Source organism: Collinsella aerofaciens, assembly GCF_005845035.1.
GTDB classification, from domain to species: domain Bacteria; phylum Actinomycetota; class Coriobacteriia; order Coriobacteriales; family Coriobacteriaceae; genus Collinsella; species Collinsella aerofaciens_I.
Genome location: NZ_SPFO01000010.1, coordinates 1 through 57,671, shown reverse-complemented (window position 1 = coordinate 57,671; position 57,671 = coordinate 1). Strand labels below are relative to the sequence as shown.

43 protein-coding genes and 3 tRNA genes (1 of these 46 running past the window's edge) are annotated in these 57,671 nt (G+C 60.8%); 14 read left to right on the top strand and 32 right to left on the bottom strand.

The window, feature by feature from the left end; genetic code table 11:
- Positions 1 to 26 (bottom strand) — tRNA-Lys (locus FGQ67_RS06175) (it extends 50 nt beyond the left edge of the window).
- Positions 27 to 48: 22 nt separating this feature from the next.
- A tRNA-His gene (locus tag FGQ67_RS06170) sits at positions 49 to 125 on the bottom strand.
- Between the two features lie 166 nt (positions 126 to 291).
- Here FGQ67_RS06170 and FGQ67_RS06165 point away from each other — a divergent pair.
- Complete coding sequence (locus tag FGQ67_RS06165) at positions 292 to 1,473, top strand: pyridoxal phosphate-dependent aminotransferase (protein WP_138340643.1); 1,182 nt, start codon at positions 292 to 294, stop codon at positions 1,471 to 1,473.
- A 141-nt stretch (positions 1,474 to 1,614) separates the two neighbouring features.
- Positions 1,615 to 2,505, top strand: a complete 891-nt coding sequence (locus FGQ67_RS06160; RefSeq protein WP_138340641.1) for an ROK family protein — start codon at positions 1,615 to 1,617, stop codon at positions 2,503 to 2,505.
- 114 nt (positions 2,506 to 2,619) lie between these two features.
- Here the strand turns inward: FGQ67_RS06160 and FGQ67_RS06155 are convergent, their stop codons facing one another.
- The 4 genes from FGQ67_RS06155 to argS form a co-directional block, all read right to left on the bottom strand.
- Positions 2,620 to 3,069 (bottom strand): VanZ family protein, encoded by a 450-nt coding sequence (locus FGQ67_RS06155; protein WP_138340639.1) that lies wholly within the window; start codon positions 3,067 to 3,069, stop codon positions 2,620 to 2,622.
- A gap of 7 nt (positions 3,070 to 3,076) precedes the next feature.
- On the bottom strand, positions 3,077 to 4,477 hold the full coding sequence (locus FGQ67_RS06150) for a hypothetical protein (RefSeq protein WP_138340637.1): 1,401 nt from the start codon (positions 4,475 to 4,477) through the stop codon (positions 3,077 to 3,079).
- A gap of 313 nt (positions 4,478 to 4,790) precedes the next feature.
- On the bottom strand, positions 4,791 to 7,364 hold the full coding sequence (gene rho, locus FGQ67_RS06145; protein ID WP_371740574.1) for a transcription termination factor Rho: 2,574 nt from the start codon (positions 7,362 to 7,364) through the stop codon (positions 4,791 to 4,793).
- A 529-nt stretch (positions 7,365 to 7,893) separates the two neighbouring features.
- Entirely contained in the window at positions 7,894 to 9,747 is a 1,854-nt protein-coding gene (argS, locus tag FGQ67_RS06140; RefSeq protein WP_138340635.1) for an arginine--tRNA ligase, read from the bottom strand.
- Between the two features lie 342 nt (positions 9,748 to 10,089).
- Here argS and FGQ67_RS06135 point away from each other — a divergent pair, with 342 nt between their 5' ends.
- Positions 10,090 to 10,575, top strand: coding sequence for a CarD family transcriptional regulator (locus FGQ67_RS06135; RefSeq protein WP_006235480.1), 486 nt, complete (start codon positions 10,090 to 10,092; stop codon positions 10,573 to 10,575).
- Between the two features lie 107 nt (positions 10,576 to 10,682).
- Positions 10,683 to 11,282, top strand: a complete 600-nt coding sequence (locus tag FGQ67_RS06130; RefSeq protein WP_138340633.1) for an HD domain-containing protein — start codon at positions 10,683 to 10,685, stop codon at positions 11,280 to 11,282.
- A 70-nt stretch (positions 11,283 to 11,352) separates the two neighbouring features.
- Here the strand turns inward: FGQ67_RS06130 and FGQ67_RS06125 are convergent, their stop codons facing one another.
- Positions 11,353 to 12,639 (bottom strand): glutamate-5-semialdehyde dehydrogenase, encoded by a 1,287-nt coding sequence (locus tag FGQ67_RS06125; protein WP_138340631.1) that lies wholly within the window; start codon positions 12,637 to 12,639, stop codon positions 11,353 to 11,355.
- Between the two features lie 112 nt (positions 12,640 to 12,751).
- Here FGQ67_RS06125 and FGQ67_RS06120 point away from each other — a divergent pair, with 112 nt between their 5' ends.
- The gene (locus FGQ67_RS06120) at positions 12,752 to 14,170 is read left to right on the top strand and encodes an alpha/beta fold hydrolase (RefSeq protein ID WP_138340629.1); all 1,419 of its coding nucleotides are present in this window, start codon (positions 12,752 to 12,754) and stop codon (positions 14,168 to 14,170) included.
- 198 nt (positions 14,171 to 14,368) lie between these two features.
- On the opposite strand, the gene proB is transcribed toward FGQ67_RS06120, so the two are convergent.
- From proB to FGQ67_RS06095, 5 genes are all read right to left on the bottom strand, one after another.
- Positions 14,369 to 15,496, bottom strand: a complete 1,128-nt coding sequence (proB, locus tag FGQ67_RS06115; RefSeq protein WP_138340627.1) for a glutamate 5-kinase — start codon at positions 15,494 to 15,496, stop codon at positions 14,369 to 14,371.
- A gap of 79 nt (positions 15,497 to 15,575) precedes the next feature.
- Positions 15,576 to 17,081 carry a nicotinate phosphoribosyltransferase gene (locus tag FGQ67_RS06110; protein WP_138340626.1) on the bottom strand — a complete coding sequence of 502 codons (1,506 nt, stop codon included), beginning with the start codon at positions 17,079 to 17,081 and terminating at the stop codon, positions 15,576 to 15,578.
- Between the two features lie 84 nt (positions 17,082 to 17,165).
- Positions 17,166 to 17,624 carry a hypothetical protein gene (locus FGQ67_RS06105; protein ID WP_138340624.1) on the bottom strand — a complete coding sequence of 153 codons (459 nt, stop codon included), beginning with the start codon at positions 17,622 to 17,624 and terminating at the stop codon, positions 17,166 to 17,168.
- 63 nt (positions 17,625 to 17,687) lie between these two features.
- Positions 17,688 to 17,760, bottom strand: a tRNA-Ala gene (locus FGQ67_RS06100).
- A 138-nt stretch (positions 17,761 to 17,898) separates the two neighbouring features.
- A complete protein-coding gene (locus tag FGQ67_RS06095) occupies positions 17,899 to 18,837 on the bottom strand; it encodes a radical SAM protein (RefSeq protein WP_138340622.1) in 939 nt (312 codons plus the stop codon).
- Between the two features lie 528 nt (positions 18,838 to 19,365).
- On the opposite strand from FGQ67_RS06095, the gene FGQ67_RS06090 reads away from it, so the two are divergent.
- Complete coding sequence (locus FGQ67_RS06090; RefSeq protein ID WP_138340620.1) at positions 19,366 to 20,565, top strand: MraY family glycosyltransferase; 1,200 nt, start codon at positions 19,366 to 19,368, stop codon at positions 20,563 to 20,565.
- Positions 20,566 to 20,735: 170 nt separating this feature from the next.
- Positions 20,736 to 21,785, top strand: a complete 1,050-nt coding sequence (trpS, locus tag FGQ67_RS06085) for a tryptophan--tRNA ligase (RefSeq protein ID WP_117757745.1) — start codon at positions 20,736 to 20,738, stop codon at positions 21,783 to 21,785.
- Positions 21,786 to 22,169: 384 nt separating this feature from the next.
- Here the strand turns inward: trpS and FGQ67_RS06080 are convergent, their stop codons facing one another.
- The 6 genes from FGQ67_RS06080 to FGQ67_RS06055 all read right to left on the bottom strand — a co-directional run bounded on the left by FGQ67_RS06080 (position 22,170) and on the right by FGQ67_RS06055 (position 28,594).
- Positions 22,170 to 22,490: an MGMT family protein gene (locus FGQ67_RS06080; protein WP_138340618.1), complete on the bottom strand. Its 321-nt coding sequence runs from the start codon at positions 22,488 to 22,490 to the stop codon at positions 22,170 to 22,172.
- Positions 22,491 to 22,569: 79 nt separating this feature from the next.
- Entirely contained in the window at positions 22,570 to 23,424 is an 855-nt protein-coding gene (locus tag FGQ67_RS06075) for a DegV family protein (RefSeq protein ID WP_138340616.1), read from the bottom strand.
- A 127-nt stretch (positions 23,425 to 23,551) separates the two neighbouring features.
- A complete protein-coding gene (locus tag FGQ67_RS06070) occupies positions 23,552 to 24,001 on the bottom strand; it encodes a MarR family winged helix-turn-helix transcriptional regulator (RefSeq protein ID WP_117820503.1) in 450 nt (149 codons plus the stop codon).
- A 152-nt stretch (positions 24,002 to 24,153) separates the two neighbouring features.
- Entirely contained in the window at positions 24,154 to 24,873 is a 720-nt protein-coding gene (locus FGQ67_RS06065; protein WP_138340615.1) for a B3/B4 domain-containing protein, read from the bottom strand.
- 227 nt (positions 24,874 to 25,100) lie between these two features.
- Complete coding sequence (pckA, locus tag FGQ67_RS06060; protein ID WP_138340613.1) at positions 25,101 to 26,771, bottom strand: phosphoenolpyruvate carboxykinase (ATP); 1,671 nt, start codon at positions 26,769 to 26,771, stop codon at positions 25,101 to 25,103.
- Positions 26,772 to 27,022: 251 nt separating this feature from the next.
- Positions 27,023 to 28,594, bottom strand: a complete 1,572-nt coding sequence (locus tag FGQ67_RS06055) for an L-lactate permease (RefSeq protein ID WP_138340611.1) — start codon at positions 28,592 to 28,594, stop codon at positions 27,023 to 27,025.
- Between the two features lie 180 nt (positions 28,595 to 28,774).
- Here FGQ67_RS06055 and FGQ67_RS06050 point away from each other — a divergent pair, with 180 nt between their 5' ends.
- A complete protein-coding gene (locus FGQ67_RS06050) occupies positions 28,775 to 30,355 on the top strand; it encodes a lipopolysaccharide biosynthesis protein (RefSeq protein ID WP_249934401.1) in 1,581 nt (526 codons plus the stop codon).
- Between the two features lie 318 nt (positions 30,356 to 30,673).
- Here FGQ67_RS06050 and FGQ67_RS06045 read toward each other — a convergent pair whose 3' ends face one another.
- Positions 30,674 to 31,513 (bottom strand): metallophosphoesterase family protein, encoded by an 840-nt coding sequence (locus FGQ67_RS06045; RefSeq protein WP_138340609.1) that lies wholly within the window; start codon positions 31,511 to 31,513, stop codon positions 30,674 to 30,676.
- A 253-nt stretch (positions 31,514 to 31,766) separates the two neighbouring features.
- Here FGQ67_RS06045 and FGQ67_RS06040 point away from each other — a divergent pair, with 253 nt between their 5' ends.
- Positions 31,767 to 33,368, top strand: a complete 1,602-nt coding sequence (locus tag FGQ67_RS06040; protein ID WP_138340607.1) for a potassium/proton antiporter — start codon at positions 31,767 to 31,769, stop codon at positions 33,366 to 33,368.
- Between the two features lie 328 nt (positions 33,369 to 33,696).
- Here the strand turns inward: FGQ67_RS06040 and FGQ67_RS06035 are convergent, their stop codons facing one another.
- From FGQ67_RS06035 to FGQ67_RS05990, 10 genes are all read right to left on the bottom strand, one after another.
- Positions 33,697 to 33,888, bottom strand: coding sequence for a hypothetical protein (locus FGQ67_RS06035; RefSeq protein ID WP_138340605.1), 192 nt, complete (start codon positions 33,886 to 33,888; stop codon positions 33,697 to 33,699).
- 27 nt (positions 33,889 to 33,915) lie between these two features.
- The gene (locus FGQ67_RS06030) at positions 33,916 to 35,280 is read right to left on the bottom strand and encodes a hypothetical protein (RefSeq protein ID WP_138340604.1); all 1,365 of its coding nucleotides are present in this window, start codon (positions 35,278 to 35,280) and stop codon (positions 33,916 to 33,918) included.
- A gap of 74 nt (positions 35,281 to 35,354) precedes the next feature.
- Positions 35,355 to 37,670 (bottom strand): protease Lon-related BREX system protein BrxL, encoded by a 2,316-nt coding sequence (gene brxL / locus FGQ67_RS06025; protein ID WP_171025225.1) that lies wholly within the window; start codon positions 37,668 to 37,670, stop codon positions 35,355 to 35,357.
- An 11-nt stretch (positions 37,671 to 37,681) separates the two neighbouring features.
- Positions 37,682 to 40,390, bottom strand: coding sequence for a BREX-1 system phosphatase PglZ type A (pglZ, locus tag FGQ67_RS06020; protein ID WP_138340602.1), 2,709 nt, complete (start codon positions 40,388 to 40,390; stop codon positions 37,682 to 37,684).
- A 23-nt stretch (positions 40,391 to 40,413) separates the two neighbouring features.
- The gene (locus FGQ67_RS06015; RefSeq protein WP_138340600.1) at positions 40,414 to 41,382 is read right to left on the bottom strand and encodes a BREX-1 system adenine-specific DNA-methyltransferase PglX; all 969 of its coding nucleotides are present in this window, start codon (positions 41,380 to 41,382) and stop codon (positions 40,414 to 40,416) included.
- Between the two features lie 653 nt (positions 41,383 to 42,035).
- A complete protein-coding gene (locus FGQ67_RS10180; protein ID WP_212746013.1) occupies positions 42,036 to 42,533 on the bottom strand; it encodes a hypothetical protein in 498 nt (165 codons plus the stop codon).
- A gap of 9 nt (positions 42,534 to 42,542) precedes the next feature.
- Positions 42,543 to 45,059 (bottom strand): BREX-1 system adenine-specific DNA-methyltransferase PglX, encoded by a 2,517-nt coding sequence (pglX, locus tag FGQ67_RS06005; protein ID WP_138340598.1) that lies wholly within the window; start codon positions 45,057 to 45,059, stop codon positions 42,543 to 42,545.
- A 66-nt stretch (positions 45,060 to 45,125) separates the two neighbouring features.
- A complete protein-coding gene (gene brxC, locus FGQ67_RS06000; protein ID WP_138340596.1) occupies positions 45,126 to 48,788 on the bottom strand; it encodes a BREX system P-loop protein BrxC in 3,663 nt (1,220 codons plus the stop codon).
- A 78-nt stretch (positions 48,789 to 48,866) separates the two neighbouring features.
- Entirely contained in the window at positions 48,867 to 49,559 is a 693-nt protein-coding gene (locus FGQ67_RS05995) for a DUF1788 domain-containing protein (RefSeq protein WP_138340594.1), read from the bottom strand.
- Position 49,560: 1 nt separating this feature from the next.
- Complete coding sequence (locus FGQ67_RS05990; protein WP_171025224.1) at positions 49,561 to 50,211, bottom strand: BrxA family protein; 651 nt, start codon at positions 50,209 to 50,211, stop codon at positions 49,561 to 49,563.
- A 341-nt stretch (positions 50,212 to 50,552) separates the two neighbouring features.
- Between FGQ67_RS05990 and FGQ67_RS10100 the strand changes: the two genes are divergently transcribed.
- The 5 genes from FGQ67_RS10100 to FGQ67_RS05970 all read left to right on the top strand — a co-directional run bounded on the left by FGQ67_RS10100 (position 50,553) and on the right by FGQ67_RS05970 (position 55,337).
- Positions 50,553 to 50,726, top strand: coding sequence for a hypothetical protein (locus FGQ67_RS10100; protein ID WP_171025223.1), 174 nt, complete (start codon positions 50,553 to 50,555; stop codon positions 50,724 to 50,726).
- Between the two features lie 133 nt (positions 50,727 to 50,859).
- Entirely contained in the window at positions 50,860 to 51,984 is a 1,125-nt protein-coding gene (gene serC / locus FGQ67_RS05985) for a 3-phosphoserine/phosphohydroxythreonine transaminase (protein WP_138340590.1), read from the top strand.
- A gap of 68 nt (positions 51,985 to 52,052) precedes the next feature.
- Complete coding sequence (locus tag FGQ67_RS05980) at positions 52,053 to 53,216, top strand: phosphoglycerate dehydrogenase (RefSeq protein WP_138340589.1); 1,164 nt, start codon at positions 52,053 to 52,055, stop codon at positions 53,214 to 53,216.
- 177 nt (positions 53,217 to 53,393) lie between these two features.
- Positions 53,394 to 54,614 carry a M20 family metallopeptidase gene (locus FGQ67_RS05975; protein WP_138340587.1) on the top strand — a complete coding sequence of 407 codons (1,221 nt, stop codon included), beginning with the start codon at positions 53,394 to 53,396 and terminating at the stop codon, positions 54,612 to 54,614.
- A 39-nt stretch (positions 54,615 to 54,653) separates the two neighbouring features.
- Positions 54,654 to 55,337 (top strand): DUF1015 family protein, encoded by a 684-nt coding sequence (locus tag FGQ67_RS05970; RefSeq protein WP_138340585.1) that lies wholly within the window; start codon positions 54,654 to 54,656, stop codon positions 55,335 to 55,337.
- A gap of 130 nt (positions 55,338 to 55,467) precedes the next feature.
- Here FGQ67_RS05970 and FGQ67_RS05965 read toward each other — a convergent pair whose 3' ends face one another.
- The 3 genes from FGQ67_RS05965 to FGQ67_RS05955 all read right to left on the bottom strand — a co-directional run bounded on the left by FGQ67_RS05965 (position 55,468) and on the right by FGQ67_RS05955 (position 57,417).
- Positions 55,468 to 56,103: a histidine phosphatase family protein gene (locus FGQ67_RS05965; protein ID WP_138340583.1), complete on the bottom strand. Its 636-nt coding sequence runs from the start codon at positions 56,101 to 56,103 to the stop codon at positions 55,468 to 55,470.
- Positions 56,104 to 56,120: 17 nt separating this feature from the next.
- The gene (locus tag FGQ67_RS05960) at positions 56,121 to 56,663 is read right to left on the bottom strand and encodes a histidine phosphatase family protein (RefSeq protein WP_138340582.1); all 543 of its coding nucleotides are present in this window, start codon (positions 56,661 to 56,663) and stop codon (positions 56,121 to 56,123) included.
- A gap of 82 nt (positions 56,664 to 56,745) precedes the next feature.
- A complete protein-coding gene (locus FGQ67_RS05955) occupies positions 56,746 to 57,417 on the bottom strand; it encodes a nitroreductase family protein (protein ID WP_138340581.1) in 672 nt (223 codons plus the stop codon).
- Between the last annotated feature and the right edge of the window lie 254 nt (positions 57,418 to 57,671).

Below are 57,671 nucleotides of genomic sequence, written 5' to 3'. Positions count from 1 at the left end.
TGCTCTACCAACTGAGCTAACGACCCGATATCAACACGAAGCAAGAACTGGGGTGGGTAAAGGGACTCGAACCCTCGACCTACGGGACCACAACCCGTCGCTCTAGCCAACTGAGCTACACCCACCGTGTCCTGTGCGCTTCGCGCTCGACTATTATTGCAAGGAACGCCACGCGATGCAAGCCCCAATTTTCAAGAATTTTGAAAAGAGTTTTTCGGATCCATTTCGAGCAAATCCCACCGGTTTCATAGGAGTAAACTTGCCCCACTGCAAATGCTCGAAAGGACCGGCATGAAAGAACTCTCCAACCGCACGGCAACGTTTACCGATTCGGTCATCCGCCGTATGACGCGCATCTCCAACAAGTATGGCGCCGTCAACCTGTCGCAGGGCTTCCCCGACTTCGATCCCCCGGCGCAGCTGCTCAATAGTCTGGGCACCATCGCCACCGACCCCAAGCCGCTTTACCACCAGTACTCCATCACCTGGGGCTCCCAGGCCATGCGCGAGGCGCTCGCCGCCAAACAGGAGCACTTTATGGGCATGCCGGTGAACCCCAACGAGAATATCGTAGTCACTTGCGGCTCCACCGAGGCCATGATGGCCGCCATGATGACGGTCACCAACCCCGGCGACAAGGTCGTCATCTTCTCGCCGTTCTACGAGAACTACGGCGCCGACACGATCCTTTCGGGTGCCGAGCCCATCTACGTGCCGCTCAACCCACCCTCATTCGACTTTGACCGCGAGACACTCGAGGCGGCCTTCCGCGACAACGACCCCAAGGCCATCGTCCTGTGCAACCCTTCCAACCCCTGCGGCAAGGTCTTTACGCGCGAGGAGCTCACCTTTATCGCCGACCTCTGCAAAAAGTACGACACCTACTGCATTACAGACGAGGTATACGAGCACATCGTCTACGCGCCCCACGAGCACGTCTATATGGCCACGCTGCCCGGCATGTTTGAGCGCACCATCAGCTGCAGCTCGCTGTCCAAGACCTACTCCATCACCGGCTGGCGCCTGGGCTACACCATCGCCCCTGCCGAGATCACCGAGCGCATCAAGAAGGTCCACGACTTCCTCACCGTGGGTGCCGCCGCTCCCCTGCAGGAAGCTGTCGTCACCGCCCTCAACTTCGACGACAGCTATTACGATGAGGTCCTCGACCTCTACACCGCCAAGCGCGACCTGTTCTGCCAGGGACTCGACAGCATCGGTCTTGAGCATAACGTGCCGCAGGGCGCCTACTACGTCATGATGGACATCTCTGAGTTTGGCTATGACAGCGACCTCGAATTCTGTGAGGACCTCGCGTCTAAAGTGGGTGTGGGCGCCGTGCCCGGCTCGAGCTTCTTCCGCGAGCCCGTCAACCATCTGATTCGTTTCCACTTTGCCAAGCGAGACGAGACGCTTAACGCGGCGCTGGAGAACCTCAAGTCGCTACGTGATAAAATCAAGCCGCGCGGGTAAGGACGGCCCGGCAACTAAAGCAACCAAAGAAGCCTCGCACCGCCCGCCGCGTTGCGAGGCTTCTTTCTATAGCGCTTTCTTAAATGGTTTAGAGCTCTATACTTTAGTCACGGAGCAACTCGTCCCAGAGAGAGGAATACTATGGCAGAGCAGCAGCTTATCGGAGCGCTCGAGGCCGGTGGCACCAAGATGGTCTGCGCCACGGGCTATGCAGACGGTACGGTCCTAGAGCGCGAGCAGATCGCGACCACGACCCCGCAGGAGACCGTTGAGGCCGTCAACGCATGGTTTGCCGACAAGGGCATCGCTGCGCTGGGCATTGGCGCCTTTGGCCCCACCGCGGTCAACCCCGCTTCGCCGCAGTACGGCAAGATCCTAGAGACCCCTAAGACGGCATGGCGCTACTTTGACCTGCTGGGCACTATCCAAAACGAGCTCAATGTCCCCTGCGGCTACGACACCGACGTCAACGTCGCCTGCCTGGGCGAGGTCACCTTTGGTTGCGCCCAAGGCCTCACTGACGTTGTGTATCTGACCATCGGCACCGGCGTGGGCGCCGGCGTGCTCTCGGGCGGCCAGCTCGTGCACGGCATGATGCATCCCGAGGCTGGCCACATCCTGGTCACGCGCGACCCGCGCGACACTATTGGCGAGCACAGCGCCTGCCCCTTCCACGACAACTGCCTCGAGGGCCTCATTGCAGGTCCCGGCGTCAAAAAGCGCTGGGATGGCAGGAGCGCCGGAGACATGGCCGATGACCCGGAGGCCATGGACCTGCTCGCCGGCTATCTGGCACAGGCGCTCATGACCTACACGCTGTGCTACGCACCGCAAAAGATTATCATCGGCGGCGGCGTGGCCGACCACACTCCCATCGTGCCACTCGCGCGCAAGAAGTGCGCCGAGATGCTCAACGGCTATATCGTCACGCCCGAGGTCAACGACATCGATAACTACATCGTCAACAACAGCCTCGAGGGCAAGCAGGGCATCATGGGCTGCCTGGCCCTGGGCGCACAGGCGCTTCAGTAGCAGACGCACCCACAGGGCGTGGTGCGCCCGGCAAATCCGATCTACGGAACGACGCCACCACGCTTCATATAAGCCCTCAAATAAAAAAGGCCGCCTAGGACCAAACGATACGTCCTAGGCGGCCTTTTTGGCGCACATCAGCGACCGTAAGAGATATCGGAGCACAACGCCCGTCGCCGCCCCACAGCAGTCGATCATCACATCGGTGATCATGCCGGCGCGTCCCGGCACAAAGAGCTGAATCGTCTCGTCGATCGAGGGAATCAGCAGCAGGAACACCGCCGTGGGCAGCAGCACGTCAAAGGTGCGCCGGCCCTCAAGATCAAAGGCGTGCGTTGCCAGGATGCCGAGCACCATATACTCGGTAAAATGCGCGCACTTGCGAACAACAAAGTTGGTCACCCATTCATATGGAAGTCCCACGCCGTGCAGGAAACCGCGGATAGCTTCCATGACCGTCAGGCTCAGCGAGCCCGACCCCGAGCCGGGAACCAGCGAATTGCCCCAGATCAAGAGCGCCATCAGGCAGGTTACAACCGCCCATTTTCGATTGATCTTAACCATGCAGAAGTTATGCCTCCGCGCGGAGCGGCGCGAAGCTGGCGGTACCGCCCTCGATAACGCTCAGATAGGCACGGCCCGTACGCTTGGCGGTAGAGGACTGCAGGCGCTCGATCTCTTCCTCGAGAATCTGATTGACGCGCTCGTGACGACGATTTTCCATAATGCCGGCGGCAATAGCCTCGGCTCGCTCAATGCTCTCGCGCGAGATACGGGCGGTATCCTCGGGAAACACAGCGCTGTGACGGCCGACATAAGCGGGGGCAGCAGGCTGAGGGGCAGCGACGGGAGCGGGGGCGGCAACAGGAGCGGGCTCGTCAATCTCATCCAGAATCGCGGTGGCGGCGGCCCACATGTCCTCGTGGCCCGAGTAATCGGCCATGGGGACATCAACCTCGAGCGAGGCGTCCGGAAGGTCGCCGGTGTCGATGCGATCTTGGGCTTCAATAGATGCGGTGATGGCTGCGGGTTCATCGAGGTCGTCAAGATCGATGTCCGCGGCACCGGAGATGATAGGCATGCTGGCGAGGTTTGCATTGTACGGCGCAGCCTCAGCCGCCTGCTGCCGGGCAGGAGCGCCCCACAGCGAGCTTTCGGCGGCACGGCGGGCGGCAACGGCCTCCTCGTCCGCGGCCATGGCTTCATCAACGTACGAATTGTCGACAGAAGCGTTCGCGTCGCCCGAGGTAGCGTTGTAGGCGTTATTGGCTGCCGCGTTGGCAACGAGTGCCACGAAAGCCGCCGTGCTGCCCGCAGGGGCGGCCTGGGAGCCCGACACGGCGCGCGCCGCGGCGGCGATGTCGTCACGATTGAAGGAGCCTGTCTGCCCGCCGTTGGTGAGCTCGTCGATGGCGACTTGATAGACGTCGCGCGAGTGTGCAGGGTCGCAGCTCACCGGCGAATCGTCGTCGAGCATACTGTCGATCATGGACCAAGCCTCGTCCTCGTCCATAGCATCTGCAGCTCGAGCGATGGTAGGGACACCATCATCGGCATGACGGCGCTGGAACGCACCAGTCAGGCCGGAAAGGAATGCCGAGGTAGACTGCTCCGGCTGAGCCTGAGAAGCAGAAACCGCAGCGTAAGGAGTCGCATCCTGCTGCTGAGCTGGAATCGAGGCGGTCTTGAACTCGCTTTGATGCTGATTGAGATTGGCGGCACCGCCCATGGCATCGGGCTGGAACAGACGCTCTTCACGCTGCGCACGGTACTCGGAGATACCCAGCGAGGCGGCATAGATACCCACGCCCGCCACCGCGCCCACGGCGAAGGGAACCGCACCCGCCACGACCGTCTCGTTCACCGACGAAAACGGTAGCGTCGCGGCATACATAACCACGGGAGCGGCAAGGCCGATCCCGCACGAAAGTCCGGCAAGGACTGCTCGTTGTGTTGCATCAGAAGAAGCCATGAGCTCTCCCCATCTTCCAGCACCCAAATCGCATCATTCAGTTGGCTGCGCGAGAGAAGATGAAGCGGGGCTATGCCCCAAAGCAACGGTATATGGTTCGATTCATCTGCGTTTTCCGTCGCGAAGCTTAAAAGCTATTATGCGAAACCGCCCTGTCGATTGCAAGCGACGATGTCGGATTGAAACGGGAAACCTGCTGCTCGTCGTTCTTATGGTTAAAAATAAGCGCGGAGCGGCGATATGGAAAAGGGCCGAGGCTCAAAGCCCCGACCCTTTATCGCATTGATGACTATCGCTGCGCGTGGATGACAACCTAGAACGTCTGCTCGTAGTCGCTGTGTTTTTTAGCCGAACGCACCAGGAACTCCTGGTTGGTGTTGGTGCCCTTAAGACCCTTGATAAACGATGCGGCTGCGCGCTCGGTATTGTTCATGCCGGCGAGGATGCGACGCAGACCAAAGACAAACGGGCGCATCTGCTCGTCGACCAGCAGGTCCTCGTTGCGCGTACCCGAGGCAACGGGGTCGATGGCCGGGAAAATGCGGCGATCGGCCAGGTCGCGGTCGAGCTTGAGCTCCATGTTGCCGGTGCCCTTGAACTCCTCAAAGATGACCTCGTCCATCTTGGAACCGGTGTCGATGAGGGCAGAGGCCAGGATGGTGAGCGAGCCACCGTTCTCGATATTGCGGGCTGCGCCCAGGAAGCGCTTGGGCGGATACAGTGCCGCCGAATCGACGCCACCCGAAAGGATGCGACCTGAGGCGGGCGCCGCCAAGTTGTAGGCACGGGCAAGACGCGTGATGGAGTCGAGCACCACCACGACATCGCCGCCCAGCTCCACGATGCGCTTGGCGCGCTCGATGACGAGCTCTGCCACGCGAGTGTGGTTTTCGGCGGGCATATCGAAGGTCGACGCAACAACCTCGCCCTTGATGGAACGCTGCATATCGGTGACCTCTTCGGGGCGCTCGTCGACGAGCAGGCAGATGAGGTGCACCTCGGGATTGTTAATCGAGATAGACTGGCAGATCTTCTTGAGGATCGTGGTCTTGCCGGCCTTGGGCGGGGACACGATCAGGCCACGCTGACCCTTGCCGATCGGCGACACGATGTCGATGGCGCGACCGGTAATGGAGTCCTTGCCGTGCTCCATGCGCAGCGGCTCGTTAGGATAGACCGGGGTGAGGTCGCCGAACTTGGGGCGGTTGCGAATCTGCTCGGGATCCAGACCGTTGACGGTCGTGATTTTGGCGAGGCCGGCGCGCTTGTCGCCGCCGCGCGAAGGACGCAGCGAGCCCTCGATGACGTCGCCCGTGCGCAGGCGCGCGGAGCGGATGAGGTAGGCGGGCACGAAGGCGTCGTCGTTGGACTTCATGTAGCCATGGGCGTGGATGATGCCGGAGCTGTCCGGGCGAATCTGCAGAATGCCCTTGATGTCGCGGAAGCCCTCGGCCTTCGCGGCGGTGACGTAGATCTCCTCGACGAGCTCGGCTTTCTTCTTGCCGGTCGTCTCGATCTCGAACTCCTTGGCCTTCTCGCGCAGTTCGGCGACCTTCATGGCAGCGAGCTCCTCACGCGAAAGCGTGGGCTCGGTGGGGGCGGCGTTGCGCTCCTTGTTGCGCTGTTTGCGATCGCGCTGACGGTTGCGACGGTCGTTGTTGCGCTCGTCCTTGCGATCGTTGCGCTCCTCGTTGCGCTTGTGCTGGCGACGGTTGGGGCGAGCGCCGTCTTCGGCCTCGGCGGGCGCGGCGCCATCGGTTGCGGCGGCGCCGGCATTGGCCGCAGCGGCGTCATTGGCCTCGGCGCCGGAATCAATCTGCGCTTCGGCATCAGCCTGCTGCTCGGACGCCTTGGCCTTAGCGGACTTCTTACGACCGCGCTTGGGCTTCTCGGACGCAGGCTGTTCGACGTCTTGGGGCTCGGCGGCATCAGTCGATGCATCGGCGGTCGTCTCGGCGGAATCCTCGGACGCACCCTTCTTGGCAGCCTTGGCCTTGGACGTGCGCTTAGCAGCAGTACGATGGCTGCGACCAGGACGGACGTCGGCGGGCTCGACATCGGCGGGAGCGGCCTCGGAAGTCGTAGCATCCTGGACGGGTGCATCGGCAGCGGTTGCAGACTCGGCGGTCGCCGCAGCATCCCGAGCGGCGGCGGCTGCGGCTGCGGCCTTCTCTGCCTCGACGAAGGCCTTGGGCTTGCGACCGCGACGGTGCGGGCGCAAAGCCGGATCGACAACGGGAACTTCGCTGGCCTCGACAGGCGCAGCGGGCTCAGCAGGCGATGCGCCCTCCCCTGCCGTGGAACGGACCGAAGCCTCAGTGAGCTCGGGGGTTACCTGTTCAGCAACCTGCTCGGCCTTAACAGCCGTGCGACGGCGTGTGCGCGTTGCCGGCTTCTCGGTCGGCAGGTCGGCGGCAGGGGTCTCGGTGGCGGCAGGGGTCTCGGGCACAGACGGAGCTGCAAGCTCGGTCAGAGCCGCGGCCTCGCGCTCGGCAGCACGGCGGCGGGCGCGCACCACCTGAGCCTCGCTAATCTGCGCCAACGCACGTGCCTGCGCGACCTCATCGGAAATCGGCGCCGAGGAGTCAGCTGCAACGGTGCGCTTGGCGCGCGTCGTCCGCGTGGTACGGCGCTTGGGCTTGGTGACCTCCTCGCCGTCAGCGGCAGGCTTGGCCGTGCGGCGCATGCGCTTGGGCTTTGCCGGAGCAGCCTCCTCACCAGTTGCAGGCACGGCCTTCTCAGCCGCTACAGGCGTAGGCGTCGAAGCAGCCTTAGGCGTCTCAGGAGCCGAGACTTGCGCAGGCGCCGCAACCTGGTCCGACGCAACCGGTACAGCGGGAGCGGCCTGCGTCGTCGTTATTTCGTTTTCTTGCTGTTGATCAGACACAGTGTTTGCTCAACTTTCTTTTCAAGCCCTGTGATCACATGCTCCCTGCATAAACCTTCAGGGCGGCTAAACAGTCTAGCTCCGTCAAATACCGACGGACATCATTGATCTGTATCGAGATATTTGCGTCATATACGCAGCGTTAGTGTAACACAACCGCCGCCACCTGCAACTTAGTCATTGGGGACGTTCTTAAACGACTAGTCAAAAGGGACACTCTTTGGTTTAACACCCACAAATCTGACTGCCTCCGCCAAAACTATGGCGGTTTACTACGATGAATCGCTCAACCGCGACCACTCCGAAACTTGTTGAACTAAAACCGCAGGTAGATGCCTTGCACTTTTTAGCGAAAAGCCGGCGTGGTTGGAATACCTCAATTCATCGTAGTAAACCGACATAGTTTCGTATTTCCAGCAGTTCCAAATTCGTCAATACGTCGGCGTTTGCAAAAAAGCCCGACCTCCGTGGGAGATCGGGCTTTCAAGGCTCAGTTAAACCAAACCTGCGCGGTCAAATGACCCGTAGCTTACATCTGCTCGGGAGCGGAGACACCAACGAGGGTGAGCACCAGGGCGAGTGTTACGCGGACGGCGTCGCAAGCGGCCAGACGGGCACGCGAAAGCTCGGGGTCGACGGGACGGCCCTCGCTCGGCAGCACCTGGCAGGCAGCATAGAAGCTGTGGAAGTCGCCGGCGAGCTCCTCGGCAAAGTGCGTCAGACGGAACGGAGCGCGGTCGCGAGCGCAGCTGGCGATGAGGTCGGTGAGCTCGTTGAGCTTACGCGAAAGGGAGAGCTCGGTCGGGTCGGTCAGCAGCGAGTAATCGACGTTCTCACCGATGGCCTTCGCGGCGACGGCCTTCATGCCCATCTCGTCAGCCTGCTCGGGCGTAACGTCAGCGGCACGGCGCAGGATGGAGCACACGCGGGCGTGAGCATACTGCACGTAATAGACCGGGTTGGAGTTGTCGCGCTTCTTAACAGCCTCGATATCGAAGTCGACCATCTGGTTGGAGCTCTTGGAGATGAGCGTGTAACGAGCGGCGTCGGAGCCGACCTCGTCGACGAGCTCCTGCAGGGTCACCATGGTGCCCTTGCGCTTGGACATACGGACGGGCTTGCCGTTGCGCAGCAGGTTGACGAGCTGGCCCAGCAGAACCTCAAACTTGCCGGGGTAACCCAGAGCGTCGCAGACGCAGCGGACGCGCTCGATGTAGCCGTGGTGGTCGGCGCCCCAGATGTCGATGACGTGGTCGACGCGCTGGAACTTATCCCAGTGATAGGCAACGTCGGAGGCGAAGTAGGTGTACTCGCCGTCGGACTTGATCAGGACGCGGTCCTTGTCGTCGCCCAGGTCGGTGGAGCGGAACCACAGGGCGCCGTCCTTGGTGTAGAGGTAGCCCATCTTGTCGAGCTTCTCAAAAGCGCGGTCGACGGCGGAGGTGCCGGCGGTCTCGCCCTCGGTATCCTTCACGTACAGGGAGCGCTCGGAGAACCAACGATCGAAGTCGCAGTTAACGGCGTGGCAAAGGTCGCGCATGTTGTCGACCATCTTTACGTAGCCGCGCTCGCGGAAGCTCTCCATGCGCTCCTGCGGATCGGCGTTGACCCACTTATCGCCGTCGGTGCGCCAGAACTCGGCAGCCTCGTCGATGATGTAGTCGCCGCCGTAGGAGTCCTTGCCCAGAGTCTCGGCAAAGTTGTCCTGATACGGATGGGTCTCGGGGTGCTCGTCGCCCTCGTCGGCAACAAAGGCGTCGCGGTCGGCGATCAGAAGCTTGTGAGCCTCGTCGATATCCACGCCCTGCTTGGCGATGATGTCGGCAAGCTGCATATAGCGCGTGCTGATGGAGTTGCCGAAGGTGTTCATCTGAGAGCCGTGGTCGTTGATGTAGAACTCACGCTGGATGTCGTAACCGGCGTGGTCCATGACGCGGCAGAGCGAGTCGCCCAGAGCGGCCCAGCGGCCGTGGCCGATGTGCATGGGGCCGACAGGGTTAGCGGAAACGAACTCGACCTGGGTCTTCAGGCCACCACCGACGTTGGACTTAGCGAAGTCCATGCCCTTCTCGCGGGCCTCGCCAAAGATGGCATTCTTGACGGCAACGGAGAGGTAGAAGTTGATGAAGCCGGGGCCTGCGATCTCGACCTTCTCGATCGCGGGGTCCTCGGGCATATGGGCAACGATGGCCTCGGCGATCTTGCGCGGGGCGCAATGGGCCAGCTTGGCGGACTTCAGGGCCATGGTAGAGGTCCACTCGCCATGAGAAGTGTCAGCCGGTCGCTCGATGGCGCAATCGTCAAGTTCAAATGCGGAAAAGTCGCCGGCCTCCTGGGCCGCAGCAAGCGCAGCGCGTACCAGCTCTTCAATCTTCTCGGGCATAGGTCCTCCTTGTGTTAAAGCCCCCGAGCTCTTGGTCACTCGTAGGGCAAAAGCCAGAGTTTGTAGCACTCTATCACAAGCGACGGGCACTGTCGCAGGGTAAAGCCAATCGATATTGCATATGCACAAAATTGACTACAGCTTGTATGGAGTCACTCAAAGATGCCAGTCTGCCTGCAGATTATGCAGGCGTTAAAAATGTATAAAGGTGTGAATGAGCTGCGCCTGTTATCGAATACTCTTACCTATCAGAGTTGTGTGCTTTTCCTGCATAAAGTAAGGGTTTGCGCACGTCAGCGTGTTATTCTAGACATACGTAAATTCGTATAAGTTGGAGGTAGCATGTTCTCAATCGGTCAACACGTCATTCATCCGGGTCAGGGAGTCTGCACCGTCGTCGGTTTTAGGGACGACACACCGCAGCCCATGCTGTTGCTCGAGACCAAGCAGGGACATGCGCAGACGATCCTCATGTACCCCGTGGCGCAGGCCGACCGTTTGCACGCCGCCATCTCTCAGCAAGATGCCGAGCACCTGCTGAGCCACTATGACGAGCTGGAGTGCGACACTTTTACCGAGCGCAACAGCTCACTTGAGGAGACGCACTTTAAGCAGCAGCTCAAGCTGGGCGCGCCCGAGACGGTCCGCGTGGCAAAGACCATGATGCACCGCATTCGCCAGGCCGAGGAAGCTGATAAAAAGCCCAGCTCCTACTACATGCGCGTACTCAAGGAGGCCAAGCGCCGCTCCATCGAGGAGTTCGCCGTGGCCTTGGGCGTCACCGAGGAGGCCGCCGAAGCCCGCCTAGCCCAAGCCGCCCTCAACTAACCCATCCGCGCCAAAACCACCGCAAAGGGGACAGGCACCTTTGTGGTGGTTTTCTTGTTCTAGTAGTATTCATTCTTATCGATACCCACGAGCACAAGGAGTCTCCTATGGCAGAGCCGCTTACCGCCGGAATCACCCGCGACCGCGCGTTCGAACTGCTCAACGAGCACAACAAGGACCCGTTCCACATCACCCATGGCGAGACGGTCGAGGGCACTATGCGCTACTTTGCGCGCGAGTTCGACCCCGAGAACGAGGAGTTTTGGGGCATCGTCGGTCTGCTGCACGACCTGGATTGGGAGGAGCATGAGGACGACCCCATGAACCACACCATCTATGCTGCCGAGATTCTTGAGGGCGATGGTGCGTCTCCCGAGCTCATTCGCGCCATCCAGACGCACACGTCCGACTTCAACACCTCGCTGCCCAAGCCCGAGCTGCAGATGGAAAAGATCCTGTTTGCCTGCGATGAGCTCACCGGCCTGATCGGCGCTGCAGTCATCATGCGCCCGAGCAAGAGCGTTATGGACTTTACGACCAAGTCGCTCAAGAAGAAGTTCAAGGACAAGCGTTTTGCCGCCGGCTGCTCGCGCGACGTGATTTCGCAGGGCGCCGAGATGTTGGGCTGGGAGCTCCCCGAGCTCTTTGACCGCACCATCGCGGCCATGCAGTCCTTCGCCCCCGACCGCGATACCTTCCAGGCCTAACCGCCCACGCTACCTAAAACCATCACAAAGGAGACAGGCACCTTTGTGGTGGTTTTCGTTTACGAGGAGTTTAGGGGCGGACCTGGCCGGTGCCGCGGAGCTTGTATTTGTAGGTGGTGAGGGCCTCGGCGGCAAAGGGGCCACGGGCGTGGAGTTTTTGGGTCGAGATACCGATCTCGGCGCCCAAGCCAAACTCGCCGCCGTCAGTGAAGCGAGTGCTGGCGTTGGAGTATACGGCCGAGGCATCGACCGCATCCAGGAAGCGCTCGCAAGCGTCCGTGTCCTCGGCAACGATGGCCTCGGAGTGCATCGTGCCGTAGCGATTGATGTGTGCGATGGCCTGGTCCTCGTTTGCCACGACTTTCACGCTCATCTCGAGCGCCAGGTACTCGCGACCCCAGTCCTCCTCAGTCGCGGCGACGTAGTCATCGCCCTCCACAAAGCCGGCGTCGGCGCACGCGGCGCACGTGGCCTCGTCGCCGTGAATGAGCACGCCGTGGTCGTGCAGCACGGCAACGACCGCAGGCAAAAACGCATCGGCCACAGCATGGTCGACCAGCAGCGACTCGGCGGCATTGCACACGCCTACACGCTGGGTCTTGGCATTAACGATAATGTTGAGCGCCTTATCAAAGTCGGCGGACTCATGCACGTAGATGTGGCAGTTGCCCGTGCCCGTCTCGATCACCGGCACAAGCGACTCGCGCACGCAGCGCTGGATCAGGCCTGCACCGCCGCGCGGAATGAGTACGTCGACAATGCCGTGGAGCTTCATGAGCTCGCCAGTGGCCTCGCGGTCGGTGGACTCGATCATCGACACGGCCTCGCGCGGGAAGCCCTTGGCCTCGAGCGCATCGGCCAGCAGCTCGGCGATCATGGCGCACGAGTGATAGGCCAGCGAACCGCCGCGCAGAATGCAGGCGTTGCCGGTGCGTATGCAGATGCCTGCGGCGTCGGCCGTCACGTTGGGGCGCGCCTCGTAGACCATAGCGACCAGGCCCAGCGGCACACTCACGCGGGTCAGGTCCACGCCGCTTGAAAGCACGCGGTGATCGAGTACACGACCGACGGGATCGGGCAGCTCGGCGAGCTTCTCCAAACCGGCGGCCATGCCCTCGACGCGCTCGGGCGTCAGCAGCAGGCGATCGAGCAGTCCGGCCGAGGTACCCGCATCGCGCGCGGCGGACATATCGAGCTCGTTGGCGGCGACGATGGAGTCGACACCGTTGCGCAGTGCTGCGGCCATGGCGCGCACGGCCTCCTGGCGCTGCTCATCGCTCGCCGTGGCAAGCGAGGCCGACGCTGCCTTGGCGGCAACGGCAAGATCGTGGACATACGTGGCTATATCGACCGACATGGGCGGCCCTTTCTCCTAGAAGTTTGCAACCATGGTAGCCGATTTGCGCATGGCCTCGCCCGCGGCGGTAGAATTGGTCAACCCGAAACACCGCAACGAACGGAAGACTCACATGGCCCTCATCACTTCGTACCACGTCCCCGGCCTTTACGTCGAGGACCACAGCATCGACGTCCCCCTTGACTGGCGCGGCCTGGAGCCGATGCTCCTGGCCGTCGGCAGCACCATGCGCCGCGGCGCTATGCCGGCACCCATCGCCGGCGCGCCCGAGAGCATCAAGCTCTTCTACCGCGTGGTTTGCGCGCCCGACCGCATCAACGACGATCTGCCGCTGCTCCTGTTTTTGCAGGGCGGCCCCGGCGGCGAGAGCCCGCGTCCGCTGTCGCCCACAAGCGACGGCTGGATCGAGGAGGCCGTCAAGCACTTCCGCGTGGTCCTTCCCGACCAGCGCGGCACCGGACGCAGTAGCTGCGTGGACGGACGCACGATCAAGGCACTGGGTGATCGCGCAACGGCCGCCGGCGCCGATACAGCACGCTCGCAGGCGGACTTCCTCAAGCGCCACCTCGCCAGCTCCATCGTGCGCGATTTTGAGTACCTGCGCCTAGTGGGCTTTGGCGGCAAGCCGTGGGTCACGCTCGGCCAGAGCTACGGCGGCTTTTTGACGCTGAGCTATCTATCGCTCTTCCCCGAGGGCGTGGCGGCGAGCTTTACCTGCGGCGGCATCCCCCACGTGCCGGCGAGCGCCAGCGAGGTCTACGCGCACACCTTCCCGCGCATGGCCGCCAAGACGCAGCAGTATTACGACCGCTACCCCGCTGACGTCGAGCGCGTGGCAGCCCTGGCCGATGCGCTCGAGGCTCAGAAGCCCGTGCTGCCCGACGGCTCGCCGATGACGGTCGAGCGCCTACAGCTCATGGGCAGCGACTTTGGCATGAAGCCGAGCTTTGAGCGCATGCATTGGATTATCGATCACGCTTTTGTTGACGGCGACGGCACGCTGACCTGCGGCGCCTCGGTATCTGACAGCTTTTTGATGCGCGCCTTCGAGCGCACCAACACGCGCACGAATCCGCTGTACTGGACGCTTCAGGAGTTCATATACGCCGACGGCGACACTATGCCCATTGGTTGGGCCGCGGCCGAAGAGAAGGCACACCGCGCCGAGTTCGACACCCTCGCGCGCCCGCTCATGTTTACCGGCGAGGCCATGTTCCCGTGGATGTTCGAGCAGATGCCCGAGCTTAAGCCGTTTAAGCCCGCCATGGACCTGCTGATGGAAGACACCAGCTGGGACAAGATCTACGACCCGCAGCGCCTGGCCTGCAACGAGGTGCCGCTCCAGGCCGCGGTGTATTTCGACGACATGTACGTGGATTCGAGCCTGCAGCTCGATACGCTCAGCCGCGTGGGCAACTCGCATGCCTGGGTGACCAACGAGTTCGAGCACGACGGCCCGCACGGCAGCGTGGTGTTCAAGCACCTCTTCGACGAAGCCCTCAACCGCGGAGACCTGCGCCGGATCTTCTAACAAAAGAGAGTCCCCACCTGCCGGCACATAAGGAACGTCCCCAAGTGCCGAGAACAGCAACATTGCAGGAAGAGGACGGAAAGCGAAAACGCCCCTAAGCGAGCAAGGTGACGTAAAAGAGGAGGGCATTGACCTTTTGGTCATGCCCGACGATTGAACGTCAGATTGCCGCTTAGGGGCGTTTGCAGCGTCAATTGGTTATGCGAAGACGATTAAATTATCCCTGTGTATCGCCGGCTTCTCGGCCAGGTTAGCAAGCAGGCGGTTGCTGGCGATCTGGTCCTGGCGGCGACCGGCGGCAAGTTCCAGCACGTCCGAATCGGCCTCGGCGATACCGCGGGCGACGACCATACCGCTCGGATCGCACACATCGAGCACATCGCCCTCGGCAAACTGGCCATCGACCTCGCGAATACCCACCGCAAGCAAGGAAGAGCCACGGCTGACCAGCGCCTTCGCGGCACCGTCGTCAACCGTCACCGAGCCATGCGCCTTGTCGCCCAGTGCGATCCACAGCTTGCGGGGTGCGATGTCCAGACGCTCCGCCGGCGGATCGAACAGCGTGCCCACGCTCTCGCCGCGGGCGAGGCGCACGAGCGCATCGGGCTCCTCGCCCGAGCAAATCACGCTCTGAATGCCCGCGGTCATGAGAATGCGGCTCGCGCGGATCTTGGTAATCATGCCGCCCGTGCCCACCGATGTGGAAGAATCGCCAGCCGAGGCGATAATCTTGGCATCGATCTTATGCACGACCGGGACGAACTCGGCCGTGGGGTCCTCATGCGGATTGGCGGTATAGAGGCCATCGATGTCCGAGAGCGTCACGCACAGATCGGCAGAAACCAGGCAGCTCACAAGCGCCGCCAGCGTGTCGTTGTCACCAAACTTGATCTCATCGACGGTAACGGTATCGTTCTCGTTGACAACCGGCACCACGCCCAGCTCCACCAGGCGCAGCAGGGCGTCGCGCGCGTGCAGGTAGGACGTGCGGCGGGCCGTATCGTGGCGCGTGAGCAGCACGAGCGAGGTGAGCAGGTCGCGCGCATGGAACTCCTCGTCGTAGGCCGACGAGATGATGCACTGACCAGCCGAGGCGCAAGCCTGCAAGCTCGGCAGGTCGCCGACCGGCTTGCGGTCGAAGCCCAGCACGGGATAGCCGCAGGCGATAGCACCCGAGCTCACCACGACCAGACGCCAGCCGAGCTTGCGCAGGGCTGCGGCCTGATCGGCAAGCCCGCCGATAAAGGAGCGGTTGACCTTGCCATCGGCGCCCACAACCGTGGACGAACCGATCTTTACCACCATCGTTTTATAAGAAGTCGTCATACGTCAAACCAATCAACTGTTCAGCGAACGGCCGAGCTGGCGGCCAAGGAAGCGTGACTCGCCCCTACCGCCCAAGGAATTAGTGAGCCCAGGGAAAGGCAGAAGCCGCGGCCATGTTCTTGCGCACGAGCTCGTCGCGCACCTGAGCCAGGCCCTGCTCCATGCCCACCACATAGGTCTGCGGGTACAGGAAGCGCTTGAAAGCTGCGTCCAGATGATCGAGCGCCCAAGCACAGCGCTCGCGCGCGTCCTGGATGCTCTCACGCGGAGCCACCGCACTGCCATCGCGCACGATCGGCACCAGCAGCTCGCGATACTCAAGTTCGGACACGTCGGTCACCAAGGCGGCATCATTCACGGCCACGAGGGTATTGCCGCGCGCGGCGCCCTCCCCCGCCAGATGGTCCTCGTCGTAGATCATGTCGCAGACCGGGCCGCCAAAGCCGTCGTAATAACGGCGCACACGTTGCACGCCCGGGATCGTGCGCTTGTAGGGCTGCTCGGAGAGCTTGACCACCGGCGTCCATGGATCTGCCTCGCTCGCACGGCGGGCGGAAAGCTTGTACACGCCGCCCAGCGCCGGCTGGTCATAGCAGGTCGCGAGCTTGGTACCCACGCCAAAGCTGTCGATGGGCGCGCCTTGGTCGAGCAGGGACTGAATCGTATACTCATCCAGGTCGTTGGAGACCGAAATCCCCACATAGGGCAGGCCCTCAGCATCAAAGCGGCCGCGAACGTACTTGGAGAGCTTAGCCAGGTCGCCCGAGTCGATACGAATGGCCGACAGGCGCTCGCCCGCGGCCTCCATCTCCTTGGCAACCGTAATGGCATGCTCGCAGCCCTCGCGCACGTCGTACGTGTCGATGAGCAGCGTGCAGTTCTTGGGGCTCGACTTGGCAAACGCGCGGAAGGCCTCGAGCTCGGAATCGAAGCTCATCACCCAGCTGTGCGCGTGCGTGCCAAAGACGGGAATGCCGTAGCGGCGCCCGGCCAGCACGTTGGACGTGGACGAGCAGCCCGCCACGTAGCTCGCGCGCGCAACGGCCAGACCGCCGTCGGGGCCCTGGGCGCGACGCAGGCCGAACTCTGCCACGGGACGACCATCGGCCGCCAGCACCACGCGCGCCGTCTTGGTGGCGACGAGCGTCTGGAAACCGACGATGTTGAGCAGCGCTGTCTCGAGCAGCTGGCACTCCAGCGCGGGGCCGGTGACGCGCACCATGGGCTCGCGCGGAAAGACGGGCTCGCCCTCGGGCACGGCGTCGATGTTTACATGCGCACGAAAATCGCGCAGGTAGTCGAGGAATCCAGGCTTGAACATCGCGCCGCCGGCAGGGGCCTGGAGCGAGGCGAGGTAGTCGATGTCCTCGGGCGTAAAGCGCAGATTCTCGACCAGCTCGGGCAGTTCGGCGGTGCCGCACATGACGGCGTAGGCGCTGCCAAAGGGATGGTCGCGGTAAAACGCGGTAAAACAACCCTGCTCATTGGCCTTGCCGCTCTCCCACAGGCCCTGGGCCATAGTGAGCTCGTACAGATCGGTGAGCATTGCAATGTCGGTGGGATGCGAGATGTCGGTCAAAGCCATGGGGCGACCTTTCGGATGTGTGGTACAGAATTTGAGGGTTAGACGAGAGCAGAGGATGTGGACATGACACCCGATGCAAATCGGTTAGAGCAGGCCCATGCTGGTCAGGATCGTGTAGCCCATAAAGATGACAAACGCGATGAGGGCAAGGACAATGATGATTTTTTGAGCCGGCGCCATGCCAGGGATCTCGTTCTCGCCCGTAGGTTCCTTGGAGGTAACCATGCGCTGGGCAAAGGTCATCTCGTCACGGCTCGGCTTGGGCTCGACGGACTTGGGACGGGCGGCCTTTTTAGGCTGAGGTTTGGGCGCGGCAGGTGCAGGCTTCGCAGCAGCGGGCTTGGGTGCGGGCGCGGGCGCCGATGCGGATGCGGCGTTCGCGACGGCCTCCTCGGCCTTCGCCCGCTCGGCACGCAGGGCAGCCAGCTCCTCACGCTCGCGACGGGCCTCTTCCCGAGCCTCGCGGCGGGCCTTCTCAGCGCGGAGCTCTTCCAACTCAGCGCGCTCCTCGTCGGACAATGGTTGGGACTCAAGCTCAGCCATGGTTCAGCCCTTTCTTTTAAAAAAGCCGCCGACACAATGTCAGCGGCTTATCAAATCCAAGGGTGGAGACGAAGGGAGTCGAACCCTCGGCCTCTGCCATGCGACGGCAGCGCTCTCCCAACTGAGCTACGTCCCCAGGACAAGTCGATATTTTACCTACGGCTCGCCAACTGTCAACGCCCAATAACCAGTCTTTTTGGAGCGGAGCTTTTTTGACTACCATTCGCCCGATGATTTTTTAATCCCCGTCCCAGAAAAATCATCGGCGAACGCGCTACTTTGCGCTGGTGAGGACACCGGTGGTGTCGAACGCCGGGGTGAAGCTCTCGTCTACCGCTCCGCCCTCTTGCCAGAACATCGTCGTAAAGCCCAGGTCGTCGGCATGGTCGAGCACCTGCTCGTACTCCTCACGCGTCACGGCGCGCGCCAGATCGCCGCCCTGCTCGCGCATGAGGGCATTGGGCGTGTATTGGTTCATGACCGAGATCGGCACATCGCCCACCGTCTGCCACACTAGGTCCAGTACGCGACACGAATCGTCCGCATGCCCCGGAAGCACCAGGTGGCGCACGATCATACCGCGCTTCATAAGCCCGTCCTCGTCCACCAACTCTCCCCCGCGGCGATCGATCTCGCGCGCCATCTGCGCCAGGCCCGACACGGCCACACGCGGGTAATCCTTTATATGAGAGAGCGACTGCGCAAGCCCCGCATCGGCATATTTAAAGTCGGTAAGCCACACATCGACCAGGTCGCCCAGCGCCGCCACGGCACTCGCGCGCTCATAACCGCTTGTGTTGTAGACGATTGGGATGACCAGCCCGCGTGCCCGTGCCGCGGCAATCGCAGCCGGCAGCAGGTGCGCATAGTGCGTCGCCGTCACCAAATTGATGTTGTTGGCACCCTGGTCCTGCAGTTCCAGCATAATCTCGACCAGGCGCTCAGGCGAAATCTCAAGGCCAAAATTGCCGGTCGAGATCTCGTGGTTCTGGCAGTAGATACATTTAAGCGAGCAACCGCTAAAGAAGATCGTGCCCGAACCGGCCTCGCCCGAGATAGGCGGCTCCTCCCACATATGAAGCGCCGCGCGGGCCACCCTGAGCGTGTCGTTAGCACCGCATACGCCGCGCGCGCCCTCATCGCGCGCCGCACCGCAACGGCGCGGACACAAATGGCAGGCGGGCGAAAAAAGTTCGGTCAACGACGTCGGCATAAAAACATGCTCCAAAACAACGATTCAGCAGCTCAAACGTAAAGGGCCAGACCGCGTAGACGGCTCCGTCCCTAAGGCGCCGTAATCGTCCGACACGATTTTTGTAATGTCAAGACTGGAATCCACAAAGTGCCGCTTTATGATGTAGGTATTCCGCCCCCCGCGGAGCAACTGGGTGAACCGTCGCGTTTATTTAGGGAGCCCACACAGTCGTACCTAGTACAGGTATCCTTCGTTGTTAAGGACGCTGGAACAGTCGATGAGGGCACCCACCTGTTTTAGGTGGGTTCATTTTCGTAACGTGGGGGGTGGTTTTCTTTTGCCGAAAATCACCATTGCAAATCCCGCCAATATTCCCAAAAGGCACCAGGCAGAGCCCCACTATCACCCCAATATCTGGTAAGCGCGTGATTATCGCCCCGTGCAATTCCTCACACCCTCCTTGGTCGAGTATCATGGGTCAGCTATACCCTTTGCGGCATGGCATCCTTTGACCTTTTCCTTCGACGCTTGGCGGTTTATCGATTCATGGCTTCCTCCACGAGCTTCATACCGTACCTTTGCGTGGCGGTCGCGGCTTTTATCACGACCTTCCTTACGGTGCCCCTGGTCAAGCGCCTGGCAATCAAGCTCGACGCCGTCGACTATCCTTCCAAGCGCCGCATCAACACTAAGCCCATCCCGCGCATGGGTGGCACGGCGGTCTTTTTGGGCCTCGTCGTCGCCTGCATCGTGCAGATTCTAGGCACCTGGTACCTGGGCTGGCCGCCCGTTTTGGTGCCCCACCCACGTCTGCACATCAGCTACCCCATACTTGCGCTTTCTTTTACCGTCATCTTTGCGACCGGCGTGATCGACGACGTCTACCAGCTCAAGCCCAAGCAAAAACTGGCCGGCCAGGTCCTCGCCGCGCTCATCGCCTGCGTGGGCGGCCTAAAAATCGGCGTCATCGTCAACCCGTTTGCCCCCGGCGAGATCATGCTCGGATGGCTCGCCTACCCCATTACCGTGATCTATCTGGTGGCATTCACCAACATCATTAACCTCATCGACGGCCTCGACGGCTTGGCCACGGGCATCTGCGGCATCGCGTCGTTCACCATGTTTTCGATGGCCGTTCTCTCGGGCCGCATCGACGCCGCCGCGCTCTCCATTGCGCTCTTTGGCGCCTGTCTGGCCTTTTTGCGCTACAACTTCAACCCCGCAAGCATCTTCTTGGGCGACTCGGGGTCGCTGCTTCTGGGCTTTGCGCTGGGCTCCATCTCGCTGCTCAACGTGAGCCGCACCGCGGCACTCACCTCGCTTATCATCCCGCTCATCGTTGCCGGCGTGCCTATCATCGACACGTTTAGCGCCATCGTGCGCCGCAAGCGCGCCCACATAAGCATCGGGCAGGCCGACAAGGGCCACATCCACCACCGCCTGATCCAAGAAGGCTACAACCAAAAACAGGCTGTGCTGCTCATCTATGCCTGGTGCATTATGCTTTCGGCCGGCGCCGCCGCGATTAACCAGGTCGAGGTGCCCATGCGCGTGCTCATCTTTACCGTGCTCGCCATTGGCTCGGCGGCCTTTGCCAAGCATCTACATCTGTTTGAGCCCGTGCTGCGCCACCATTACAACAAGCGCACGCACGAGGACGAGCTCGTCACCCCCGACGACCCCGCCTTTAAGCAGGAGGAGCAGGCTGCCGAGGAGCGCAAAGAAGAGCGCCACCACAAGCTCTAGGGCAAGCTGCCGAGGATATGCCAAGGCACCGTTAGCCAAGCGCGGCCGCGCCGCACCCATCGCACACGCCGCAGCACGCGCGTCCCTCTCCCGCCCCTCGCCTACTTACGCACCGCCCCTCCAATAAACGCGCTATCATCTTGACCCATGAACATACGTTAGGAGCAATCATGCCAAACGAGAACAGCTACGAAGTCGCGCTGCAAAAGAGCAACGCCATTCGCGAGGGCCTGGCCAAGACGCCCGAGAAGTTCACCATGCTCACCGGCGACCGCCCCACCGGCCGTCTGCACCTGGGCCACTACTTCGGCACCCTCAAGGGCCGTGTTGAGCTGCAGAACATGGGCGCCAAGACCAACGTGCTCATCGCCGACTACCAGGTCATCACTGACCGCGACACGACCGAGCACATCCAGGACAACGTGTACAACATGGTCATGGACTACCTTGCCTGCGGCATCGACCCCGACAAGACCATGATCTACGCGCACTCCGCCGTGCCCGCAGCCAACCAGCTCATGCTGCCGTTCCTGTCACTGGTGTCTGAGGCCGAGCTGGCGCGCAACCCCACGGTAAAGGCCGAGATGGAGGCCTCGGGCCACGAGCTCACCGGCCTTCTGCTCACCTACCCGGTGCACCAGGCCTGCGACATCCTGTTCTGCAAGGGCAACGTGGTGCCCGTCGGTCGCGACCAGCTACCGCACATCGAGCTTACCCGCACCATCGCTCGCCGCTTTAACAACCGCTACGGCAAGGTGTTCCCCGAGGTCGAAGCGCTGCTGTCCGAGACCCCGCTGCTGCCGGGCCTGGACGGTCGCAAGATGAGCAAGAGCTACGGCAACGCCATCAACATCTCGATGACCGCCGAGGAAACGGCCAAACGCATCAAGAAGAGCCAGACCGACTCCGAGCGCATGATCACGTTCGATCCCGAGAACCGCCCCGGCGTGTCTGGCCTGCTTTCGACAGCCGCCATCTGCACCGGCCGTTCCGAGGTCGAGATTGCCGAGGAGATTGGCATGGGCGGCTCCGGCCAGCTCAAGAAGTACGTGACCGAGGCCGTCAACGAGTACTTCGCACCGATCCGCGAGCGTCGCCAGCGCTACGAGAACGATCTGGACTATGTGAAGGACGTCCTGCATGAGGGCAACCGTCGCGCCAACGAGATCGCCGAGCAGACCCTGGCCGAGGTTCAGGACGCCATGGGCATGGTGTACTAGACCGATTTGCTGGCTTGAGCTTTCGATTGCTTTAGGGCGGGCGCTACGGCGTCCGCCTTTTTTTGGAGCCGGACCGCTTCGGCTCCGTCCATCACACTCTCCCGACAAACAGGAACAGGCCCGCTGGCAGATAGTTGCCAGCGGGCCTGTTCCCGAAGTACACCGTTGAATCGCACAGAGGGGAGGGATGCGAATCAAACTCAACAGGGCAGGCTTTTTCATCGCCTATTGCCTACTCCGTTGCTGAATACAATATAGTTCACCGTGGTTTACTTTGTAGCGTCAATATGCGCCGCCACACCTTCTCCATAAGTTAGCTACGGTAAACTAAAACCACCACGAAGGGGACAGGCACCTTTGTGGTGATTTTGACGAAGCCCGCCACTACAGCCCGGCAGGCCAACGACAGGCGGCCAGATCAACATGCATGGGATCGGCAAACGTCACGCCCTCCCCCATTAAGAGCTCGCGCTGAGCATCGGGGCCACCAAAGGCAAAGCCCTCACAGATACGGCCATCGGCAAACACCACGCGATGACAGGGAATTTTGCCAGGGCGCGGATTACTATGCAGGGCATACCCCACGTACCGCGCACTTCGTGGACGACCGGCAAGCAGCGCCACCTGGCCATACGTGGCGACCATCCCCTCGGGGATCTGCTCGACCACCTCGTACACCCGTTCAAAAAAGCCCTCAGACGCCATTGCTCGCTCCCTTCCACCCGGAAAAGCATAAACCACCACAAAGGGCCTGTCCCCTTTGTGGTGGTTTATGGCAGGTCGGTTAGTTAGCGGGCTGGAAGAAGGCTACGGCTACGGCGCCGGGGCCTACGTGGGTGCCGATGGTGGCGCCAATGGTGTGAACGGGCAGTTCGCCCTCGGTGTGACCAGCCCACAGTGCCGCGCTGTCCTCGATATACTTCTTGAGCACCGCATCCGAAAGACCCGTATAGCCGAGCGCCAGCGGCATGGAAAAGTCGATGCCGCCTGCCTTTTCGACCTTTTGGTTCAGCAGGTTGCGGCCGTTCTTGGAACCGCGCGCCTTACCCAGTTGCACGATCAGACCGTCCTCGACAGCCACCACGGGCTTTACGTTGAGCAGCGTACCCACGGCGCCGGCCGCAGCAGACAGACGACCGCCGCGCACCAGGTACTCCAGCGTCTCGAGCAGGCCGATGACGACCACGCGGTCACGGACGGCCTCGACGGCCGCCGCGATTTGGGCCGCACTACGGCCCTCGTCCACCAGGCGCAGGGCATACTCGACCAGGACGCGCTCACCCAGGGTGACGTTGTTGCTGTCTACCACGTACACGTCGCCGCCCGGCGCCTCGGCAAGTGCGGTACGGGCACTCTGATTGGTGCCTGATAGCTTAGCGCCCACGGTAATAATCACAGCCTCATCGCCGGCTTCACGCGCCTCGGCAATCGCCTGCGAAAACGCGTACGGGTTGACCTGGCCGGTCTTGGGCAGCTCATCGCGCTCCACGAGCATCTCGTAAAAGCGCTGGTGATCGATGTCGATGCCATCCATGTACACATCGGTGCCAAAGGTAACGGACAGCGGCAAAACGGCCAGTGCCGGGTGCTCCGCCGGCGACATATCGCTCGCGGAATCGGTAATAATACGAATGGACATAGCGAATCCTTTCTTGCGCAGGTCCCGCGCAGAGAATTTTGACAGCAATGCCCCGGCACGGCATACGCGCTCAAACGGGACTATGCAGTTGTTAAGTTGTTAATTGGAAGCAAATGCCTTGGCGGCCTTAGATCTCGCGCAGGGTGTTGAGAATCGTGCGCAGCGACGCATACATCTGCTCGCGCTGCTCCACACCCATAGCCTTACCGGTGGTATCGAGCACCTCGCGAATGATGCGGTCCGCCTCGCTCATGCTCTCGCCGCCCAGAGCGGTCAGGCGCACCGGAGCACGATACTTAACGGCGGCATCGCCCGAATCATCGACCTCGACGTAGCCACCCTCCTCCAGATGCGCGAGCGTACGCGAGACGGCGGCGCGGGTCACGCCTGCCATGCGAGCCAGGTCGGCGCCAGTCAGGCCGTCCTTGCTGCGCTCAAGATAGTACAGGCACATAACGTCGGAGCCCTTGAGACCCAGCCTTGCGCCCTCAGACGTCTTAATGCGCTGGATCTCCTTGTAGAGTCCGCTGATCAGTCCGACAAAGTCCTCGAAACGTGTCTCGTCGCTCTGCTGCATGGGAGACGACCGCCTTTCGCTTGCATAATGCTAACGGGTAAACATCTTAGCCGTACTTGACGGCCGCCAGCCCTGCACGCCCTATTTGTTAACCCATCAACATAAAAACCACCACAAAGGGGACAGGCACCTTTGTGGTGGTTTGGGGCGAGCTACAGTTCCACGCGCGGGTTGTCGCGGGTCACGAGCGTCTTAACGACAACCGTAGCGCCCAGATAACGCTCGAGCAACTCGGCGAGACGATCAACGGCAGCCTGGCAATCCCCCATCCGCTCGGGCTCCACGCACTCAATCGCCAGGAATGCATCGGCCGAATCGTCGGACAGCGCCGTGCGAACGCCGTCGCGCCAGTTCCAGCATCGGCATACGGCGCCCGCATCATCGATGTAGGCAAGCTCGCCGGGCAGCGTCGGGTCATCCACATCCTCGCCAAGCGGCAGGAACGCATCCCCGCCACCAGTGACCGCCAGGCGCAGATCGCCCTCGATGGCGCGCAGGTCCTCGCCGCCAACGGGCAGCGCGTAGGTCAGCGACACCGTGTTATAGATGTCCACCGCAGGCGTAATGTGGCCCACCGGCCTACCTTTGAGCACGCGTTTGAGCAGGTTCTCGATTGAGCAACGCGCGCCCTTTTTGGTCTTGAACAGACGATAGGCCTCGCGCCATGCCTTGACCGGTGCGTTCTCGCTGATAGTATCGCTGGTCAGATGACGCTCCGCGTCGATATTGGCGCGGTCGAGCAACGCCGCAATCGCATCCACGTCCTCTTGAGGAATCTGAGCCGTGGGCTTCATGCCCTCCACGACCACAACACCGACCGCCGCCTGCGGAAACAACTCCCAGAATGAATCCTCGGCAATAAAGCTCTTCATACGCTCTCCCTTCATTGTGCGCGCCCGAGTGAGGGCGCCTAAACAAAAAGCGCCCTTACAACGGCCACCTTCAAAGTCCTACGGTGCCGTCACAAGAGCGCTTGCGCTGTCCCCATCCGGAGAAGGGGACGATATGTCAGGCGTATTGTAACCCGAGTCATCCACGCGAGCAAAACCACCACAAAGGCGCCTGTCCCCTTTGTGGTGGATATGGACTCACGGCGAAGCTAGTGTCGAAGTCCCAGCAGCCCGCGGCCGCGATGACGGGCCTCGGCGGACACCTGGACGTGCGGGCCGGCGGCCTTGACGGACTCGGGCAGGTGCGAGTACTTCTTCTCGAAGTTCTCCTCGAACATCACCGCCAGGTTGTGCGCGGCCTCGTCGTAGCGCGCGGTGCTCTGCCAGTACTGGCGCGGCACCAGGATGCCATCGGGCACACCGTGGCACGTCGTGGGAATGTCGACGTTAAAGATGTCGTCGTGCACGAACTCGCTGTCCTCGATGGTGCCGTCGAGGGCGCGCGCGACCAGCGAGCGCGTGTAGGCCAGCTCGATGCGATGACCCACGCCGTAGCCGCCGCCGATCCAGCCGGTGTTGACCAGGTACACGCGTGTGCGGCCGTCGGCAATACGCTCGCCGAGCATCTTGGCGTAAACCATGGGGTCGAGCGGCATAAACGGCTCGCCGAACAGCGAAGAGAACGTGGGCGTGGGCTCGGTAACGCCGACCTCGGTGCCGGGAATCTTAGCCGTAAAGCCCGTCACAAAGTGGTACATGGCGGCGTCGGCCGTCAGACGCGAGATGGGCGGCAGCACGCCAAAAGCGTCGCAAGTCAGGAACAGCACGACACTCGGAGTGGTGCCCATGCCCTTAGTCCACGCGTTAGGAATGTGCTCCACGGGATAGGCCACGCGCGTGTTGTGCGTAATCGAGATGTCATCGTAGTTGGGCTTGCGGTTCTCGTCGAGCACCACGTTTTCGCAGATTGCGCCAAAGCGGACAGCGTTGAAGATCTCAGGCTCGTGGAAGGCGTCCAGGCCCTCGCATTTTGCGTAGCAGCCACCCTCGATGTTGAAGATGCCCATGTCGGACCAACCGTGCTCGTCATCGCCGATCAGCAGGCGCGTGGGATTGGCCGAAAGCGTGGTCTTGCCGGTGCCGGACAGGCCAAAGAACACGGCGGTCCCGTGCGTGACGGGATCCATGCTGGCCGAGCAGTGCATGGGCAGCACGTCGTCCTCGACGGGCAGCAGATAGTTCATGACGCTAAAGATCGACTTTTTAATCTCGCCGGAGTAACCGGTGCCGGCAACCAAAATCACGCGCTCCTGGAAGTTGATGACCACGGCGGCGCTGGAGTTGAGGCCCTTGATGGCGGGATCGCACTGGTACCCGGGTGCCGCGAGCACGCAAAAGTCCGGCTCGCCGGTGCGCGCAATTTCGCGAGCGAGCGGACGGGCGAGCATCTGCTTAATAAAGAGTGCCTGGCTGGCACGCTCGCAGGCAACGAGCAGTCGACGCGTGTGGTTGCGGTCGGCACCTGCCATGCCGCGGGTGACGAACACGTCGCGCTCGTTGAGATAGTCGACGATACCGGCCTTGATGACCTCATAGCTCTCGACGGACAGCGGGCGGTTGACCGCGCCCCAGGCAATCTTGTCGTGAACATCGGGGGTGTCAACGATAAAGCGATCGTTGGGAGAACGGCCGGTACGCTCCCCCGTCTCGATCACCAGCGCGCCGTTGGATGCCATGCGGCCTTCTTCGCGGCGGATAGCGTGCTCGACGAGCTCCGCGGCGGGTAGATCGACCAGCAGACGGGGCTGATTCTCGGCGGGATCTTCGACCAGCGTAATACCAAAGTTGGACAAAACTTCTGCAGGGGTAACACCAGGCATGGGGCCTCCTTTAAAAACGCGACACGTGGACGCGGCGCGCACTTTACTCACGTAAAGCCCGTTGTACCCGATATGCAAAAACGTTTTTGCGGCAAGGGCGGCAAGCCCGCCCAACGGTCAAAAATCGCAGGCAAGCGGCCTAGTCATTGGGGACGTTCTTGAACAGGCAACATTCAAGGAGTGTCCCCAGATGCCGGCACTTAGGGACGTTCCCAAAGTACCGGCACATAAGGAACGTCCCTAAGTGCCGACTACAGCGGCAGGCCTTGGCCGAGCATGGCTATGGCGCTCATCAGGACCAGCATGCCGGCAGCGTAGGGCAGCACCGCGCCTAGGAGCTCGGCATCCTTACCGCGCACGTGCACGGCGGCAAGACCAATGGCGAGCGTCTGCGGCGAGATCATCTTACCGGCGGCGACGCCCAGGGCGTTCAACGCGACCATCCAGTAGTCGCTCACACCCAGCGCAGTGGCAGCCTGGCTCTGAATGGGGCCAAACAGCATGCCCGAAGATGTGCCCGAACCGGTCACGAACGCACCGACCGCACCGATCCACGGAGCCAGAATCGGGTACAGGCCGCCGGCGACCGCAATGCAAAACGCACTGATCGAAGAAATCATGCCGGCATAGCCCATCACCTTGGCGCAGCCCAGTACCGAAAGCATCGTGATGACCGTCGGCATCATCTGCTTGACGGTCGCGACCAGCACCTCGCCCATCATGCGCGGCGAAGCACCCTGAATGGCGCCGCCGACAAACGCCGCCAGGAAAATCCAGACGCCCGGCGTGTTGATCCACGAAAACGTAAGCGTACCGGGATTCTCACCGCAATACACCTGCACATGGCTCGCAAACGGCGCGAGCACAGCATGCACGGCGGGTACCAGGTTAGACGTGCCCAGCAGCAACACAAAGATCAGGATGAAGCACGACCAGGCCGAAAGCGCCGACTTAACGGTGAGCTTCTCCCCGGCCTCGATATTCATATGGAAGCGCGCGTCCAGGTGACCGGACTTCTCGGCGCGCATGGCAAGCGCGGCAGTCAGCGCGAGTGACACGATGGAGCCCACGACCACGGCCAGCTCGGGACCCACAAACATGGCAACGACCAGGGCCGCACCAACAAAGGACACACCGGAAAGCAGTGCCACGCCGGCAACGCCGTGCAGACGCTCGGCAACGCTTGCAATATTGCCCTGGTCATCGGCAACACGACCCGCAACCAGCACAATAAGCAGCGGCATCACCACAAAGAACGGTGCGAGCTGCACCAACTGAACGGTCGCCAAATGCAGGGAATCCAGGCCCACCAGGTCGGCAACGGACACTGTGGGGATGCCAATGGAGCCGTAGGGCGTGGGCACGCCGTTGGCCAGCAGGCAAATCAGCACGGCAGGCACGGCCTCAAAACCAAGGCCCGCGAGCATGCCGGCGGGAATGGCAACGGCGGTACCAAAGCCGGCCATGCCCTCCATAAAGCCACCGAAGCACCAGGCCACGAGCAGCGCCAGCAGACGACGATCGCTGCTGATGGAGGTGATCATGCTGCCGATCACGTCCATGGCGCCCGTGCGCACACACAGGTTATACGTGAACACCGCGGCGATAATCACGAGCACGATGGGCCACAGGGCCATCAAAAAGCCTTCGAGCGAGGCGGTCGCGATCTGCGCTGCCGGCAGGTGCCACCATGCGAAGGCAAGCAAGCACGAAAGGACAAACGATCCGATAGCGGCCTTCCATGCTGGCCATTTAAAGCACAGCAGCATCACGACCAGCCAAATAATCGGCACAAGAGCCAGTAAGAATGCGGCGACGTCCATAGGTAGAAGCTCCTTGGTGCCGCGTGGGCGGCATCGGGGGTGTCACAAAACTTCAACAGGATAACCCACGTTTACCGACAAATTACAGCCGCCTGCCGAAAATATTGAACAATCCGTTCAAAAACACGAGCGAACACCGTCGCGTCTATACTAGAGCGCAGCAATAGAAAGGACTCCGCTTTGAGCATCACGCCCCTCGATAGCATTCGCCGCGCCATCGCCCGCCGCAACGGCACCTCCAACCCCGCTGCATCGAGAGACGGCGCCGCGAAGGCCCAGGGCGGCCGCATCGAGAACGGCCTCTTCCCTGCCTCCCACACGGCCGAAGAGCTCGCACGCATCCAGGAGCTGAGCCACCGCAACGCCGGCGGCCCCAATAGCAACCAAGTCACACGTCACCGGCGCGAGCGCGATCGAGAGCCCGGCCCCGTACGCCGCATGGTCAACGCTTGGTGGAACCGTCTGCTCGGCGCCGTCTACGGCGGCGGGTTCTCCACGCAAGAGGCTGAATACGAAGAGCACGCCACCCGCCGCGATTACCTTTGGAACACTCTCGGCACCGCCGTGTGGGGCTTGGCGTTTCCGCTGCTCACCATCGTGTCCACGCAGCTCGTGGGCGCCGAAGAAGCAGGCAAATTCTCCATCGCCTTCGTCACCGGCACGCTCATTATGATCGCGTGCAACTACGGCGTGCGCAATTTCCAGGTCTCGGACATCGACGAAAAGACGTCCTTCGCCTCCTACCAGCTCAATCGCTGGATCTGCGGAGCGCTCGCCCTAGGCTGCGGCCTCATGTACAGCAGCGCCCGCAGCTATGACGCGCAAATGGCGACGATCGGCCTGGGCGTCTACCTGTATAAGGTCATCGACGGCGTCGCCGACGTGTACGAAGGCCGCCTGCAGCAGGCCGACAAGCTCTACCTGGCCGGCATGAGCCAAACGCTACGCTCCGTCGGCGTCATCGCGGTCTTTAGCGTGGCACTGTTCCTCACGCGCAGCATGCCCATCGCGGCCATGGCCATGGGCATCGCCGCGATCGCCACGCTCGTGCTGGTCACCGCGCCGCTCGCCCTGCTCGAGACCGAAAAATCGCGCCGCGTGAGCCTGCACGAGGTCGGCCACCTGTTTGTCCAGTGCGCCCCACTCTTTGGCGCGCTATTCCTGTTCAATCTTATCGAGAGCATGCCCAAGTTTGTGATGGAAGGAACACTGGCCTACAAATACCAGCTGTACTTTAATGCTCTGTTTTTTCCAGCTCAGGCTATTCTGTTGAGCATTGGATTTGTCTATAAACCGCAGCTCCTGCGCTTGTCGAGCATTTGGGCTAATCCTCGCAAGCGTCGTCGCTTTGACCTGATTATTGTTGCCGTTATGGCGCTGATCGTGGTCATCACCGGCGTGTGCGCCGCATTTATGGCAGGTCCCGGTATTCCCCTCATGAGCTTAATGTACGGTCTCAGCTTTGAGCGCTACCGTACGCTGGCGCTGCTGATGGTCGTCGCCGGCGGCGTCACCGCGGCCATCGATTTTATCTACGCCATCATCACGGTGCTGCGCCATGCCGGCGACGTCACCAAGGTCTACCTGATTTGTTTTGCCATAAGCGTGGTGCTGCCGGTGATTTTGATCAATCTGCTCGGCCTGATGGGCGCCGCCATGAGTTACCTAGCCATCATGGCCCTACTGCTGGCACTGTTGATTATCGAGTACCGCCGCATCCGCCAACGCATCGAACGCGACCGCAACCCATACGGAGCCTAATTAGCTGCCCCCGGTCACCGGAATTTGCGATGGAATCGCCCCGGCTGGGGTCTCGTTGCGAACAATATGCATCACGCAAAACTAAGTGAGTAGACTTTTACCGAATCCCCGACCACACCGACAGAGCACAAGTCTGTGACCTGCGGTTTTATTGAGGCAAATATGTTGGGTGCTCGGCATTTCCAAAAAAGTCTACTCACTTAGCCAGCGGGCAGCCAAATGATTATTTAATCCCCGTCCCAGAGAAATCAATTAGCGGGCAGAAGGGCAAAAGTAGTCAAAAAAGTCCCGTCCCAAATTAGCTACCACTTGCACCGATTATTCGCCCGGGTTGATGTTCGCGTAGAACTCCGCCCCGTCGTCCAGGCGCAGGATGCCCACGCGGCCGAACTCGGAGCCGGTGGCGGCGGCGCAGTCGATGTCGATGCGATCGGGCACACCGGCAGTGTCCTCGCCGCCCAAGCGCACGATCTGCCCGCGGCCCGACTCCTCATCGAGCCCCGCCAGACCACCGACCTCGCAATAGCGCCCAAGCGATACCGTGGGCGTATGACCGCTCACCACGACCGGGCCCTTGCCCTCGGCAGAAAGCAGCCCGGTCGGCACATCCCAATAGCCGTGACGAATCCATAGCAGGTCATCGGACGACTGCACCGCGAGCATCTGCTGCAGCAGCTCGCGATCGGCATCCACCGCTCCGACGCCATCGGCACAATCGACGCCATGCTCAAGCAAAAACGCACGCGCCGCCTCGGTCTGAATGCCGGCGTGCACCAGCAGGTACGGCCGCTCGGCAGTCTCGACCACCGCGTAGAGCGGCAGCGCGGCCATCCATCGCACGAGTTCCTCGTATGCCTCATATTCCATGTCGTTGAGCTGCTCGCGCGTCGTCCAGCCACCGTTGATATCCCAGGTCTCGGCATCGAGCGGATCCTGGCCAATGATGGCATCGAGCATGATCTGCTCGTGATTACCCTTGAGCACGCGGGCGTTGGGCAGCGAGCGCACGAGCTTAATAACGCCGACCGGATCGGGCCCGCGATCGATCATGTCGCCCAGCACGTACAGTGTGTCGTCGGACGTCAACGAGATCTTAGACAGGGCCTCGTCAAGCGCACGCACGTGCCCGTGAGCGTCAGATGTCACATAGATCGCCATGGTACGCCTCTCCTTGCATTGCGGCCGAAGCCCGGTGCCGCAACTAAAACTTCAAGTTGAACTTAAACGTTACCCATTGTACTCCGTTGCAATAAAGCTGGAAAGGGTTTCCGAGCAGAGGCAAAGACGGCAGCCGTCTATGACGATATCGCGCACGCCCGCAATCCAACCCCATAAACCCACCATCTTTGGGTACAAATAACCGCAGGCAACTGACCGTGCCACGCCAACCACCCAGGAGCGGACACCATCTATGAACCAGATCCTTCTCTTTATCGGCCTCGTCATCATTTTGTGCCTGACCATCAAACCCGTCGGCAAAAAACTCCCCTTCCCCACCCTGCTCATCTTTATCGCGCTCGGCATGCTGTTGGGCGTCAACGGCCCGGCGCATATCGACTTTAGCGACTATGCGCTCACCGAAACCGTCTGCAGCACGGCGCTGCTGTTCATCATGTTCTACGGCGGCTTTAACACCAATATCGACCGCGCTAAGCCTGTCGCTGCGCCCGCGGTACTACTGAGCACGCTCGGCGTCGTCATCACTGCCGGTATCACCGGCGTGTTCGCACATTTTGTATTGGGCTTCGACTGGATCGGCGGCCTGCTGCTGGGATCGGTCGTGGCATCGACCGATGCGGCGAGCGTCTTTAGCGTGCTGCGCGAACACAACCTGTCACTGAGGGGCGGCACCGACTCGCTGCTCGAGGTCGAATCGGGCTCCAACGACCCCGTCGCCTACATGCTCACCGCGGTGCTCGCGACCCTCGCGGCGGGCGGCAACATCGACATTCCCGTGCTGCTGGCCAAACAGATCATTCTGGGTGTTGGGCTGGGCCTTGCCATCGGCTGGATATCCAGCCGCCTGATTGAACGCGCACATGCAACGGCCGAGGGCGCGCAGACCATCTTCTTGTTCGCCGTGGCGATCATTGCCTACGCGCTGCCAAGCTATCTGGGTGGCAACGGCTTTTTGTCCGTATACCTGGCAGGCATTGTGCTGGGTGCGAGCGACATCACCGGCAAGGTCGAGATGGCACACTTTTTTGACACCCTTACCGAGATGGCCGAGATGACCATCTTCTTCTTGCTGGGCTTGCTTGTCACACCCGCACGTCTGCCGCAAATGCTGCTACCAGGCCTGGCACTCATGGCGTTTATGCTCTTTGTGAGCCGCCCCATCGCCGTGGGCATGCTGCTGGCGTCCTTTAAGACCAATCCTCGCCAGGTCGCACTCGTAAGCTGGGCGGGCCTGCGCGGCGCGGCTTCGGTCGTATTTAGCCTCTTTGCCGTGGTGGCCGGCGTTCCCGGCAGTCACGACCTGTTTGACCTGGTCTTTGTAATTGCCGTGTCGAGCATCGTGGTGCAGGGATCGCTGCTGCCGGCGGTGGCAAAGAAGCTCGACATGATTGACGCAGAAGGCGATGTGCGTCGCACGTTTAACGATTACCGCGACGAGGACGGCATGTCGTTCGTTAAGCTCAAGGTGGGCGCGGGCCATCCGTTTGCCGGTCGCTCGCTTGCGGACATTGGCAGCGTCACCGACATGCTCGTGGTCCTGGTGCTGCGTGACGGCGCACACCCCGTGCTGCCTAACGGTGATACCGTAATTGAAGAAGGCGACCTTCTGGTTATGGCCGCGCCGACGTTTGAAGAGCGTGCCGAGGTTACGCTGCGCGAGGTCACCGTAACGCCCCACGGGCGTCTGGCAGGACAGCGCCTGCGCGACGTGCCGCAGGGCAAGCACCCCTTTATCGTCGTGATGCTCAAGCGCGACGGCCAAACCATCATCCCCGACGGCAACACCCTCATATACGCCGGCGACGAAGCCGTCATCGCCACGCTGGCGTCGTAGCGACCAGGGGGTTGCCGTCCCGAATTGGCTACATTTGAGCATCAATCGCCCCGGCTGGGGTCTCGTTGCGGACAATTAGCGTCTCTCAAAACTAAGTGAGTAGACTTTTGCCAAATCGCCAACCACGCCACCAAAGCACAAGTCTGTGACCTGCGGGTTTGTTGAAGCAAATTTGTCGAGTGCTCAGGATTTCCAATAAAGCCTACTCACTTAGCCAGCGAGCAGTCAAAAAAAGAACGGTCGCGAGCTCATTAGGCTCCATTGCGACGGCTTATCGTGCATTTTCGCGCAGCTGCGGGTGCAGACGCCCCTTCCCAAATTAGCTACCCTAGTCGTCGTCGACGGCAAAGTCGCGGAGGTCGAGGCCTTCGCGTTCGGCTCGGGCCAGGAGCTCTTGGGGCGACTCATCCTCGATATCCACTGCGTCGAGCATGGCAGCGGGAAAGCCCACGCCGACTGCGCTCCCAGCGCGATCGAGCAGGCTCTCGCGTAGCTGGTCTACATCAACGTCGATCTTCATGGTGAAATCTCCCGCCAAACCAGACCCTTACTCGTCAGTGCCAAGCTCATTCACGGCAGCAACAAAAGCCGCAACCTGCTTGTCGTCCATCTGCGTGGCCAAGCGCCCCACGGGCTCATCGTAGGCGAACTGCACCTTATCGATAAAGCAATCCCAAGCACGCTCATCCACACGCACGGCAGCCTCGCAATACTGGCTGAGCTTTTTGAGTCCATACCAAAACGCATCCACATGACGCGCGGGATCCTCATCCAGCACGCCATCGTAACGGCGTCCGTTAAACTCCTGCATGCGCGCCACGGCAACCTTGAGCGAATCGCCGCCCTCGTCCGAAGCCTCATCCACCAGCTCGGGAATCGCAACCTCACGCCGAACAGTATGCCTGGTTGCACCATCGTACTCGCCCACCAGCACGTCCTCAGCAAGCCGAGAATCGTAGTCCAAATAGCTCGTGCCACAACAAATGCCGTGCGGGGAGCCTGTGCCAAACGCACAGAACAACCCGCCGTCGGCAACAACGCGGCGGTAGGTCTCGAACGACTTCTTAACCTGAACGAGCAGCTCGGAAAGCAAACCGGCATCGCACGCCATCTCGCACGCAACGCACGCAGACTCCGGCAGCCCCGAAGGCTCCACCGTGCTCCCCGCAACGCGGGCAGCGCGCTCGGCCCGATACGCCTGCGCCGCCAAGCGCGCTCGCTGCGCAGCGCCGCGCACGTTCGTAAGTTCACGCTCCAACGCCACGTCGCCAGCAACATCACCGGCCAAATCGCCCGTAAACCCGTCAGCGCGCTGCGAGCCAGTCGCACTCAGCTCGGACTCAAACGTCGCTGTGATCATGCCCGCAAGGTCCGTCGCATCGGCGGCACAACGCAACTGCTCCAGTTGCGTACACAGCAGGTCGGCATCCAAAGGCACGGCGTCGACAACGCGCACGCCACTCAAGCGCGCCACGTCCTGCAGCACCATAGCCCCCGCAGCATCGTATGCCGCACGAACCCTGGCCGCCGTATTGGCACGCAGCTTTACCTCGATAAACGCAAGCGTCTGCTCCAGGCGCGTCAGCAGCTCGGCCTTGTCCTCCATGCGCAAAAAGGCAGCATAGCGACGCTCCATCCGCAGCGGATCAACAATGCCCGCCTGCTTGCGAGCGTGTGCAAGCGCAGCGCTCTCAACACGGCGAACATACCCATCAACAGCCCGCACGGCAGACTTGCGCGCAGCGTGCTCAGCAGCCTCGACGCCCCTAAGAACACCCAACAGCTCGCGGGAGTGCGCCTTGCGCACCAGCTCCCCACGATCGTACTGCTCAAGCGCCGTCTGACGCTTGGCTACCGATTCAAAGCCAAACAGCTCGTCGAGCAGCTCGCCAACAGAACGCTCGCCCGCCATGGCAAGGCCTCCTTACCCGAACACGCCAATACGCTCGCGGGCTCACGCGCACACAAACCCGCTCGCCCGCACTTCTACAGATCCAGAGCCTTTTTCGCAGCGTCAACCGGGTCGCCATCCATGTAGAACACCGGGCTCAGGCCCGAGATAATCTCGGACGAAACGCTCTGCAGGCCCGCGATGGCACTCAGCGGCAAAATCACGCGCTTGGCGCCGGCGTTTTTGGCCACGCGCATAATGTCCTCGAGCCCGCGGATCTCGTCCATAGAGCCCGACATGCGCAAGATTCCCGGAATCGCCAGCGCAGGCATCACCGGGCGGTTGCATGCCGCAGAGCAAAGTCCCACAAACTCGGCGAGCGAAACTTCCTCGGACAGGCCCTTGCTCTGTAGGTCGTTGTAGAACAGCAGGTAATCCTTGGAGCCAATGTGCATGCCCGGCGCCACGCGGTTCGCCAGGTTCACAAAGTTGTCGAACGCGGCTTCCAGCGTATTGCGCACCGGCTTGTTAAAGGCCACGCCCTCGTACTTAAACTTGCACTCGCCGGCAACGGCCTTGTTCTCCAGCTTGTATACGGCAACCTCGCCGCCCTGCGACCTGCCCACGCCAAATACGTGGCCGGACAGCAGCGGCCCGTCGGGAATCAGCGTGTCCTCGGTCTGCTCGGGCACGCGCACCACGTGCACGTCCTGCGGGTTGTCGGCATCCATATAACCCAGGTTGACGTCGATAAACTCGACGCCCGCCATAATCTTGAGCTGCTCCTTTACACGGCGACGGCCCTCAATGGCGTAGTCCAGCAGCCAGCGCACGTCGTCCTTGTCCATAGCCTCGTCGGGGAACAGCAGCTTGGCCAGGCCGCTAAAGGTCTTGCGCACGGCGATCTCGTCACGCTTGTTAAAGTCGCTGTTAAAGCGGAAATACCGGTCGATATGGTGCGTAAAGTCCTTGCGACGCATCTCCTTGCAAAACTCCGACAGGCAGTCGGTGATCAGGCCGTAATGCCCGGTCAGCAAGCTCGAGCGCATCTTGGGAATCTCCCAGCCCGGCAAGTAATAGTGGATACGGTCGAAGAAGGCCGAATCGTTGTTAAACTCCGGCGGGAACGGATCAAACAGGTGCGTGGTCTTAAGGACGTTTTGCACGGTGTCGTTGATGTTGCCCTCAAAGACCATGGAGGCATCGGCGTTAATCTGGTCGCGGCCGCGCGCGTAGCTGCCGCTCGCCATGTAGTCCTTCATGATCTGCACGGCGTTGGTGTCCTTAAAGCGCATGCCGGCGACCTCGTCGAACGTCACGCAGTCCCAATGGCCCACCAAGCCCACGCGGTCGGCGCGCATGGAGTTCATTCGGCCGAATAGGTTGGCCGTGGTTGTCTGGCCGCCCGAAAGCAAGATGGCGTAGGGCGAGACCTCTTTGTAGATATGGCTCTTGCCGGTGCCGCGCGGACCCAGCTCGCACAGGTTGTAGTTGCGCTCGATGAGCGGCACCATACGCTCGATAAAGTGCAGGCGCTCTTTCTCGGAAAGCTCGTTGGGCTCATAGCCAGCGGAGCGCAGCAGCATGTTGAGCCACTCGTCGCGCGAGAAATACTGGCGCTCTTCGACCATGGCATCCAGGTCCAGGTTGGGCATCTGAATGGGCGTTAGCGACGCCACGCTGAACGGAGAGTCCTCGGGCCCACGCTTCTTACGCTTGGCCTTGGCGCGGCGCGGCGCATCGTCGCCAAAGACCTCCATGCCAAACTCGTCTTCCTCATCCAAGGGGTGACGATACTCGATGCTCATGATGCACCAAATACCACCCTGCAGAATCTTGGAATAGTCGCGCACGTACTCGGCCGGCATCACAAACGGCTCGATGGTCAGGTTGGCAAACGACGCCACGTAGATATCTTTATACTCGTCGAGCTTGGCCGTCACCTTGTCGATGATGGTAAAACGACCCAGCTCACGGATCTTGGACTTAATGCGCTCGGACTCGTCGGGACGCACGTAGTTATCGGTGAGGATTCTGCGAATGCGGCCCAAACCCTCTGCCACGGCATCCTCGTCGTCGGTTGAGCAGTACATGCCCAGCAGGTACTCCAGCACAAAGGTGGGCACGTTGGCGCCGCGCTTCATAAGGGCCGTCAGGTCCTTGCGCACGATCTTGCCGGCAAAGTGCTCAAGCAGTTTGCCATCCAGCCCGTCCATGTCGTAGCCGTCGTCCTCGGGAGCCTCGTCCGCGGCCTGGTCATAGCCATCGGTCGAGGATTCGTCCTTGGTGGTCGCCACAGACTCAACGGGCACAGCACCCAACGGCTCCGGGGCAGGCACGGCCTCCTCCACGGGCACATCCACATCAATCGAGGGAACTTCCCACAGATCGTCGTCATGGCTATCAAACATAGGGCACACTCCTAAAAACCAAAGTCAGCAACAGGGGCAAACGAGACGGCAATGGTATACGTCTCGCGCCAAACGATCTTGCCCGTCTCGCGCTCGCGGCAGACCAGATAGTACGGACCCTTGGCCGAGAATCCATCCGCTGCATGCAACGCAAACTTGGCATGCACAACGCGCTCCTGCGAATTAACAGAAGTCTTGTTAGCATGCGCCTTGACCGTATCGCTCACCTCGTTGCCGCTTGCATCGGTAAACACCAGCTCGTATTCGCACGGCAAGACCTTGCCTTGGGCTGGTTCTTCCTGGATCAAGTTGAGCGAGAAGAGCGAGTTGGTCACCCGGCGCCCCTCACTTAGCACGCGCAACGTCGCCGCGCGCGTGTCGACAAAGTCCTTGGAACCCGAGCGCGCACGCCAAAATCCAATAACGGGCACGCAAAGCTCCTGCAGGCTCATGCCGCCGTGGACGTAGTTGTTAGTGCCGCCGGGACGCTTGAAGTGCACGTTCTCGCGCGGGGCAAACCCCTCAAAACCGGCGCCCAAACGTCCCATGTTAACATTAACAAACACCCCACGTACCTCGTCCGAAAGCTCGCCCACGGCCTCGTTGGGCACCACCAGATGACGCTTGCCGTACATGACGGGAGCGTCAAGGACGGGAAGGTCCGGTTTGCCGAGCATCTGGCACTCGCTGAGCTCCCGACGCGTGTAGATAAAGCCGTGGTCCGCCGTTATAACAACACGCGCGCCCGGGGCGTCGGTGCACACGCGACGCGCCAACGCAGCAAGTTCCTCCACGGTGTCCGCACAGGCACCGAAGACGTCATCCTGCGTAGCGGCCTTCTCGCCCGTGGCATCGATCTTGTTGTGGTAGAGGTAGACAAGTCTTGAGTCCTTGAGCAGCGCCTTACGCTCGGTTCCCGCCATGTTGAGGTATGCGCTCGAGCGTAAAGCGCAGGCCGTGGGCTCAACGTAGGTAAGTACGGCCTCGCGCTGCGGAGTCGTCGCAGTGGGCATGCCGTCAGCCAACACAAACGAGCCATCCGTTGCAAGCTCAAGCGCTTGGTGTGGCAGCAGCGCGGGCATGCCCACCTCAGTAATGGAGGGAAAGACCGCCTGCACGCTAGAGACCTTGACGTTGCCTCCGCGCTCGCGCTCGAGCAGCGCCGCAACGTCGCGGGCCACCTCATAGCGCAACGCGTCGCTCACGATAATGACCGTCGTTTTGGCAGAGCCCACAAAGGTGGGCAGCACATGCCAGTAGAACTCATCCTGCCGTGCAGGGCCATCGATGTAGCCGCAATCGGCCCACTCCCCTTGCGCAGCGGCTGCCCAGCAGGCATTGGCATCCGCCAAGAACCAGTTGCTGTAGAGATTCTCCGCCCAGTCCGCCACAGCGCGGGTGGGCTCCTCGAGCACATCGCACTCAACGGAGCGCGTCCGCAGATACGCGGTGCACATATGGCGATAGGCAACGTCCATGGCATACCAATCGGACGTGTAGGCATCCCACACCTGCTGGGGTTGCGCCAGATGGAACCCGCCCGCGTGCGTCTGCCTAAAAGAGCACATATGGGCCACGGCAGCAAGCAGGTCAAAGTAGCTCTCAACGCGACGGTACCAGCTTAGGTCGCAGCGACGCGCAGCAAATGCGCGCGCATCCTCAACACGGTCCGCGCCCTGGGCAAACGAGCAGAACAGCTGCGAGAGCACGGCCTCATTGACGCACGGAAACACATCAAGCGAGGCCAGCGCATCGATCGGCAAAGCCTCAAACCGCACAAAGAGCCCGCGGGCATCCTCCACCAAACGACAGATCTCAAATAGGTCCTCGCTCGACGCCTGGGTGTCGGCGGCCTGGTCCCACGTGCGCACCGCCTCAAGGCAATAGGGGCCGTAGGTGGGAGCCACATAGCTTTCGAGTCCCTTGAGCGCCCCCGCGGGAAGCGCGGTAGACGCCGCTGTAAGGAGCACATGGGATGAAAGCATAAGCAATGAGTCGCGCTCATACAGCGGTCCCTCAAACCCATAGCAGCGAAGCATAAAGGCAGAGAGCACATCGCGCACGCAGTACTTGTCCATCAACTCGGCCAGCGCCTCGGGACCCTCGCGCAGCAGCATGGTCATACAGCCACGCAGCACAAACGCGGGGCGCGCGTCACCAAGCTCTTTACCGCCAAAAATCACCGTAAGGATGCCGAGTTCGATATCGGATGCGCCCGAGGCATGCGGAACACACGCGGCAAACTTAGCGCAGCGGGTCTTGGCATCAAAGAACGTCTTGTGCTCGCGCAGGCTCTCGCGCACGGCGTCGATATTCTCGATGCCTAGCTGATCGGCCAAAAGCGAAAGATAGTCAGCCTGGAACTGATCGGCATACAGCTCAACATCGGCAAGCCAATCACCCTCAAGCCTGCCGCGCGGGCAACGGCGATACAGCAAGATATCGCTCGCAAGGTCATCGCGGTTGATGAGCTTCTTGACGGCAAACATACGGCCCTCGCAGGCCTCAACAAAGCGCACCGGGCGCTCAAAGTCACCGTGAGCAGGCATTACGCCGGCATCGGCCCCCACGCCGTCGAAACCCTCGGCAGCCAATCGCTCAAACTCAGGAGCAAACTCGCCGTCCGCATCGTGCCAAACCACAACACGGCGCGGCGCGCATGAGGACAACGGCTGCAAAAATCGCAGCTTGAGCTGTTCTTCTACATCGATCTTGGGCATGAATATCCTTACCGTATCTACAGTTACTTAATCTTCGCCAGCACATCCTGAAACTTGGCGTAGTTGACCTTGACGCCGTCATCCAGGTCGATCTTAATCATCTGGTCTGCCAAGTGGTGCAGTTTCTCCTCGTAGGCAATGGTCTCTTTGAGCTGGTCGTTGATCTTTTTGATGCGCTTATCCAAGCGCACGCGCTCGCCGCGCTCGGCACTGACAAGGGCATCGTTGGCATACCCGATCTGGGCACGGTAGCGCTCCTGCTGCTCATGCACATAGTCGGTGCGGATGCGAGCCAACAGGTCAGGCTGGTAGCGATGCATGTAAACAAGGCACTTGAAGCCGTTCTTCTTGCCGCTGTCGAACAGCCAGTAGATGGGGCGCTTCTTATAGGTCTGGCAGTGGTCCTGAAAGAAGTCCTTCAGAAAGTAGGTGCGGATTACCTCGCGCGAGGTACCCTTACCACCGAGTGCCTCGGCAATAAAGGCCAGGTTCTGCTCAAGCGTCTCCTCGCCATACACGGTGCGCACAAAGTCGATAAAGTAGCGCACGATGTCGTCGTCAAAGTACTCGTCATCGGTAATGGGCAGCACGTTATCGCTATCGGGCATAAAGGTCACATGCGCGGAATCGGGCATCTTGGCCAGATAGTCGTCGACCGTGGCGCCCTGATCGGCCAGGACCAGCCCGTCCACATCCAGCGAATAGCGGCCGAACATGCAGCCCACGGCATAGCTTATGAGCGAGGTGATCTCATCGCGCTTGGTACGCACGTATTTGTTACCCTTATAGCTCTCGGGAATCTCGTCGGCGGTGTCGAAGATGCGCGCCACCGAGACGTACTTATCCTCGACCTCGATGGGTACCTCGCCCTCCATGTTGTAGATCTTGGCAAAGATTCGGTTGAGCTCTTCCTCGTTAGCGCGAAGCTGCTCAAAGCGAGTATTGACCTCGGCCTTGCGAGCCTCGTATTTATCGGCCAAAAGCGTTGTCATTGTGCCGCCTTCCGTTTCCCATGGTCTTTCAATTAATCGGTCGCCGTGAAAAAATCAGGCTCGGAGCTCGGCCCTATGCGCCGCGCGACACCGGCGTATCTCTTGCTCGAAAGCAGCTGATTCGTCTTAATTGCGCGATATGAAATCGCTCTCCTATCCAATGGAAGCTTTCAAATCGACTTCATGCCACACGTATCTGCCAAACACTCCCAATGCTGGACTAAACTCAAATGCGCATTCTCGAGATTCGCTCCTTTCCGAAATTACAAGGAGCAATCGAGATCCCCCCAATAGATCGCGAGCGTTCCCACAGCGACAAATCGCATGGTAATCTTGCGAACCGACTGTCTTCTCGGTAATCAAAAATGAAAGCGTTGCTAAACCAGACGGATCAAAATAAGGGGTATCATGAGCGGAAACGTTGCACATGTGCGGCTTCTCACACATTATTAAATCGAGCTGCAAAACCACATCCGTTATCGCAAAGTCCTCTGACTTTTCCTGCTTAACGCACTTCAACTCAATGCATATTTCCCTAGTCTCACCACGCAGAAAACGATCAACCTCCTGTCGGTCGTAATTTTGAGGTTCATAAATACAACAATCAGACATGGTTATTACCTTTCGAAACTACAACGTCCTTGCGGAAGCACTTATCTTTGGATAATTTGATTTATTGCACTTCCGGCAATAATACCCACGGCATCGGCAGTCCACTTCAGTGCCGTAGGCGTCTCATTTATAGCCTTGTCATTCTGACCGCGGCCAATCAAAGCAAGGCCCTTTTTCGTTATTTGTAAGCCAACACCTTCTTGTGAAAACGCCAAATAATCGGCGTCTTTCAACGATTGAATGCACCCAGCAATATCGACTGCCGGAATACCCCAAGCAGAAACGTCGATTTCGGAAATACGCTCGTTTTCAAGCTCGATTATCTGCCACAGCAGCTCCCTTATGATGCGTGCATCTATGGGACGCTTCGCATCACAGGGGATGATCCACCTGAACGGGAAGGAGGTTTCTTTTACCGCACCAGAAATCAAATCAGCCCTACACCAGGCGGAAACATCTCGTTTATCGGCGTTCCACTTTTCAGCACACTCCGCTGTAGTTCGTTTCGTCTCTTCGACAAGTTTGTAGGATTTAGCCACAATGCTCACCTACAACAGCGGATGACGTTTGAAATCCCAAGAGGTTTCAAACGAGTCGTAGTCCGCCTTTGAAATTGAACGAGAGTCTTCAACGAGCGAACAGACAGTCGGTTCAGCGGCCTCATCTTGGATGATTGGCAACTGACCGATTTGGCCTACCTCAAAGTTTAGAGTCGGCGACATAAACGCCAAATCAATTTCGGCAATGGAACAGTTGCAGAAAGCCTGGATGTATCGAAGCTCGTTCGGCTCCGCAAAAAGACATGCTCCGGCTACCTCAAAAAGCATCCCTCGAGGCGCAAACCTAAAGGAGGCAAGGCTGGAAGAAATTTTAGACCAAGAGACTGCGGGCTTGAAGTAGTCGTTCTGGTTCTTGATCACAAAATCAGGTGTAGAGAGATAAGTATACTTGGACAGAATTGCCTCCTTCATCTCCCGACCGTCATCAAACCAATTAACCACCTCGTCGTAGTCACCCCACCACTTTCGATAGGAGCCGCCCCGAATAATCGGGAACCAACGGGAACCACTTTGCTTTGCCTCGGGCCTGCCGCTGCAATCTCGCGATGTGTTGGAAGGCACCACTTCCCACCATTTCCTCAAAAAGCGACCGTTATCACTCGTCGCCAAGCCCTGTCGCGGAGTAGCAATGGCATCGAGCCTCTTTCCTTTTGTGAACGATTCAACAAGAGCATCGCTGGCCCAGTAGGCTATGGGGGTGCCGGGGATCTGTTTGAAGGTGTCAGCGTTGCGGCGATAGAACCAACCGCAGTCAGGGTTTTGGATTGCCTCGAGGGCCTTGGGAGCCTGGACAGCGGCGCCAACGAAGTCAGAAAGGCGCACGTAGCCTCCCTTGTAGCTCTTGATGAGTGAGTTGTGAAACGTGTAGGTGCAGATGGGCACAGTCGCACCAGCGAAGCCCGAGTACTCAAGTTGAATGAGGGAGGTAAGCGTTCTGTTGTCGATAATCTCGTTGCGGAGCTTCTCATAGCTTCCGATGAACATCCAGACGAAAGGCGACATGACTCCGCACTCGCCGTGGTCCTTGGCGAGACTGAACATGCGAACGACAAAGCTGGAGAAGAGGTCGCTCTTCACGTCGGGGTAGTTCTTCTTGACCCACTTGCTCATGAAGGGGTTAAAGCTACTGCTGCCCATATACGGAGGATTCGCAACGGTGCAGGTAAAACGACGGGACAGCTTCTCGCAGATGGCGGCAGCGCTTTCGAGCTTAGTTTTGGCCGTAGCGGCAAAAAGGTCATCGGAACAACTCGCGGCGGCAGCCTTGAGCTCGTCGATCTCGTCCTCTGAGGGATTGAGCAGCGAACCGATCTCGCCCAAATGACTCAGCTCCTCGGCGAGCTTCTTGTTACCCGGCAGCTCGTCCTCCCCTAGCGGGATGCTCGAGAGCACGGCAACGTCGGCGCGAACGCCACGCCTAAAGAAGCGACGATCGTGCTCGCGGGCGCACATGGCAAGCGCCAGCTCCGCGATCTGAGCCGCACGGGGGTCGATCTCCATGCCAGCGAGGTTTTTGGTCAGGATGAGCTCCGGGATCTCGCGCTCGCGGTAGCCGCGCTCCTCGTACACGGCAAAGAGCAGCTCAAACGCATAGACCAGGATATGGCCCGAGCCACATGCGGGGTCGCAGATGGTTATCTCCTCGGGGCTCGAAATGCGGATGAAGTCCTCGTGCTCAGTATCAGGCTCGATGTAATACTCCATGCGCTCGCGCAGCGAACTCCCCGGGTTGTTGAGCATCCACAGACGGCCGAGCGAGTTCTGGACCATATAGCGCACGATCCACTCGGGGGTGAAGAGCTGCGTGGCGGGCGCGATGTCCGCCGCCGCTGCTTTGCGTTTTGCCTTGAAGAACTCGTCTTTGACGTCAGCGTTGTAGTACTGATACATCCAGCCCAGAACGGTCACGCCCTTGCGCCAGTCCTCGTCAGCGAGAATGGTGTTGAGTTTGCCCACCACGCCGTCGGACATCATGAGGCCCTGGGGCAACAGCAGCTCCATGGCACCGCCCACGCGTTCAAAGACGCCCGGCAGGCAATCGGCAAGCTCCTCGCACTGAGCCATAAACAGGTAGCGCCACAGCGGTTCATCCAAGCCCGCCATCTTGAGCTCGGCTATGCGATCGGTATCGGCCGTCGCTATCTCCACGTCCAGTGCGTTCTCCACGGCCTCGCTGCCATGGCTGCCGTCCGCACGACTCAGCATGCGCATACGGCTGGGGAGCCATCCGCGTGCATCCATAAAGCGAATGGCCACGATGCGGTTGAACCAGGTGTAGGCCGCTCGGTCGCGCAGCGCCTCGTGACCCACCTCTGTCTGTATGCGCAGCAGCTCGTCACGCTGCTCAACCTCAGCAGGACTTAGGGGCAGGCCGTTGACGGTCTCGGACCCAACGGGCGAAGGTGCAGGTTCGGTGATGCCGTAGCGCACCATCTGTGCCTCCACGCCTTTGATGAGCTCTGTACGGGCCCAGGTGCAGAAGCTCTTAAGGGCAGAATCGTTCATGGTTGATGAGCCTTTCTAAACGCCATAAACCACCGGTGCTCGCTTTGGCACCGGTGGCTCCGCGAGTTAGTTGATACGAATCTCGTCGTTTGCAGCGAGCTCCTGCATAAGGCGAGAGCGCAGGTCGTCCGCGTAGCGCTCCACGTCCTCTGCGGACAAGAGGCGACTCGGCTTGGCCAAATCGGCGCGGCGCACGGTCTTGATCTTCCGCTGGGGCTTAGACGCGGGCACGGGCGCAGACGATGCGGCGCCCTTGTTGGAAATCTTCTTGACCACCTCACCCGTACTCGTGACCTCGGTGGTGCGGCGCTCGTTGTCCATTCGCATGCGGGCCTCATCCACGGCGTCGTATATCTTGTTGGTTGCAGCAACGATCCAGTTTTCCCAGTTTGCCGCGAGGGCGTTAAGCTCGTTGAGGCTCTGGACGCCATGGGCGCGGTTCTTGAACGACTCATACCTGGTGTTGGCGTCCGCGATGGCATCCTTGGCCTGCTTGACAAAACCTTCTTGGCTCTCGGCCTGCTTCCGCAAATCCTGCAGGTCGTTTTCGATACGACACAAGAACTCGTTGCGGCGAATGCCCAGGTGCTTTTTGATGTCTTCCTTGACGGGTGCCATCAACGGCTGAAGGTCTTTAATGCGGCCGTAGGGCTTTGGGTCTTTGAGGATCTCGCGTACCTTTGCCACGTTCTCCACCGCGTTGGGAATGTCATCGGAGGCATACTCGATGCCCTCGGTGCGGCTCAAGAAATCCTTGGCGTGGTCAAACGCTGTTCGTTGGTTGGACTCGAAGAACTCAACCACCTTGTCAAAGTCTTCCTTGGCATCGAGCAGGCGGTCCTCGTGCTTGGTGAACGTGGTCAAGAACGCCTCGGAATCGCTCTGGTCCTTAAGAACGTCGACCACCTCCGAGCGCATCTTCTCGCACTCGTCCTCACCGGGATACGGGCAGGCCGGCTTGATACCCGTGTAGTAGTCGCGTGCCATGGCGACGCACACCTCACGCAAGCCCTCAAGGCGCTCCTTGAGCTCGGCCACGAGCTTATCCTCGTTGGAGGGCACGGTCTTGAGATCAAACAGGTCACGCATAAGCTCGCCCGTGGCGCGCAGCAACCGGTCGCTCATGCGCACGCGCAAACGCACCTGGGCCTTATCGGCATCCTTACGCAGGAGCGACACCATGCGGCTGTCGTTAGCTTGAACCGCCTGACCGCCAAACAGCACCTGCGCGCGCTGCTCCACTACAAGCTGCGCCACCACATTTGCGATGTCAACCTCGCGCCAGCCATAGGGCTTTTGCTGGTACCTGCGCTGGATATCGCCCATAGCGGTATCCAGGTGGCGCTGGTGCTGCACTTTGAGGTAGTCCTCGACCTCCTTGAGCGCACGCGTGTTGCCCGCGTCCATGCCAGCGAGCCCCGCTTGAACGTTGCCCGCCAGAGTGGAGCGGATATCGGAATCGCTCGTGACCGGCGCGCCGATATAGTCGGCCTTTTCAAAGACCACATCGCACAGCTGCGCCAGCACTTGCTCAAAGACCTGAGCGGGTTTGACCGCGCGGACCTCAATTATGCGGCCGTTGACCGCGCAACGTGCATGGAGTACGGCCTCGCTCAAAAGGACATCGGCCTCTTTCTCGTTATAGGCTGCCTCGCGCATCTTGGACTCGACGATCTGGCGCGTACTCGGCTGAAGCTCCTGGAGATTTCGCGTCTTGGCGTACTTGCGGATCTTGGCGGCGTTGACGAGCGTCTCCCAATAATCCGCCTCGTCGCTCAAAGCCACGATGGCTTTGCCCGAAGAAGCCAAGGCCAGCTCGGTATCGTCCGCACGGCCCAGATCGCTCGCCATAGTCGCCACGCAAAGCTCCATGCCGCCCATGCTGGCACCGTGGATTGAGCCGTCCACATAGCGGTCAAACGGAAAGTCGTTGGCCCCGCGGTTGAGTTTACGCGCGGTGTAGATGCTGTCGAACAGGCGCTTTTTGATAGACTCGATCACCTGCGCGTTATCGACCGGAGTGCGTGCGATCTCCTGCGCTATCTCCTGCTCCTCGTCGGTGAGGAAGCTATAGGCATCGCCCTGGCGTGCCACGTAGTTCTCGCCCTCCAGGCGGGCAAGGGACTCCTTGACGCGGTCCTTGAGGGCGCGCATGTCCACGTCGAGGCCGTCGATCATGAAGATGGAGATGTTCTCGACCGTGGCCTTAACGTAGCCGATGTAACGAATCAGGTACAGGAGCTTGAGCACCCGAACGTCGTAGGGTTCAAGGCCCTTTGCGTCCTCGGCCGCACGGACCGCGCGGTCGACCACCTGGTTGATGCCGTGCTCAAGGTCTTTGGAGATAGTGTCGAAGAAGCACCAGAACGGCACGAGTGCACCGGTCTGGTCATACTGGATGGCCTGAGCGCTCTCCTGGAACGCGCTCAGCATGGAGCGCTCACCCGTTGACATGTGCTTGGCCTTGACACCGTGCTTGCGCACCTCGGTCATCACGTCGGGCAGGAGCTTAAACTGGTAGCCCACAAACGGGTAGCTGGCCACAAAATCCTTGGAGTTGGCGTAGCCGGCAAGGTCGGAGCGCGAGCCACCCTCAAAGGTAAAGTTGTTTTTAAGCACGGCGGCGTCTTGCTCGTAGACCTGTGCAAGCATATCGGCCGCCGGCGCGGTCTTCTCGAGCACACGGCGCTGGATGACCTCGTCCACGCTGGAGCTGGAGAGCGAAAGGCGGGTATTGAAGCGGCCCTGGATCTTTGAAAAGTCGTTGCCCACGGGCAGGCTCAGGTTGTCGATGGCCTCCTGGCTCGTAACCATCACCCACACGCGGCCACCGCAGGCGGCACCCAGCTCCTCGACGATGGTCTGAAGGCTCAGCATAAGGCTTGGGTCCTTGTCGTTTGTAATAAACTGACCCACCTCGTCGACCATAAAGAGCAAACGGAAGTTGCCGCCGTGGGCCGCTGCCTGAGCGTCTACGTAGTCCTTGACCTTTTTGGCAAAGACATCGGGGGCCAAAACCTCGTCCTCAGAACCCTCGAGCCAGTTCCATGCGGCCTTTTCGCTCATGCCGAGCACGCTCTGCAGCACCTCGACCACGTCGTCCTCAAAGTAGCTGTAGGTGTCGCGGGTCTGGAGCCAGGACTCGCCGTTCACGCGCTCAAAGGCCTCGCGGAACTCCTGGGTCTTGCCCAGGGAATCGATGTAGTCCTCGAGCTTTGCAAGCTTGAGGTCCTCGCCGTAGAAGCCGCGCGCCTCGTAGAACATGCGCTCAAAGCCGCGAAGCAGCGCCGTGGGAGCCGTATCGCCCTGCTTCCACTGGCCCGCCTTGCTATCGATGTTAAAGAGGATGGCCTGCGTGGGCACCGAGCAGGCGCGCTCCATGGCAGCCGCGACCATGGGGTCGACGATCTTGCCGTCAAAGTAGCGGATGGCGCTCTTACCGCCGATCTGGCGATTCTCGAGCAGGTAGCTCAGCATCTTGAGGAAGTGCGATTTACCGGAACCGAAGAAACCACTGATCCACACGCCGATCTTGTCGGTGCGCGCATCGATGGCATCGCCGTAGGCCTTGAAGAACGTGGCAAAGTGCCTCTGCAACTCGCGCGTCACCACGTACTCGTCAAGCTCTTGGCGGATGGACCCATCTTTTGAATCCTGGACCTTGACCACGCCGTTGATGGAGCGGTTGATGTCTTTAGCAAAGAGGTCGCGAATGATCGTGTTGTCCATGGGTGCTCCTTTGGGTTTGGGAACGTTATGGCAAAGGGTTGTTACCGGCGGCAGGGACTTGCCTGCGGGGAGCCGTGCTTACGAGATATCGATGGCGCGGTAGTAGTTGTCGGCCGGCAGACGGTTAAAGAGCTGGAAAGAAGAGCCGTTGAAACTGCCCGGATAGGCGGCGACCACAGGCACCTCATCAAAATCCGCAAGCATGCAGTGGAGAAGCGTGTGCATGCGAAAGAACGGGAAGACCTCGCCCGCACCGGTGAGGAGAATGACGTCTCCGGGCGCGAACGGCTCGGTCTGCTCAAGGATGTACGCGGCAACTTTCTCGGGCGAGGCGAACTTGGCCACGTCCTCGAGCACGCGCTGGGTACCGCGGCGCTCCTCTTGGCGTGGGATGGCCTTAAGGACACGGCGCTTTTCGAGAATTGCCAGCACGGCGTCGTAAAGGTTCACGACCTTGAGCGTGCACGGAAGCTTGTCGGCCTCGGCATCGCATGAAAGGGTGTCAAATAATGCACGCGCCTCAAACTCCAGCGCAGGGTCATAGCAAAAGGTGTGGAAGCCGATCTCATTGCCTATGCCCTTGTTGGCCAAAAAGTCCTCGCTGCACAGGCACTCGCGCAGAAGCTGCGCGCGGCGCTCAAATTCCTGACGGGCGTGCTCGGAGCGGACATGCGCCGCCACGACGCTCTTACGGGAATGGATGCCGATATTGGTGGTGAGATCGGTCGCCGGGGTGATAACAGGGTCGACGGCGCTTTTGACGGGAGCCACGCTACATCACCGCCCTGCCGGTAAGGGCCGCGATAAGCGACTGCTCGCCCAGCTGAACCAAGGCTCGCTCGACATCGGAATCGAGGAAGAGTGGTGACAGGCGCTCGGACTCCGGGCCCTGGCCCTCGCCGATAAGGCCGGCATGGCGGAGCGTCTGGCGGAGCGAGCCCTTAATACGCATGACCGTGGCCTCAGTCCAGCGGGCCGCGTCCGGATACTCCGTGGTAAAGCGTGTCATAAAGGCGTTGAGGTCAACCGCCGTAAAGGCATAATCGAAGTTTTGTAGGCGCTCCCCTACCTCGACGAGCACGAGCTCGCGCACGATATCGTAGCGGCAGATCATGCTGTAGAAGATGGCCTGGTCCGCCTGCGTGGGAGCGCCGGATGCCATGAGCCCGGTTAGGGATGACGCAGCCTCGACGGCGGTTTTGGGGTCGATGCCGCGCGCGGCGCATACGGCGTCCGTGGGCACCATGGCGTCAAGGCGGCGAAGGCACACGGTTGCGCGGTTGGCGACCATGCGCTCCGTGGGATATTGAAAGAGGTTCTCGCTCTTTACGCGTACAATGACCTGCTCGTCGCTTGCGCCCTGCATACGAAGGGCAGCGACGATGCGCATCTCATGCGGGAGGAATTGCTCGCGGGTGAGCACCCCCCCCCCGAACGCTTTTTGTGGTTACATCCACAGTACACGCTCCAAGGGTGTCAAAGGCTGTCACAAGTGCGCCGCAACCCGGCAGGCAGGCGCGGCGCACATGACAATAATCATACCTGTTGGTAAAAAAGTTACCACGCCCAGAGTGTCAAATGTTGAGCAACAAAATTTAATCCGGTTAACGGTCATTTTCGCAGCTTAGAAACTTTAACGAGGTCGCCCCAAATCACACTTGCCAGACAACCGCGCTTACGAATGCAGGCACGCACACGCCCAACGCCACCCTCCGCTATATTCAACATAGAGTTATACATATGCTTCTATGTAAGGAGTTTCGTATGCCTGTCGTAAAGCCTATTTCTGATCAGACGCGCGCACTAACTACCATTCAGGAACGCGAAGATCACATTCAACGTACCATCGCTCATGGTTACGACGACCTCACCAACGGTCGTGTGCGCCCCTGGAAACAAGCAAAAGCTGAGGCAGATCGGATGCGAGCCATCAGGTAAGGTCATCCCCCCATGTAACCATCCTGTAAATCATAGCAGCGCACTCGAGTTTTACCGTGATGCGGTCGCGCCTGGCGCTCCACTGTGCTAAAGTATCCCGAACGTCCAAACGACCACGAGGGGGAACTAGAAGATGGCACGTGTGCACAACTTCTCAGCTGGCCCGGCCGCACTGCCCACAAGCGTGCTCGCCGAGATCGCCGACGAGATGATGGACTACCGCGGTTGCGGCATGTCCGTGCTCGAGATGAGTCATCGATCTAGCATGTACCAGCAGATCATCGACGACGCAGAGGCAACCCTACGCCGTCTGCTGAACATCCCCGATAACTACCGCGTCCTGTTTTTGCAGGGCGGCGCCACGTTGCAGTTCGCGGGCATCCCGATGAACCTCATGCGCCGCGGTCGCGCCGGCTACGTCGTGACCGGCAACTTTGCCAACAAGGCATACAAGGAAGCCGCCAAGTACGGCGAGGCCGTGCTGCTCGCGAGCTCCGAGGACACCAACTTCGACCGCATTCCCAACATGGCCGACATCAACGCGCGCATTGCCGCCGAGGCCGCGGGCGACGGGCTCGACTACGTCTACATCTGCCAGAACAACACCATCTTTGGCACCATGTTCCACGAGCTGCCCGATTGCGGCGACGTGCCGCTGGTCGCCGACGTCTCGAGCTGCTTCCTGTCGCAGCCGCTCGACGTCGAGCGCTACGGGCTCATCTATGCCGGCGCGCAGAAAAACGCCGGTGCCGCAGGCGTGACCGTGGTTATCGTGCGCGACGACCTTATCGCCGATGGCCCCGCCTTTGCGCAGACGCCGCAGTATCTAGACCTTAAGACCCAGGCCGCCAAGGGCTCCATGCTCAACACGCCCAACACCTTTGGCATCTACGTGTGCGGCAAGGTGTTCCACTGGGTCGAGGAGACCGGCGGACTCGCAGCCATGGCCGAGCGCAACTGGGCCAAGGCCAATCTGCTCTACGACCTGCTCGAGAACAGCGAGCTGTTCCATGGCACCACGCAGGCCGACAGCCGCTCCATCGCCAACGTCACCTTCCGCACCGGCGACGCCGAGCTTGACGCGGCCTTTGTCGCAGGCGCGGCCGAGCACCAGATTCAAAACGTCAAGGGCCATCGCCTGGTGGGCGGCATGCGCGCCAGCGTCTACAACGCCGTAACCATGGAAAACGTGCAGGCACTGGCCTCGTACATGAAGGACTTCGAAGCGCAGCATAGTTTGAGTCCGCGATCTAACTAGCCCGCAACACGCGGGCCGACCAGCCACTTCAAACCACTTGTTTTAACAAACCCGCTAAGGAGTTTTTCATGCGCAAGATTAAGACCATCGACGACATTACCAAAGACGGCAAAGTCGAGTTTGGCGAGGGCTACGAATTTGTGAGCACCGCCGAAGAGGCCGACGCCATCCTGATGCGCTCGACTGACCTGCACGGCTACGAGCTGCCCGAGGGCATCCGCGCCATCGCCCGCTGCGGCGCCGGCGTCAACAACATCCCCGTCGAGGAGTACGCCAAGAAGGGCGTCGTCGTCTTTAACTCCCCCGGCGCCAACAGCAACGCCGTCAAGGAGCTCGTCCTGGGCATGCTGGTGCTTTCGAGCCGCGGCGTGGTGCAGTCGATGAACTGGGTGCGCGACAACGCCGACGACCCCGAGATTCAGGTCGATGCCGAGAAGGCCAAGAAGGCCTTTGTGGGCCGCGAGCTCAAGGGCAAGCGCATCGGCGTCATCGGCCTGGGCAACGTGGGCTCCAAGGTCGCCAACGCCTGCGTCGATCTGGGAATGGACGTCTATGGCTACGACCCGTTCATTTCCGTCGAGCACGCGTGGGTGCTGAGCCGCGAGGTGCAGCGCGTGGGCACGCTCGAGGACCTGTGCCGCGGCTGCGACTACCTCACCGTGCACGTGCCCAGCAAGGCCGACACCATCGGCATGATCAGCACCGAGCAGATCGACCTGTTGGCGCCCAACGCCGTGCTGATTAACTACGCGCGCGAGACTATCATCGATGAGGACGCCGTCGACGCCGCCCTGCGCGAGGGCAAGCTGAGCTGGTTTAGCTGCGACTTTGCCACACCCAAGACGGTCAAGATGCCCAATACGTTTATCACCACGCACTCGGGCGCAGGCACCGGCGAGGCCGAGGCCAACTGCGCCGACATGGCCATCAGCGAGCTCAAGGATTACCTGGAGAACGGTAACATCGCGCACAGTGTCAACTACCCCGCCTGCAGCATGGGCAAGGCGCGCGCCGCGAGCCGCATCGCCTGCCTGCATGCCAACGTGCCCAACATGATCGGCCAGATCACAGCCATCCTGGCCAAGGACAACGCCAACGTGCAGCGCATGACCAACGAGTCCGCCGGCGAGAACGCCTACACCATGTTCGACACCGACGAGCACCTGAACAGCAGCACGATCGAGGCGCTCAAGCAGATTCCGTCGATGTATCGCGTACGCGTGATTAAATAGCGCCGGCTGATCTGACGGGCAGTTCCCCATGTGGCCTGCCCGTCGCTGACATTGAATGCCCGCGGGGGCGCCTTTCGCACGAGAGGCGTCCCCGTTTTTGTGAGCCCTCCATTAAATGCACCGAGCCGCTTCTTGGCATACAATCTGTATGTTGACCTAACTATCTGTGAGGTGCCTATGGTTGATACAGATTTTGCTTGGCGGCTTACGCAAGGGCTCGTGCGGATCGACAGTTCCGACCCAGGTGCGTATGAGGGCGAGATTGAACGCTATATCAAAGCGTTGGTTGAGGAACGGTTGGCGCAGCTGAGCCATCCGGTACTCGATGCCGTGCAGATTGCAGAGCACGAAGTACTCCCCGGACGCCGCAATCTAATGGTCACCGTGCCGGGCCAAAGCGACGAGCCGCGACTCGTCTATATCTGCCATATGGATACCGTTACGCTGGGCGACGGCTGGGATGCGGACATTACGCCGCTCGGGGCGGTCGTGCGCGACGGCAAACTCTACGGCCGCGGTGCCTGCGATATGAAGGGTGGCCTGGCCTGCGCCATTGCCGCACTGGTCCATACGCTCGAGCACGTGGTGGCGGATGGCGCGCTGCCCCGCCGCGGCTTTTCGCTCATCTGCTCGGTCGACGAGGAAGATTTTATGCGTGGCTCAGAGGCCGCGATCGATGCTGGCTGGGTCGGCTCGCGTGAATGGGTGCTGGACACCGAGCCCACCGACGGACAGATCCAGGTGGCGCACAAGGGGCGTACGTGGTTCGAAATTGAAATGACTGGCGTGACGGCGCATGCGAGCCAGCCCTGGAAGGGCGCGGATGCCGTCGCCGCCATGGCCGAGGTCGTGTGTTCGCTCCGTCGCGCGTTTATGGCGCTGCCCGCGCACGATGAGCTGGGGCCTTCGACCATCACGTTTGGCCAAATCGAGGGCGGATATCGCCCCTACGTCGTACCCGACCGCGCCAAAGTCTGGGTCGACATGCGTCTGACCCCGCCGACCGATACGGCCGCCGCGACGCGCATGGTAGAGCAGGCCATCGCCGTCGCCGAAGCCGCAGTTCCCGGTTGCCGCGGCACCTATACCGTGACGGGCGACCGCCCCGCTATCGAGCGCGATCCGAGCTCTCCCCTTCTAGCTGCACTCAAGCGCGCAGCAGACGATACGACGGACGAGGACACGACCGTCGGCTTCTTTACCGGCTACACCGATACCGCCGTCATTGCCAGCAAGACGGGTAACCGCAATTGCATGAGCTACGGCCCCGGCTCGTTGGCGCTCGCGCACAAGCCCAACGAATATGTGCCCCACGCCGATATCGTTCGCTGTCAGAACGTGCTCATCGCGCTCGCCGATAACGTGCTCTGGGACGCGAATGGGCAAGTTGGGGCATAATAAGCCGCGAACAAACCGACTCGTGCGTTAGGACCGCCCATGAAAGCATTTCCGTTTCCCTGCATCCGCCCGGCTCAGGACCGCGTGCTCGAGGCGCTGCCTGCAATGGGCAGCATCCTGAGCGGCAACGATGCTCTGCGCGGTGCCCTTGCCGATGGCCTGATGCTCAAGGACCCGGGTGCGGCGTATTACGTGTACGAATGCTCGGGCGAGCCGGGACGTGTGACGGGTGTCGTGGCGATCTGCCCGACGAGTGTACTTGCGGGCGGCAAGGGCGATGCCAGCGCCGACGTGGCCGCCGCCGCGCGCGCAATCGCCGAGCTCAAGGTGCAGCCGCGCCCCGTGTCGCTCGCCTACGAGGCCTCGCCCGTCATGGATATCATCCTGGGCGCCGCCAAAGAGGGCGCGTCGCTCTACGCCGTCACCGACCCCGCGGGCATTACGCACCGCGCGTGGGAGGTCAAGCGCGAGGACGCCGTCGGGGCCATCCGCGCTATGCTCGACCAAGCACCGGAGCCGGCACTGGCCGACGACCCCGCCTACGCCGCCGCTCTGACCTGGGCGTCGCAGCTGCTGGTCGATGAGACCCGTGCCGCCGGAACGTACACCGGCAAGGAGCCGTTCAACTTTACCGTTGCCGTGCTCTTCCCCGCCGCGCAGGTCAGCGGCGCCGCGCCGCAGGTTCCGACAGGTCTGTTCACGCACCAGGTCGCGCGGTTCTAGCAAGACCAGACCGCCCAACACAAAAATCGGCAGCTCAACAAACAGGGGGGTGGAGATGCAGCAGGTACATGCATCTCCGCCCCTTTTGCGTCGAGAAGTTATGCCGGCGACCCGCGCCGCCGCGCTCGCGTTATCCGCGCTGCGGACCTGCAGTAGCCACAAGCGGTTCAAGCCCCAGCTCGCGCGCGTAATCCTCCTGCGTAAAGACTTCGACCAGCTCAAACGTGTCGGATTCGTCGTCAAACGCAAAGTGCAGCACCGAGCAGTTGCCCGGCACGCGCTCGTGCTCGTCGGCCGCCGCTCCCCTCACGTGATCCAAAAACTCCTTGATGGCCGAGCCGTGGCTCACCGCGAGCACGCACTCGTGGTCCGGGCGACGCATAAGATCGGTCAACGTCGCCACCACGCGCTCGCGCACCTGCATCTGGCCCTCGCCGCCAAACTGGCGATAGAAGTCGCGCCACGGGCGCTCGGGCATGAGCATCACGCGCTCGGCCTCAAAGTCGCCAAAGAACCACTCACGCAGGCCGTCCAGGCGCTCGTACGCCAAGCCCGGCCACAAGTTGGCGATAGTCTGCTCGGTGCGATGAAGCGTGGAGGTGTAGGCATGATCGGGCTCAATGCCGCGCGCACGTAAAAACATGCCGGCGCGCGCCGCCTGGTCGCAACCCAACTGCGTGAGCGGCGAGTCACTCCAACCCTGAATGATGCGCTTAAGGTTGAATATTGTCTGCCCATGACGAACCAGATACAGGTCTTTATTCATAGGGGTCCTTTCGTTCGTTACCAATCAAGGAGCGAAAACGCCCCGTCGCAATAGCCAAAATGAAGCACGGCTCCGTTGTCGGGTAGCTCTCCCCTGCCAGTCACATACTCAAGAAACTCCTGGCAGGCTGAGCCGTGGGAAACCGCCAGCACGCAGTCGTGCTGCGGCCTGGCCATGATGCGGGACAGCGCCGCGACCATGCGCGACTGAAGCTGCACTTCCGACTCGCCGCCAAAGGCCACCGGATAATCGCCCCAGGGCTGCGGCGGCATATCGCGATTTGATGTACCCTCCAGCGAGCCCAAATGCCACTCGCGTAGGTCATCGACCAGCTCTATCGAGCGGCCCTCACCAGCAATTAGCTCAGCCGTACGCCGCGCCCGGCCCAACGGGGAGGAATACACACGGTCAAAGGTCACGCCACGCGCCTCAAACGCCGCGCGCGTCGCCAGCGCCTGCTCGCGCCCGCGCGCCGTAAGCGGCGAATCGTGCCCACCTTGCAAAATATTCTGCACATTGAGCTCAGTCTGCCCATGCCGCACCAAATACAAATCTGCCACACGCCCTCCTCTCGCACCACCGCAAAGGGGACAGGCACCTTTGTGGTGGTTTACCGCCGGATCACACCGCGGTGACGCTCAACTACACCAGCACGTCGGCGAGCGAACGCTTGGGTACGTGGTGCACCTGTGCCTCGTCGCGCCAATAATTGATGGAGCCATCGGGGTTGGAATCGATCGCATCGATCACCTGTATCTCGGCCGGAACGCCAAAGGCCATGATCAGCTTGAGCTCATACTTGTCGTTATCGAGCCCCATGGCATCGATCGCATGGGGCGTAAAGGCCTTGAACATGCAGGCTGCCACCTCGGGCGTGGCGCTGCGGGCGGCGAGCATCATCGTCTGCGCGGCAATGCCTGTGTCGACATCGGTAATGGGAGCGGCGGGCTTGCCCGGAACGGCGCGCTCGGCCAGAATCGCGATGTAGCCGGTCGGGCGCTCGCCCTCGGCAGGACCCGGCCAATCCTTAAGTGCGCCGGCCCATGCGAGCTCGTCAAATACACGCGCGCAATCCTCGGCACCGCTCACCACATGAAGACGAAGACGCTGAGCATTGGCACCACACGGGGTCAGGTGCGCCAGCTCCGCCAGCTCGAGCAAAAACTCGCGCGGCACGCGCATGGACTCGTCAAAACGGCGGCACGTGCGGGCGCGGCGAACCAACGCATCAAACGCGTCCAAGCCGAGCTTTTCGCAACCCTGCTCTGCCATCGATTCGACACTCGACGGTGCCTCGGGAACTGCTTCGTTCATAGGGACCCCCAATACAAACCAATTGTCCTTAGGAAAATCTAACCTAAAACGTAGGCAATAACGAACAGGGCTGCAATGTTCTACACCTGTTGAATAGAAAATCGCGACGTGGGGAACAACGGAAACAATTCGGGGCCTTTGGGTTACGTTTCGCCCTCCCTGTTAGCGTCGGAATAATTTAGCCAAATATAGTCGGCCGAGATTGACCAATCCCGGCCGACCCATTTTAGCCAACACGCCCGCATCTATGACTT

Excerpts from the sequence above, each read along its gene's own strand:
- FGQ67_RS05970 (WP_138340585.1), top strand. The coding sequence starts at position 54,654 with ATGAAAGCATTTCCGTTTCCCTGCATCCGCCCGGCTCAGGACCGCGTG.
- FGQ67_RS10100 (WP_171025223.1), top strand. The coding sequence starts at position 50,553 with ATGCCTGTCGTAAAGCCTATTTCTGATCAGACGCGCGCACTAACTACC.
- FGQ67_RS06095 (WP_138340622.1), bottom strand. The coding sequence starts at position 18,837 with ATGCCGACGTCGTTGACCGAACTTTTTTCGCCCGCCTGCCATTTGTGT.
- FGQ67_RS06070 (WP_117820503.1), bottom strand. The coding sequence starts at position 24,001 with ATGCAGCAGAGCGACGAGACACGTTTCGAGGACTTTGTCGGACTGATC.
- FGQ67_RS06105 (WP_138340624.1), bottom strand. The coding sequence starts at position 17,624 with ATGGCTGAGCTTGAGTCCCAACCATTGTCCGACGAGGAGCGCGCTGAG.
- FGQ67_RS06030 (WP_138340604.1), bottom strand. The coding sequence starts at position 35,280 with ATGGCGGGCGAGCGTTCTGTTGGCGAGCTGCTCGACGAGCTGTTTGGC.
- FGQ67_RS06125 (WP_138340631.1), bottom strand. The coding sequence starts at position 12,639 with ATGTCGGTCGATATAGCCACGTATGTCCACGATCTTGCCGTTGCCGCC.
- FGQ67_RS06045 (WP_138340609.1), bottom strand. The coding sequence starts at position 31,513 with ATGGCGATCTATGTGACATCTGACGCTCACGGGCACGTGCGTGCGCTT.
- pglZ (WP_138340602.1), bottom strand. The coding sequence starts at position 40,390 with ATGCCCAAGATCGATGTAGAAGAACAGCTCAAGCTGCGATTTTTGCAG.
- FGQ67_RS05975 (WP_138340587.1), top strand. The coding sequence starts at position 53,394 with ATGGTTGATACAGATTTTGCTTGGCGGCTTACGCAAGGGCTCGTGCGG.
- FGQ67_RS05980 (WP_138340589.1), top strand. The coding sequence starts at position 52,053 with ATGCGCAAGATTAAGACCATCGACGACATTACCAAAGACGGCAAAGTC.
- FGQ67_RS06075 (WP_138340616.1), bottom strand. The coding sequence starts at position 23,424 with ATGTCCATTCGTATTATTACCGATTCCGCGAGCGATATGTCGCCGGCG.
- trpS (WP_117757745.1), top strand. The coding sequence starts at position 20,736 with ATGCCAAACGAGAACAGCTACGAAGTCGCGCTGCAAAAGAGCAACGCC.
- proB (WP_138340627.1), bottom strand. The coding sequence starts at position 15,496 with ATGACGACTTCTTATAAAACGATGGTGGTAAAGATCGGTTCGTCCACG.
- pckA (WP_138340613.1), bottom strand. The coding sequence starts at position 26,771 with ATGCCTGGTGTTACCCCTGCAGAAGTTTTGTCCAACTTTGGTATTACG.
- FGQ67_RS06150 (WP_138340637.1), bottom strand. The coding sequence starts at position 4,477 with ATGGCTTCTTCTGATGCAACACAACGAGCAGTCCTTGCCGGACTTTCG.
- FGQ67_RS06110 (WP_138340626.1), bottom strand. The coding sequence starts at position 17,081 with ATGGCTTTGACCGACATCTCGCATCCCACCGACATTGCAATGCTCACC.
- brxC (WP_138340596.1), bottom strand. The coding sequence starts at position 48,788 with ATGGACAACACGATCATTCGCGACCTCTTTGCTAAAGACATCAACCGC.
- FGQ67_RS06065 (WP_138340615.1), bottom strand. The coding sequence starts at position 24,873 with ATGAAGAGCTTTATTGCCGAGGATTCATTCTGGGAGTTGTTTCCGCAG.
- FGQ67_RS06160 (WP_138340641.1), top strand. The coding sequence starts at position 1,615 with ATGGCAGAGCAGCAGCTTATCGGAGCGCTCGAGGCCGGTGGCACCAAG.
- pglX (WP_138340598.1), bottom strand. The coding sequence starts at position 45,059 with ATGAACGATTCTGCCCTTAAGAGCTTCTGCACCTGGGCCCGTACAGAG.
- FGQ67_RS06120 (WP_138340629.1), top strand. The coding sequence starts at position 12,752 with ATGGCCCTCATCACTTCGTACCACGTCCCCGGCCTTTACGTCGAGGAC.
- argS (WP_138340635.1), bottom strand. The coding sequence starts at position 9,747 with ATGCCCGAGAAGATTGAAGAGCTGGTACGCGCTGCGCTTGCTGCGGCC.
- FGQ67_RS06090 (WP_138340620.1), top strand. The coding sequence starts at position 19,366 with ATGGCTTCCTCCACGAGCTTCATACCGTACCTTTGCGTGGCGGTCGCG.
- FGQ67_RS06130 (WP_138340633.1), top strand. The coding sequence starts at position 10,683 with ATGGCAGAGCCGCTTACCGCCGGAATCACCCGCGACCGCGCGTTCGAA.
- FGQ67_RS06080 (WP_138340618.1), bottom strand. The coding sequence starts at position 22,490 with ATGGCGTCTGAGGGCTTTTTTGAACGGGTGTACGAGGTGGTCGAGCAG.
- FGQ67_RS05965 (WP_138340583.1), bottom strand. The coding sequence starts at position 56,103 with ATGAATAAAGACCTGTATCTGGTTCGTCATGGGCAGACAATATTCAAC.
- FGQ67_RS06135 (WP_006235480.1), top strand. The coding sequence starts at position 10,090 with ATGTTCTCAATCGGTCAACACGTCATTCATCCGGGTCAGGGAGTCTGC.
- FGQ67_RS06055 (WP_138340611.1), bottom strand. The coding sequence starts at position 28,594 with ATGGACGTCGCCGCATTCTTACTGGCTCTTGTGCCGATTATTTGGCTG.
- FGQ67_RS06040 (WP_138340607.1), top strand. The coding sequence starts at position 31,767 with ATGAACCAGATCCTTCTCTTTATCGGCCTCGTCATCATTTTGTGCCTG.
- brxL (WP_171025225.1), bottom strand. The coding sequence starts at position 37,670 with ATGTTTGATAGCCATGACGACGATCTGTGGGAAGTTCCCTCGATTGAT.
- FGQ67_RS06165 (WP_138340643.1), top strand. The coding sequence starts at position 292 with ATGAAAGAACTCTCCAACCGCACGGCAACGTTTACCGATTCGGTCATC.
- serC (WP_138340590.1), top strand. The coding sequence starts at position 50,860 with ATGGCACGTGTGCACAACTTCTCAGCTGGCCCGGCCGCACTGCCCACA.
- FGQ67_RS06035 (WP_138340605.1), bottom strand. The coding sequence starts at position 33,888 with ATGAAGATCGACGTTGATGTAGACCAGCTACGCGAGAGCCTGCTCGAT.
- FGQ67_RS06155 (WP_138340639.1), bottom strand. The coding sequence starts at position 3,069 with ATGGTTAAGATCAATCGAAAATGGGCGGTTGTAACCTGCCTGATGGCG.
- FGQ67_RS05955 (WP_138340581.1), bottom strand. The coding sequence starts at position 57,417 with ATGAACGAAGCAGTTCCCGAGGCACCGTCGAGTGTCGAATCGATGGCA.
- FGQ67_RS06015 (WP_138340600.1), bottom strand. The coding sequence starts at position 41,382 with ATGACAACGCTTTTGGCCGATAAATACGAGGCTCGCAAGGCCGAGGTC.